Annotated in this window: 61 protein-coding genes and 1 tRNA gene (2 of these 62 only partly in view); 31 read left to right on the plus strand and 31 right to left on the minus strand. The window is 70.6% G+C overall.

All coding sequences use genetic code 11. The features are described from left to right. Positions 1-250 carry the end of an oxygenase MpaB family protein gene (locus MED01_RS26175; protein WP_238671194.1) on the plus strand. Its footprint begins 614 nt before the window's first position, so 250 of the gene's 864 nt are visible here — the last part of the coding sequence; its start codon lies off the left edge, out of view; the stop codon is at positions 248-250. A gap of 20 nt (positions 251-270) precedes the next feature. Here the strand turns inward: MED01_RS26175 and MED01_RS26180 are convergent, their stop codons facing one another. From MED01_RS26180 to MED01_RS26230, 11 genes are all read right to left on the minus strand, one after another. Beyond that, positions 271-1221 (minus strand): RecB family exonuclease, encoded by a 951-nt coding sequence (locus MED01_RS26180; protein ID WP_274526274.1) that lies wholly within the window; start codon positions 1219-1221, stop codon positions 271-273. A gap of 13 nt (positions 1222-1234) precedes the next feature. Then, on the minus strand, positions 1235-1849 hold the full coding sequence (locus tag MED01_RS26185) for a MarC family protein (RefSeq protein WP_030329175.1): 615 nt from the start codon (positions 1847-1849) through the stop codon (positions 1235-1237). Between the two features lie 41 nt (positions 1850-1890). Then, positions 1891-2763 (minus strand): PHP domain-containing protein, encoded by an 873-nt coding sequence (locus MED01_RS26190; RefSeq protein WP_238671196.1) that lies wholly within the window; start codon positions 2761-2763, stop codon positions 1891-1893. Between the two features lie 53 nt (positions 2764-2816). Then, positions 2817-4079 carry a hypothetical protein gene (locus MED01_RS26195; RefSeq protein ID WP_238671197.1) on the minus strand — a complete coding sequence of 421 codons (1263 nt, stop codon included), beginning with the start codon at positions 4077-4079 and terminating at the stop codon, positions 2817-2819. Further along, complete coding sequence (locus MED01_RS26200) at positions 4076-4846, minus strand: SigE family RNA polymerase sigma factor (RefSeq protein WP_238671198.1); 771 nt, start codon at positions 4844-4846, stop codon at positions 4076-4078. The genes MED01_RS26195 and MED01_RS26200 overlap by 4 nt, the downstream gene beginning before the upstream one ends. A gap of 103 nt (positions 4847-4949) precedes the next feature. Beyond that, positions 4950-5825: a PH domain-containing protein gene (locus tag MED01_RS26205; protein WP_238646470.1), complete on the minus strand. Its 876-nt coding sequence runs from the start codon at positions 5823-5825 to the stop codon at positions 4950-4952. A gap of 6 nt (positions 5826-5831) precedes the next feature. After that, positions 5832-5990, minus strand: a complete 159-nt coding sequence (locus tag MED01_RS26210) for a hypothetical protein (protein ID WP_007455302.1) — start codon at positions 5988-5990, stop codon at positions 5832-5834. Positions 5991-6106: 116 nt separating this feature from the next. Next, positions 6107-6853, minus strand: a complete 747-nt coding sequence (locus tag MED01_RS26215) for a DUF6758 family protein (RefSeq protein WP_372493723.1) — start codon at positions 6851-6853, stop codon at positions 6107-6109. Between the two features lie 10 nt (positions 6854-6863). Then, complete coding sequence (locus MED01_RS26220) at positions 6864-7487, minus strand: TrmH family RNA methyltransferase (RefSeq protein ID WP_238671367.1); 624 nt, start codon at positions 7485-7487, stop codon at positions 6864-6866. Between the two features lie 51 nt (positions 7488-7538). Continuing rightward, entirely contained in the window at positions 7539-8075 is a 537-nt protein-coding gene (locus MED01_RS26225) for a hypothetical protein (protein WP_238671199.1), read from the minus strand. A gap of 92 nt (positions 8076-8167) precedes the next feature. Then, on the minus strand, positions 8168-8683 hold the full coding sequence (locus MED01_RS26230; protein ID WP_030486570.1) for a MaoC family dehydratase: 516 nt from the start codon (positions 8681-8683) through the stop codon (positions 8168-8170). Positions 8684-9232: 549 nt separating this feature from the next. Here MED01_RS26230 and trxA point away from each other — a divergent pair. The 3 genes from trxA (at position 9233) to MED01_RS26245 (ending at position 11158) form a co-directional block, all read left to right on the plus strand. Next, a complete protein-coding gene (trxA, locus tag MED01_RS26235; RefSeq protein WP_007455291.1) occupies positions 9233-9595 on the plus strand; it encodes a thioredoxin in 363 nt (120 codons plus the stop codon). Between the two features lie 154 nt (positions 9596-9749). Continuing rightward, positions 9750-10190 (plus strand): hypothetical protein, encoded by a 441-nt coding sequence (locus MED01_RS26240; protein WP_238671200.1) that lies wholly within the window; start codon positions 9750-9752, stop codon positions 10188-10190. Then, the gene (locus MED01_RS26245; protein WP_238671201.1) at positions 10187-11158 is read left to right on the plus strand and encodes an HTTM domain-containing protein; all 972 of its coding nucleotides are present in this window, start codon (positions 10187-10189) and stop codon (positions 11156-11158) included. The genes MED01_RS26240 and MED01_RS26245 overlap by 4 nt, the downstream gene beginning before the upstream one ends. Here MED01_RS26245 and MED01_RS26250 read toward each other — a convergent pair. After that, entirely contained in the window at positions 11122-11541 is a 420-nt protein-coding gene (locus MED01_RS26250) for a thiol-disulfide oxidoreductase DCC family protein (protein ID WP_109819716.1), read from the minus strand. The two genes, MED01_RS26245 and MED01_RS26250, sit on opposite strands and share 37 nt — an antisense overlap. A 93-nt stretch (positions 11542-11634) precedes the next feature. Here MED01_RS26250 and MED01_RS26255 point away from each other — a divergent pair, with 93 nt between their 5' ends. Together MED01_RS26255 and MED01_RS26260 are read left to right on the plus strand one after the other, a co-directional pair. Next, positions 11635-12678: an Rv2578c family radical SAM protein gene (locus MED01_RS26255; RefSeq protein WP_238671202.1), complete on the plus strand. Its 1044-nt coding sequence runs from the start codon at positions 11635-11637 to the stop codon at positions 12676-12678. A 19-nt stretch (positions 12679-12697) separates the two neighbouring features. Next, a complete protein-coding gene (locus tag MED01_RS26260) occupies positions 12698-13105 on the plus strand; it encodes a CoA-binding protein (protein ID WP_151489547.1) in 408 nt (135 codons plus the stop codon). A gap of 106 nt (positions 13106-13211) precedes the next feature. Here MED01_RS26260 and MED01_RS26265 read toward each other — a convergent pair whose 3' ends face one another. Further along, on the minus strand, positions 13212-14408 hold the full coding sequence (locus MED01_RS26265; RefSeq protein ID WP_238671203.1) for an acyl-CoA dehydrogenase family protein: 1197 nt from the start codon (positions 14406-14408) through the stop codon (positions 13212-13214). A 177-nt stretch (positions 14409-14585) separates the two neighbouring features. Between MED01_RS26265 and MED01_RS26270 the strand changes: the two genes are divergently transcribed. Next, the gene (locus tag MED01_RS26270) at positions 14586-15125 is read left to right on the plus strand and encodes a DUF4190 domain-containing protein (RefSeq protein ID WP_238671204.1); all 540 of its coding nucleotides are present in this window, start codon (positions 14586-14588) and stop codon (positions 15123-15125) included. A gap of 27 nt (positions 15126-15152) precedes the next feature. On the opposite strand, the gene MED01_RS26275 is transcribed toward MED01_RS26270, so the two are convergent. After that, positions 15153-16058 (minus strand): SDR family NAD(P)-dependent oxidoreductase, encoded by a 906-nt coding sequence (locus MED01_RS26275; protein ID WP_210781830.1) that lies wholly within the window; start codon positions 16056-16058, stop codon positions 15153-15155. Between the two features lie 118 nt (positions 16059-16176). On the opposite strand from MED01_RS26275, the gene MED01_RS26280 reads away from it, so the two are divergent. Next, complete coding sequence (locus MED01_RS26280) at positions 16177-16713, plus strand: DUF4190 domain-containing protein (protein ID WP_238671205.1); 537 nt, start codon at positions 16177-16179, stop codon at positions 16711-16713. A gap of 74 nt (positions 16714-16787) precedes the next feature. Here MED01_RS26280 and MED01_RS26285 read toward each other — a convergent pair whose 3' ends face one another. Then, entirely contained in the window at positions 16788-17744 is a 957-nt protein-coding gene (locus MED01_RS26285; protein WP_238671206.1) for an HpcH/HpaI aldolase/citrate lyase family protein, read from the minus strand. 128 nt (positions 17745-17872) lie between these two features. Here MED01_RS26285 and MED01_RS26290 point away from each other — a divergent pair, with 128 nt between their 5' ends. After that, complete coding sequence (locus MED01_RS26290) at positions 17873-18697, plus strand: SDR family NAD(P)-dependent oxidoreductase (protein WP_238671368.1); 825 nt, start codon at positions 17873-17875, stop codon at positions 18695-18697. Then, entirely contained in the window at positions 18690-18983 is a 294-nt protein-coding gene (locus MED01_RS26295; protein ID WP_112669814.1) for a hypothetical protein, read from the plus strand. Before MED01_RS26290 ends, MED01_RS26295 begins: the two co-directional genes overlap by 8 nt. 107 nt (positions 18984-19090) lie before the next feature. Here MED01_RS26295 and MED01_RS26300 read toward each other — a convergent pair whose 3' ends face one another. Then, positions 19091-20047, minus strand: coding sequence for a DMT family transporter (locus MED01_RS26300; RefSeq protein ID WP_238671207.1), 957 nt, complete (start codon positions 20045-20047; stop codon positions 19091-19093). A gap of 106 nt (positions 20048-20153) precedes the next feature. On the opposite strand from MED01_RS26300, the gene MED01_RS26305 reads away from it, so the two are divergent. Beyond that, complete coding sequence (locus MED01_RS26305; RefSeq protein ID WP_238671208.1) at positions 20154-20873, plus strand: HAD family hydrolase; 720 nt, start codon at positions 20154-20156, stop codon at positions 20871-20873. Between the two features lie 8 nt (positions 20874-20881). On the opposite strand, the gene MED01_RS26310 is transcribed toward MED01_RS26305, so the two are convergent. Next, a complete protein-coding gene (locus MED01_RS26310) occupies positions 20882-21412 on the minus strand; it encodes a hypothetical protein (protein WP_112669808.1) in 531 nt (176 codons plus the stop codon). Positions 21413-21424: 12 nt separating this feature from the next. Further along, entirely contained in the window at positions 21425-22294 is an 870-nt protein-coding gene (locus MED01_RS26315) for a PhzF family phenazine biosynthesis protein (RefSeq protein ID WP_238671209.1), read from the minus strand. 33 nt (positions 22295-22327) lie between these two features. Between MED01_RS26315 and MED01_RS26320 the strand changes: the two genes are divergently transcribed. The 3 genes from MED01_RS26320 to MED01_RS26330 all read left to right on the plus strand — a co-directional run bounded on the left by MED01_RS26320 (position 22328) and on the right by MED01_RS26330 (position 25482). Then, entirely contained in the window at positions 22328-23614 is a 1287-nt protein-coding gene (locus tag MED01_RS26320) for a magnesium transporter MgtE N-terminal domain-containing protein (RefSeq protein WP_238671210.1), read from the plus strand. Then, positions 23607-24257, plus strand: coding sequence for a DUF1003 domain-containing protein (locus MED01_RS26325; protein WP_238671211.1), 651 nt, complete (start codon positions 23607-23609; stop codon positions 24255-24257). Before MED01_RS26320 ends, MED01_RS26325 begins: the two co-directional genes overlap by 8 nt. 76 nt (positions 24258-24333) lie before the next feature. Beyond that, the gene (locus MED01_RS26330; protein WP_145787534.1) at positions 24334-25482 is read left to right on the plus strand and encodes an Mrp/NBP35 family ATP-binding protein; all 1149 of its coding nucleotides are present in this window, start codon (positions 24334-24336) and stop codon (positions 25480-25482) included. Between the two features lie 253 nt (positions 25483-25735). On the opposite strand, the gene MED01_RS26335 is transcribed toward MED01_RS26330, so the two are convergent. Both MED01_RS26335 and MED01_RS26340 read right to left on the minus strand, forming a co-directional pair. Then, positions 25736-26158, minus strand: a complete 423-nt coding sequence (locus MED01_RS26335; protein WP_238671212.1) for a twin-arginine translocase TatA/TatE family subunit — start codon at positions 26156-26158, stop codon at positions 25736-25738. Positions 26159-26255: 97 nt separating this feature from the next. Beyond that, a complete protein-coding gene (locus MED01_RS26340; RefSeq protein ID WP_372493724.1) occupies positions 26256-27710 on the minus strand; it encodes a S1C family serine protease in 1455 nt (484 codons plus the stop codon). Between the two features lie 313 nt (positions 27711-28023). Between MED01_RS26340 and MED01_RS26345 the strand changes: the two genes are divergently transcribed. Continuing rightward, the gene (locus MED01_RS26345) at positions 28024-28593 is read left to right on the plus strand and encodes an O-methyltransferase (RefSeq protein WP_112581855.1); all 570 of its coding nucleotides are present in this window, start codon (positions 28024-28026) and stop codon (positions 28591-28593) included. Positions 28594-28647: 54 nt separating this feature from the next. Here the strand turns inward: MED01_RS26345 and MED01_RS26350 are convergent, their stop codons facing one another. Both MED01_RS26350 and MED01_RS26355 read right to left on the minus strand, forming a co-directional pair. Next, positions 28648-30123 (minus strand): leucyl aminopeptidase family protein, encoded by a 1476-nt coding sequence (locus MED01_RS26350; protein ID WP_238671214.1) that lies wholly within the window; start codon positions 30121-30123, stop codon positions 28648-28650. A gap of 147 nt (positions 30124-30270) precedes the next feature. Beyond that, on the minus strand, positions 30271-30438 hold the full coding sequence (locus MED01_RS26355) for a DUF3117 domain-containing protein (protein ID WP_007455245.1): 168 nt from the start codon (positions 30436-30438) through the stop codon (positions 30271-30273). 190 nt (positions 30439-30628) lie between these two features. Here MED01_RS26355 and MED01_RS26360 point away from each other — a divergent pair, with 190 nt between their 5' ends. The 4 genes from MED01_RS26360 to MED01_RS26375 are packed head-to-tail and all read left to right on the plus strand — an operon-like array spanning position 30629 to position 34857. Continuing rightward, positions 30629-31447 carry a PaaX family transcriptional regulator gene (locus MED01_RS26360; RefSeq protein ID WP_091394799.1) on the plus strand — a complete coding sequence of 273 codons (819 nt, stop codon included), beginning with the start codon at positions 30629-30631 and terminating at the stop codon, positions 31445-31447. A gap of 4 nt (positions 31448-31451) precedes the next feature. Then, positions 31452-32243, plus strand: coding sequence for an enoyl-CoA hydratase-related protein (locus MED01_RS26365; RefSeq protein ID WP_238671215.1), 792 nt, complete (start codon positions 31452-31454; stop codon positions 32241-32243). A 59-nt stretch (positions 32244-32302) separates the two neighbouring features. Next, positions 32303-33601 (plus strand): DUF1800 domain-containing protein, encoded by a 1299-nt coding sequence (locus tag MED01_RS26370; protein ID WP_238671216.1) that lies wholly within the window; start codon positions 32303-32305, stop codon positions 33599-33601. Between the two features lie 14 nt (positions 33602-33615). Then, entirely contained in the window at positions 33616-34857 is a 1242-nt protein-coding gene (locus tag MED01_RS26375) for a DUF1501 domain-containing protein (protein WP_238671217.1), read from the plus strand. Between the two features lie 162 nt (positions 34858-35019). Here the strand turns inward: MED01_RS26375 and MED01_RS26380 are convergent, their stop codons facing one another. Continuing rightward, a complete protein-coding gene (locus tag MED01_RS26380) occupies positions 35020-35643 on the minus strand; it encodes a hypothetical protein (protein ID WP_238671218.1) in 624 nt (207 codons plus the stop codon). Positions 35644-35656: 13 nt separating this feature from the next. Next, the gene (locus tag MED01_RS26385; RefSeq protein WP_308193565.1) at positions 35657-36238 is read right to left on the minus strand and encodes a DNA-3-methyladenine glycosylase I; all 582 of its coding nucleotides are present in this window, start codon (positions 36236-36238) and stop codon (positions 35657-35659) included. 137 nt (positions 36239-36375) lie between these two features. On the opposite strand from MED01_RS26385, the gene MED01_RS26390 reads away from it, so the two are divergent. Next, the gene (locus tag MED01_RS26390) at positions 36376-37272 is read left to right on the plus strand and encodes a sterol desaturase family protein (RefSeq protein WP_238671219.1); all 897 of its coding nucleotides are present in this window, start codon (positions 36376-36378) and stop codon (positions 37270-37272) included. On the opposite strand, the gene MED01_RS26395 is transcribed toward MED01_RS26390, so the two are convergent. Both MED01_RS26395 and MED01_RS26400 read right to left on the minus strand, forming a co-directional pair. After that, positions 37217-37714 (minus strand): SRPBCC family protein, encoded by a 498-nt coding sequence (locus MED01_RS26395; protein WP_238671220.1) that lies wholly within the window; start codon positions 37712-37714, stop codon positions 37217-37219. The genes MED01_RS26390 and MED01_RS26395 overlap by 56 nt on opposite strands. Continuing rightward, the gene (locus tag MED01_RS26400; protein ID WP_238671221.1) at positions 37711-38325 is read right to left on the minus strand and encodes a DivIVA domain-containing protein; all 615 of its coding nucleotides are present in this window, start codon (positions 38323-38325) and stop codon (positions 37711-37713) included. Before MED01_RS26400 ends, MED01_RS26395 begins: the two co-directional genes overlap by 4 nt. Before the next feature lie 156 nt (positions 38326-38481). On the opposite strand from MED01_RS26400, the gene folP reads away from it, so the two are divergent. Continuing rightward, a complete protein-coding gene (gene folP / locus MED01_RS26405; protein WP_238671222.1) occupies positions 38482-39351 on the plus strand; it encodes a dihydropteroate synthase in 870 nt (289 codons plus the stop codon). Between the two features lie 67 nt (positions 39352-39418). On the opposite strand, the gene ndhC is transcribed toward folP, so the two are convergent. Then, entirely contained in the window at positions 39419-39796 is a 378-nt protein-coding gene (gene ndhC, locus MED01_RS26410; protein ID WP_091394827.1) for an NADH-quinone oxidoreductase subunit A, read from the minus strand. A 129-nt stretch (positions 39797-39925) separates the two neighbouring features. Between ndhC and MED01_RS26415 the strand changes: the two genes are divergently transcribed. The 3 genes from MED01_RS26415 (at position 39926) to MED01_RS26425 (ending at position 44553) form a co-directional block, all read left to right on the plus strand. Continuing rightward, the gene (locus MED01_RS26415) at positions 39926-41398 is read left to right on the plus strand and encodes a hypothetical protein (protein WP_238671223.1); all 1473 of its coding nucleotides are present in this window, start codon (positions 39926-39928) and stop codon (positions 41396-41398) included. Positions 41399-41678: 280 nt separating this feature from the next. Beyond that, a complete protein-coding gene (locus MED01_RS26420) occupies positions 41679-43526 on the plus strand; it encodes a 2-oxoacid:acceptor oxidoreductase subunit alpha (protein WP_238671224.1) in 1848 nt (615 codons plus the stop codon). Then, entirely contained in the window at positions 43519-44553 is a 1035-nt protein-coding gene (locus MED01_RS26425) for a 2-oxoacid:ferredoxin oxidoreductase subunit beta (protein WP_238671225.1), read from the plus strand. The genes MED01_RS26420 and MED01_RS26425 overlap by 8 nt, the downstream gene beginning before the upstream one ends. A 68-nt stretch (positions 44554-44621) precedes the next feature. On the opposite strand, the gene MED01_RS26430 is transcribed toward MED01_RS26425, so the two are convergent. Beyond that, a complete protein-coding gene (locus MED01_RS26430; protein WP_238671226.1) occupies positions 44622-45266 on the minus strand; it encodes an FMN-dependent NADH-azoreductase in 645 nt (214 codons plus the stop codon). Positions 45267-45348: 82 nt separating this feature from the next. Here MED01_RS26430 and MED01_RS26435 point away from each other — a divergent pair, with 82 nt between their 5' ends. Beyond that, a complete protein-coding gene (locus MED01_RS26435) occupies positions 45349-45828 on the plus strand; it encodes a MarR family winged helix-turn-helix transcriptional regulator (RefSeq protein ID WP_238671227.1) in 480 nt (159 codons plus the stop codon). 111 nt (positions 45829-45939) lie between these two features. Here the strand turns inward: MED01_RS26435 and MED01_RS26440 are convergent, their stop codons facing one another. Continuing rightward, positions 45940-46953, minus strand: coding sequence for a potassium channel family protein (locus MED01_RS26440; RefSeq protein ID WP_238671228.1), 1014 nt, complete (start codon positions 46951-46953; stop codon positions 45940-45942). A gap of 421 nt (positions 46954-47374) precedes the next feature. Between MED01_RS26440 and MED01_RS36195 the strand changes: the two genes are divergently transcribed. The 5 genes from MED01_RS36195 to MED01_RS26465 all read left to right on the plus strand — a co-directional run bounded on the left by MED01_RS36195 (position 47375) and on the right by MED01_RS26465 (position 54028). Beyond that, positions 47375-47872 carry a helix-turn-helix domain-containing protein gene (locus MED01_RS36195; RefSeq protein ID WP_308193566.1) on the plus strand — a complete coding sequence of 166 codons (498 nt, stop codon included), beginning with the start codon at positions 47375-47377 and terminating at the stop codon, positions 47870-47872. 136 nt (positions 47873-48008) lie between these two features. Continuing rightward, a complete protein-coding gene (locus MED01_RS26450) occupies positions 48009-48608 on the plus strand; it encodes a ClpP family protease (protein WP_238671229.1) in 600 nt (199 codons plus the stop codon). 139 nt (positions 48609-48747) lie between these two features. Continuing rightward, the gene (locus MED01_RS26455; protein WP_238671230.1) at positions 48748-50010 is read left to right on the plus strand and encodes a M23 family metallopeptidase; all 1263 of its coding nucleotides are present in this window, start codon (positions 48748-48750) and stop codon (positions 50008-50010) included. 670 nt (positions 50011-50680) lie between these two features. Beyond that, positions 50681-51982: an AAA family ATPase gene (locus MED01_RS26460; RefSeq protein WP_308193567.1), complete on the plus strand. Its 1302-nt coding sequence runs from the start codon at positions 50681-50683 to the stop codon at positions 51980-51982. Between the two features lie 1440 nt (positions 51983-53422). Next, entirely contained in the window at positions 53423-54028 is a 606-nt protein-coding gene (locus MED01_RS26465; protein ID WP_238671232.1) for a hypothetical protein, read from the plus strand. Positions 54029-54278: 250 nt separating this feature from the next. On the opposite strand, the gene MED01_RS26470 is transcribed toward MED01_RS26465, so the two are convergent. Together MED01_RS26470 and MED01_RS26475 are read right to left on the minus strand one after the other, a co-directional pair. Beyond that, positions 54279-54351, minus strand: a tRNA-Arg gene (locus MED01_RS26470). A 194-nt stretch (positions 54352-54545) separates the two neighbouring features. Then, entirely contained in the window at positions 54546-55196 is a 651-nt protein-coding gene (locus MED01_RS26475) for a CGNR zinc finger domain-containing protein (RefSeq protein WP_238671233.1), read from the minus strand. Positions 55197-55398: 202 nt separating this feature from the next. Here MED01_RS26475 and MED01_RS26480 point away from each other — a divergent pair, with 202 nt between their 5' ends. Beyond that, positions 55399-55426, plus strand: partial view of an MFS transporter gene (locus MED01_RS26480; RefSeq protein ID WP_238671234.1) — the 5' end (the start) only. The gene runs 1217 nt beyond the window's last position; the window shows 28 of its 1245 coding nt (coding positions 1-28); its start codon is at positions 55399-55401; its stop codon lies beyond the right edge, outside the window.

Below are 55426 nucleotides of genomic sequence, written 5' to 3' on the forward strand. Positions count from 1 at the left end.
GCTCACGCTGGGCCCGCCACGCTGGGCGTACCTGGGGATCGCCAGCACCGCGTTCGCGCTGCTTCCGGCGTGGGCACACCGGATGTACGGAGGTCTCGGTCTACCGACCACAGCGCTGTCGGCGGATCTGACCGTGCGCGCGCTACGGCTCGCCTTCGCCGCCGTCCCCCGCCGGTACCTGGAGGGGCCGTTGATCCAGGCGGCCAAGGAGCGGGCCGCGCGGCACGCCGCCGCCTCGTTGGCCGGCTGACCCGACCCTCGGCAGGGGAATCAGCCGTCGGCGGGCCGGTCCATGGCCGCCCACGGTTCCTTGCCCGGGACCTGGGCGCCCGTCGGGCAGTGCCGCCGGAAGTCGCACCAGCCACAGCGCGGGCTGGGTGCCACCGGGAAGGCCTCGTCCGCGTCGGCGCCGTCGGCGACTGCCCGCTCGGCGGCCATGATGTCGCGGGCCGTCTCTTCCGCGCGGGTCAGTTGTCGGGCCAGCGACTCGGCCGTGTGGTCGTGGCCGGCGACAGTGCCGGTCGGCAGGTGGTGCAGCTCCACCCGGCGGCACGGCCGACGGAACACCCGCTCGGCGGCGTACGCGTAGAGCGCCAGCGCCTGTGAGCCCCGGGCATCGTCCGTGTCCAGCCCGGTGCGGCCGGTCTTGTAGTCGACGATGACCAGCTCCGGGCCCTCCGGGCCGGGCCGCGAGTCGATCCGGTCGGTACGACCGTTGAACGCCAGCACGGCGGTCTTGACCGCCACCACCCGCTCCACGCCGAGCGGGTCGGAATCAGGCTCCAGCGTCTCGACGTACGCCTCCAGCCATCCCAACGCCCGCCGGTAGGCGGAACGCTCCTGCTCGTCGTCGCGGTAGCCCTCGCGGACCCAGGTGCCCTTGAGCAGGGTGGCCAGCGCTTCGGGACGCCGCCGGTCGGCGGGCAGCGCATACCAGTTTTTCAGTGCGGTGTGGACGCTGGCGCCGAGCGAGTTGTGCGCCCACGGCGGGCCCTTGGGTGGGGCGGGGCGGTCGACGTAGGAGTAGCGGTAGCGACGCGGGCAGTCCGCGTACGCGCCGAGCTTGCTCGGGGTGCAGACGAACAGCCGCTCCGGCATGCCCTCGAAGCCGAGTTGCTCGGCGTCGCCGGCGCGCTGCCGCGGGGCCCGGCCGCCGGCGGCGGGCCGCCCCGCTGATGAGGATCGTCGCACGCCTGAGATCCTGCCATCCACCTCCGACATCGCGCGCGTGCCGTCAGGTCATGTTCACGTACTGCGTGACGAAGGCGGCCACCGCGTCGGCGATGAGCTGCACGGCGATCGCGGCCAGCAGCAGGCCGGCGATCCGGGTCAGCACCTCGATCCCGCCCGGCCGGAGGATCTTCACGATGCCGCCGGAGAAGCGCAGGACGATCCAGACGGCGACCATCACGGCGAGGATCGCCACGGCGATGGCACTGAACTCTCCCAGCCCGTCGGCCTGCTGGACGAAGAGCATGGTGGCCACGATGGCGCCCGGTCCGGCCAGCAACGGCGTGCCCAGCGGCACCAGCGCGATGTTGGAGGTGACCTGCTGGCTCGGGTCGTCGGCCTTGCCGGTCAGCAGCTCCAGTGCGACGAGCACGAGTAGCAGGCCACCGGCCGCCTGCAACGCCGGCAGGTCCACGTGCAGGTAGTCGAGCAGGGTCTGCCCCGCCACCGCGAAGATCACGATGACGCCGAGCGCCAACGCGACGGCCTGCCAGGCTGCCCGGTTGCGGTCGCGGGCGGGCAGCGGGCCGGTCAGCGCCAGGAAGATCGGCATCATGCCCGGCGGGTCGGTGATCACCAGCAGGGTCACGAAAACCTCGCCGAACAGCTTCAGATCCACGTGATCAACCTAGCCGCGCCGGGATGGGCGAAATACCCGGATCAGCCCGAAGCGACCTCGGTCACCCCCTCGGCGACGATCCGCTCGTACGCCTCGACGCTGGTGCTGAACGCGCCGAGTTGGACCGTCTTGTGGGTGCCGTGAAAATCCGAGGAGCCGGTGACGAGCAGACCCAGCTCGGCGGCGAGCGCCCGCACGTGTTCCCGCTCGGCCGGGCTGTGGTCCTCGTGGTCGGCTTCGAGCCCGGCGAGCCCGACGGCGGCCAGTTCGGCGATCAGCTCGTCGGGCACCACCCGGCCGCGTCGGGTGGCTCGCGGGTGGGCGAAGACCGGCACGCCTCCGGCCGCCCGGACCAGCCGAACGGCCCGGAACACGTCGATGTCCTCCTTGGGCAGCCGGTACCGCTCGCCCAGCCAGTCCGGGCCGAACGCCTCCCGGACGCTGCCGACCAGGCCGGCGCGGATGAGTGCCTGCGCGATGTGCGGGCGTCCCACCGTGCCGCCACCCGCGCCGGCCAGGATGTCCGGCCAGTTCACGTCGATGCCGTCGGCCCGCAGGAGGCCGACCATTCGTTCGCCACGCTCTTCCCTGGCGGCCCGGACCCGCGCCAGCTCGGCCACCAGCTCCGGGTGGTCCGGGTCGAACAGGTACGCGAGCAGGTGCAGCGGCACCGCCGGCTGCGAACCGGACCAGCGGCACGACAGCTCCGCACCCCGGATCAGACGCAGACCTGGCGGCAGCGCGCCCAGTGCCGGCGCCCAGCCGGCGGTGGTGTCGTGGTCGGTGATCGCCAGCACGTCCAGCCCGGCGTCGAAGGCCGCGCCGACCAGCTCGGCCGGGGTCAGTGTGCCGTCGCTGGCCGTCGAGTGGGCGTGCAGGTCGATCCGGGGGGCGGGGCCGGTACGCGAGGTCACCGCCCGACGTTACCGAGGAAATGGTGAGTCCGGCTCACTTGGGTCACCGGGAGTCAGAAGCCGTCCACCAGGATCGGCCGCTCTCCGGCTGGCACGTCGGGTACCGCAGCGGGGCTGGCGGGCTTTCCCGCCCGCACCTGAGCGACGTCGACCCGGACCAGCTCGCCGGTGCCGTCGAGGTAGGAGGCCCTGGTCTCGTCGCTCCACACGATCGCCCCGGTCATCGGCGGCCCGGCCGCAACGGCTGTCGCACCCGGCCCGAGCCGGTGAAGGTCGACCAGCAGGGACCGACCGGCAGCGCCGCTCCCCTCGTTGACCAGCAGCCACCGCCCGTCCGGCGAAACCGCGCCGACGCCGTCGGGGCTCAGGTCCGGGCCGCAGCCGGTGCGTACCGGGTCCAGGTGACGTGTCGGGGTGAGGATGGCGAGGCAGGTCCGGCCCGGATCGGTTGTGGTGACCTGGCCGACGAGCCGCCCGTCGGGCAGCCGCCCATAGACGTTGAGGCTCTTGCGGTCGAGGGCGTCGGGCAATGGCCCCGCACCGGGCCGCCAGAGCGTGTGCCCGGCGCTGGCCCTGTCGAGCCGGACCAGCACGTTGTCACCGACGAACCGGACGGGTTCCGCCGCCGCCGGCACCGGGGTGCGCACCGACCCGATGAGTTGGGTGCCGACCACGCCCGCCATCAGGAGATCGTCTCCGTCGCGCCAGGCGACCTGGAGGCTGTCCGGGGCCAGGACGATCGCGCCGGCACCGGCGAGCAGCACCTGCACCAGCCCGTCGTCCTGCACCACCCACAGGGAGCGTCCTGCGGTGCTCGGCGCGCCGACCACCAGCCAACCGCCGCCGCTGGGCAGCCGCTGGACGCGTTCGGCCGGCCCTACGTCGGGCAGCGCCAGCCGCCGCCCGTCGGCGCTGACCAGCGTCTCGCCGACGACAGGAGAGGTCGACGTCGTGGGCGAGGGGGCGGGGCCGGGAATGCTGGCCGTCGGGAGCGGTCGGCCGGTCGGGTCGGGGTCGCCGATCACGACGATGGGTGAGCCGTCCCGCCTGGTCTCGGCACCGAGCTGGGCCATGCCGGCGCTGAGCAGCACAGTGGTGACCGCCGCGAGGGCGAGGCCGGCGGCGGTGCGTCGACGCCGGATCCGGTTCGCCCGACGGATGGCCTGGCCGGCCGGATCGACGCTCAATGGGCGGGCAAGGGCGACCTGGTGCGAGAGTGTCTCCCGCACCGCACCTTCCAGCTCGTCAGGCCGCACCTGGTATGAACGCTGCGGGCCGTCCGTCAGGTTGTCGCGCCGGCCTGGGAACTGACTCACTGCTGTTCCCCGGAGCCCGTGCCGACGGGCACGGCCGCCGGGGCGGTGGGCAGGACGACCTGCGGGTTGTTGGCACGCGGCACGGCGGGGCGCGGAGCGGTCGGTCGGGGCACGGGTGAGGCGGCCGCCCGTCCGGGACGGGGTGTGGCAGCGGCACCGGTGGCCGGGACTCGCCCGGTCCGGGAACCCGAACCCGTCGTCCGGCCGGTGGCACCCCCTGCACCGGCGGCGGCAGGCCGGCCGGCGATGCCGGCGGCGGCTGCTAGCTCCGGTGCGTCCGCGCCCAGTCGCCGACGCAGCGTGGCGAGCGCCCGGGATGCCTGGCTCTTCACGGTGCCCGGTGAAATGTCCAGCATCGCGGCGGTCTGCGCCTCCGACATGTCCTCGTAGTAGCGCAGCACCAGCACTGCCCGCTGCCGGTTGGGCAACTCCCGGAGGTGCCGCCAGAGCAGGTCACGGTCAAGTTGCTGCTCGATCTCGTCGACGCCGGCCCGCTCGGGCAGGACCTCGGTCGGGCGTTCGCCGTGCCAGCGCCGCCGCCACCAACTTGTCGACGTGTTGACCATCACACGCCGGGCGTACGGCTCGACCGCCTCGATTCCGCCGAGCCGCTTCCACGCGAGGTAGGTCTTGGTCAGCGCCGTCTGGAGCAGGTCCTCGGCCGTGGCCCAGTCGCCGGTGAGCAGATAAGCGGTACGTAGGAGCGCGGCGGAGCGGGCCGCGACGAACTCGCGGAACTGCTCCTCCAACGAGTCCTTGCTCGTCACCGCCCACCTCCACACCCCTGCCGTCCTGGCAGAGTGCCACGTCAGGGGCGCTCTGGTCCATGACGAAAGGTGCGCACTTGCTCCGATGTTCGGTCGAAAACCTTCACGCCCCGTCGTCGGCCTTGGCCTCGTCGGCCTCCTTGCCGAGCCGCGCCTCGACAGCCTGCGGCTCGTACATCTCCTCGACGACGCGCAGGTAGAGCTCGTTCGGGTTGGGCAGGTTCTTGATCTCGCGAAGCGCCTGCTCCTGGCCGGCGGACTCCAGCACGAAGGTGCCGTAGTTGAGCGCTCGACCGGTCGGGGTCTGCTCGTACTTCATGTCGGTGACCCGGACCAGCGGCATCATCGCCACCTTGCGGGTGACGATGCCGTTGACCACCATGACCCGCTTGTTGGTCAGGATGAACCGGTCATACCACCAGTCGGCGACCTTCCACGCCACCCAGCCCATCACCGCGAACCACAGCAGCACGGCGATGGTGGTCAACGCGCCGACGTCCTGGCCGGCGAGGAAGCCGGAGAGGTAGCCGAGCACGAAGGTCGCCGCGACGCCGATCAACAGCGGGTTGGTGAGGTGGATCCAGTGTCGCTTCCACTCGCCCCGGTAGCGCTCGGTGGGGAAGAGGTAGCGAGCCACCAGCGAACTGGGCTCGTCTTCCAGTGGCAGCACCCGCCGAGGGGTCGCGCCGGTCGCGTCGGCGCGCAACCCGGCCAGCTCGTCCTCGGAGATCTGCGGCGGCTGGTAGCTGGCCTCCGGATCACGGATCCACCCCCGACCGGAACGACCCTGGCCGGCATAGCCGGGCCCGTCGCCATAGCCGACGTCGTCCGAAAGGGACGGACCGTCGGACAGGCCGGGACCGGCCCCGTAGCCCGGGCCGTCATCAGGCCCGATCCGCGGGATCGGCTCGGTGTCGCGCTCGCGGCGCTCCCGGTCGGGGTCGTCCGGGTCGAAGGGTGGACCGGAGGGGCTGCCCATCGGCGGCTAGGCGACGAGGCTTGTGAAGAAGTCGCCAAACCCCTGGGCGATATCCATGATCCCGCCGCCGAGCGACTTGAACACGTCCGCCGCAGAGTTTGGCCGATAGGCGACGAAGAAGATCAAGAATGCGATTCCGGCCCAGGTGAGGACCTTCTTGACCATGGCGGGCCATCCTCTCGCGCGGCGCCGGGTCCCATTACCGCAGCGGCACCCAGAGTATCAGTGTGGTGTCGTACAGTGAATATCTGCGTCCGTTCTCCGTCAATCCGGAAGAGTTGTCAAGCTCTACCGGGTAGATACGGGGACGGTGCGCCGTACACGAGCTCGGGCGGAGTCCACTCGGTCAGGTCGTGTAGCACGACATCTTCCGCGAGCAGGTGACCCGCACTCGCCGGCCAGGCTATCGCATGGAGCCACATTCCCCGAGCTTCGCCGGCGTACGCGCTTCGATCCGTTGGTGAATTCACCAACCACAGTGGAGTGGGGTGCCCGCCGACCTTGATTTTCGCCTGTCCGACGTGGTCAGGGTGACCCGATCCCGGGTCGGTCAACGCGTCCACCAACTCCGGTCCCGGATCCGGGCCGGTCAGACCGGCGAGCCGGGTGCCCAGGCCGACACCGGGTTCCTCGGCCACGAAGACCAGATCGGCTGGACCACCACCGAGGGGCGCGGGACCCGCGCAGGCCACCACAGTCGCCCGCACGCCCGTGCGGTCGTCCCCGGCGTACGCCACGCCGGTGAGTGTCCAACCGGGTGGCAGCGGCCACGGGCACCACAACGGTGTCACCGGTGGATCGCCGGTCGCGGTGATCCGTTCCACCACGCTCGCCACGATGTCCGCTCCGATGTGCTCGGGCACGTGCAACGGCGGCACCGGGCCACAGCGCACACACCTCGAGTCGGTGTTCATCAGATCCGGCGCCCGTACCGGGCCCCCGCATCTCGGACAACTCACCGCGACACTCACATCCCCACCGTCTCCCCGGACCGGCGGCACGTCAAGCCGGAACGTCCGATTCGGCACCGTACGTGGGTCAGTCCGGCGGCGTACCGGCGTGCGCGCGGATCCAGGCGTGCATGGCGATTCCGCTGGCCACGCCCGCGTTGATCGACCTCGTCGAGCCGTACTGGGCGATGGAGTAGAGCTGGTCGCAGGCGGCACGGGCCGGCGCGGAGAGGCCGGGGCCCTCCTGGCCGAACAGCAGCACACATTCCCGCGGCAGGGTGCCGGTCTCCAGCGGACGCGACCCGGGCAGGTTGTCGATGCCGAACACCGGCAACTGCCGCTCGACCGCCCAGGCGACGAACTCCTCGATCGTCTCGTGGTGCCGTACGTGCTGGTACCGATCTGTCACCATCGCGCCGCGCCGGTTCCACCGTCGCCGTCCGACGATGTGCACCTCGGCGGCGTTGAACGCGTTGGCGTTGCGCACCACAGTGCCGATGTTGAAGTCGTGCTGCCAGTTCTCGATCGCGACGTGGAAGCCGTGCCGGTGCCGGTCCAGGTCGGCGACGATCGCCTCGTGCCGCCAGTAGCGGTAGCGGTCGACGACGTTGCGCCGGTCCCCCTCCGCCAACAGCTGCGGGTCGTAACGGCTGTCGTCGGGTGGGTCCCCCGGCCAGGGGCCCACGCCCACCTCAAGCTGGTCGTCGGTCACGGTCATCAGAGGGTACGGACCGCGTCGGCGCCCGTCGCGGAGACCTGCCGGTCAGCCCAGGTCGAGGGCGGCACCGAGCCGGTCCAGGAAGCGCCGGTCCGCCGGGCTGGCCGGTGGGTCCACGCGACGCGCGCCGGTGCCGGGCACCGCGCGACAGACCCGGGCCGCCACCGACTGCACCCACTGGCGGTACGCGGCCGAGTCGGCGGGGTCGGCCCGCCGCCGGAGGACCCGGCTCGCTGCACGGCAGGCGGCCAGCAGGTCCACCAGGTCGGTGAGCCGCTCGGCGGGTTGCGGGGTGCCGTCGTGGCGGGCGTAGATCGTGGCGACCACAGCGCGGACCAGATCACTGTCGGAGGCTCGGCCCGCGGCCACGGCATCAAGGCCGGCCAGGCCGGCCATCACTCCACGCTCCGTCCGGCCAGGACCGGGCGCTGCGGCGGCCACGAGAACCCGACCGGGCAGGCCGGTGAGCAGATCCCACTCGGCGCCGGAGTAGACGGCGGTGGTCAAGGGTGCGGCTCGGCGGCCGGCAGAGGACGGCTCTCCCGCTACGGAGTGGCTCATCGGAACCTCCGGCGTCAGCATATGCCCCGCGACGGGAACAGGGCCCCTTCCCCAGCAGACCCGCTGTGGGGAGGGAGCCCGGTGTTCGTCGACGGTCGAGCCCGCCGCGACCGTCAGCGCGGCTCGGGGAAGCTGGGCCGCTCCGGATCCACGCCGTCGGGCACCGCAGCGGCCGCGTACTCCCGCTTGGGGACCATGACCTTGCGTCGGAAGACGCAGACCATCGTGCCGTCCTGGTTGTAGCCGCGGGTCTCCACCGACACCACGCCCCGGTCGGGTTTCGAGCCGGACTCACGCTTGTCCAGCACCGTGGTCTCGCCGTAGATGGTGTCGCCGTGGAAGGTCGGCGCGACGTGCCGCAGCGACTCGACCTCCAGGTTGGCGATCGCCTTGCCACTCACATCGGGCACCGACATGCCGAGCAGCAGTGAGTAGATGTAGTTGCCGACCACGACGTTGCGCTTGAACTGGCTGGCCGTCGCGGCGTAGTGCGCGTCCATGTGCAGCGGGTGGTGGTTCATGGTGAGCAGGCAGAAGAGGTGGTCGTCGTACTCGGTGACGGTCTTGCCCGGCCAGTGCCGGTAGACCGCGCCGACCTCGAACTCCTCGTAGTAGCGACCGAACTGCATGCTGGTCCCTTCGACGGGCGGCGATGGAGTTCGGCACAGCATGCCTTACCGATGGTTAAGGCGACCGGCGGGGCGCGGCGGCGGCGGAAATGTCACACCGGTCACTCTGCCTGGGGGGAGACGCAATGAGCGGCGGGGCCCTCCCCGGCACCCGCCGCCCACGCTCTGATGTGAGGAATTCTGCCCTACGCCTGCGTAGGTTCAACAGAGATCGCGGTCACATTTATCTTTTTGTAACACTACTGTACGTGACGAAGCGGAGGTTGATCAGCGATCTCCGCAGGCCGGATACCTCCTCGTCAAGGCCCAAGTTACCGATTCGTAGAGCTCAATCGCGTGGATCTCCCTGGAAACGCTCCCATTACCGCAGGTCACGCAAGTGCGTCATGCACTTGCGTTCCGCAGGTCGGGTGTGAACAGATGCCTGTCGATGGTCCCCGGTGCCCCCCGGCAGCCCCGTGCACGTTTCGTGCCCCACCACCCGGGAATTCGATACGGTCAGCCCTGGTTCTACGGGACGTAGATAAACCGCGGTGATCGGAGAGTGCAATGGCAACCGTTGAGCTGACCTCGACCAACTTCGACGAGGTGACCGGCAACGACGGCATCGTCCTGGTCGACTTCTGGGCCGACTGGTGTGGTCCGTGCAAGCGGTTCGCCCCGGTCTACGAGCGCTCCTCGGAGAAGCACCAGAACATCGTCTTCGGCAAGGTCGACACGGAGGCTCAGCAGGAGCTGGGCGCCAAGTTCGACATTCGCTCGATCCCGACGATCATGGCGATCCGCGACGGCGTCATCGTCTTCGCCCAGCCGGGCGCCCTTCCCGAGTCCGCGCTGGAGAACCTGATCGAGCAGGTCGAGGCGCTGGACATGGACGACGTCCGCAAGCAGCTGGCCGAGCACAACCACTGAGTCGTCCCCACGACGACACGCGAGGCCGGGCCCGATGCGGGCCCGGCCTTCGTCGTACCCCCGCCAACTCCCGCATGATCACCTGCCTGGTCAGGCCGAACTGGCCGTCGGAGGGACCCGAGGGCGTCGGTACATCCCGTATCGTCACGACCCGATGGAGAACCTGACCACCCGCGGGCGCGTGACCCGGCTGGGCGCTACCGCACTGGGCCTCGCCCTGCTCGTCGTCGGCACCTTCTGGGGCGGCGACGACGACTTCCCGTTCGGCCCGTTCCGGATGTACTCCACCTCCAACCCGCCGAACGCACCTGCGCCCGACACCCGCGTCGAGGGGGTGAACAGCTCCGGGGCGGTGATCGACCTCGACCAGAACGCGACAGGCATCCGGCGCGCCGAGATCGAGGGTCAGCAGGCCCGATACGCCGCCGACCCGACGCTGCTCACCGAGGTCGCCGACGCGTACGCCGAACGCCACCCGGACGCCCCCGCGCTGGTGGAGGTCCGCATCGTCATCCGCTGGCACGGGATCCGCGCCGGCCGACCGACCGGCAGCCACACCGACCAGACCGTCGTCCGCTGGCAGGCCACCCGATGACCCGCTGGCTGACCGAGGCCGTACCCCGGGGGCGGGTGGCCGCCTTCCGCACCGTGGTCTACCTGTTCGTCGCCGCCGATCTGGTGATCTTCACCCCCTGGGTACGCACCCGGGTCAGCGTGCCCGGCGACCTCTACCAGCCACTCCTGATCGGCCGCCTGCTCCCACTGCCGACGCCAACCGAGACGCTGGTGACGGTGATCTTCTGGGCGTTGCTGCTGCTCGCACTCCTCGCCGCCACCGGACGAGCGCCCCGGCTGCTCGGCTGGGCGGTGTGCGCGCTCTACCTGGAGTGGATGATCATCGCGATGAGCTACGGGAAGGTCGACCACGACCGGTTCGGGCTGCTCGTCGCACTGGCAGTGCTGCCCACCGCCGGTCGCGCCCGACACGGCGACACCACCCGCACCGAGGCCGGTGGCTGGGCGCTGCGCGTCACCCAGATCGCGGTGATCTGCACGTACTTCCTGGCCGCCTTCGCCAAGCTGCGCTTCGGCGGTCTGGACTGGCTGACCGGCTCGGTTCTGGCCCGCGCGATCATCCGGCGCGGCACCGACCTGGCGGACCTCATCGCCCAGGTGCCGTACCTGCTCATCGTCGCCCAGTTCGGCATCGTGGCGTTCGAGCTGCTCAGCCCGGTGGTCTTCTTCCTGCCGCCCCGTTGGCGACACGCCATGGTCGGCTTCTTCTACTCGTTCCACGCGGTCACCATCGCGACCATCACGATCTCGTTCGCGCCGCACCTGGCCGCGATGACCAGCTTCCTACCGCTGGAGCGGGTACGCCCGTTGGTCTGGGGCCGCCGGCTCGTCAGGCGTGGCTCTCCCGAGGCGGCGACGACGGATGCCCCGCAACCGCGCCGCGCCGAGGTCGACCCGACGCCGGCCGACCCGGGCCCGGTGGCAGCCGGCGCGGGGCCGGCGCTCGACGATCAGGCGCCGGTGGTCGGGCGACCGGCCGGCCCGTAGAGCCGCTCCCGGGCTTCCTGGGGCAGGGAGCAGGCCGCCGTGCCACCGGGAAGTCGGTGCCGGTTGCGCGCCACCCAGCGGTACAACGGCCAGGCCGCGACGCGTACCGGAGGAATCCGCAGGCCGGCGCCGGCGACCCGCCAGAGCGGACCACTCGCGGCGAGCAGCTTCGCGATGGCGTCCGGGCCGGCCGCGCGTGAGCCGTCCGCGCCGACCCACTGCACTGCCTCCTCGCACTCGGCCACTGTGAGGCCGAGCGCGTCCAGGTCGGCGAACTGCCAGGGCACCACCCGTGCGGCGGTGGGGATGCGGCGCTCGATGAACTCCGCACAGCTCGTGCAGAACGCGCAGTCCCCGTCGTAGACGAAGGTCGACGTCTCCATGGCGTCCATCCTCCCCTCTCCGACCACCCGGACGCCCACCGGTGTACGGCGGGTCACTTGCGCTCACCTCGTACACGTGTTCGAATAGTGCCCATGCGCTGGGACAACCTCACCGCTCCCCCGGTCGAGGGAGACCCCGAGCGGGCAGCGCCAGCGACGCCACCCCTGCCGCTGGCGCTGCCCGGCGCCGTCGCCCGCACCTTCGACACCCCCGAGTTCGCCGGGATGACCTTCTACGAGGTGCAGGCCAAGTCCATCCTCAACCGGGTGCCCGGGCAGTCCCGCGTCCCGTTCGAGTGGACGATCAACCCGTACCGGGGCTGTTCTCATGCATGTCGATACTGCTTCGCGAGAAACACTCACACTTATCTCGATCTCGATGCCGGCGCTGACTTCGACCGCAAGGTGATCGTCAAGGTCAACGCCGGCGAGCTGGTCCGGCGGGAGCTGGCCGCGCCGCGCTGGCGGGGCGCGCACGTGGCGATGGGCACCAACGTGGACTGCTACCAGCGCGCCGAGGGTCGGTACCAGCTGATGCCGCAGATCATCGGTGCCCTGCGAGACTTCGCCAACCCGTTCTCGATCCTCACCAAGGGCACGCTGATCCTGCGCGACCTGCCGCTGCTGCGCGAGGCCGCCGAGGTGACAACCGTGGGCATCTCCTTCTCGGTGGGGTTCGTCGACGAGCACCTCTGGCGCACCGTCGAGCCCGGCACACCGCACCCACGCCGCCGACTGGACGCCGTCCGGGCACTCGCCGACGCCGGCTTCTCCGTCGGCGTGCTGATGGCCCCGATCCTGCCCGGCCTCAGCGACAGCGACGAGTCGATCGACACCACCGTCTCGGCGATCGCCGCCGCCGGCGCGACGAGCGTGACCGCCCTGCCCCTGCACCTGCGCCCCGGCGCCCGGGAGTGGTACGCGCACTGGCTCGCCCGCGAGCACCCGCACCTCGTCCCCCGCTACCGTGAGCTCTACCGGGCCGGTGCGTACGCGCCGCAGGCGTACCAGCGGGAGTTGACCGCACGGGTGCGGATCGCCGCCCGCAGGCACGGGCTGCACCGCGGGGAGCGGGGCGACAACCGCAGCCTGCCCGAGCCGCCGCCGTCTACGGCCGAACAGCTGACGCTGCTGTAGTCGGAGCTACAGTCGGCGGGTGCGTACCGCTCAGCAGATCCTCGCCGACTCCGCCGTGATCGCCGTCGTGGGCGCGTCCCGCGACCCGTTCAAGGCCGCGCACGGCGTGCCGTTGCAGATGCAGCAGTACGGCTGGCGCATCATCCCGGTCAACCCGACGGTCGACGAACTGTTCGGAGAACGGGCCTACAAGACCCTCGCCGACATTCCGCACCCCGTCGACCTGGTGGACGTGTTCCGACCGGCGGCCGACGCCGTGCAGGTGGTCCGGGACGCGGCGGCGATCGGCGCCCCCGCGGTCTGGCTGCAACTGGGCATCGTCTCGGCCGAAGCGCGGCAGATCGCGGAGGAGGCCGGCATGGACTACGTCGAGGACCGTTGCCTCATCGTCGAACGAGCCGCCGCCAATCTGACCCGCCTGACCTGACCCACCCCACCCCATCCCGCGATCTTGCACTTACTGTCCCGGCATACCCGGCACAAGGGGCAATCGGGCAACCGAAAGTGCAAGATCGCGAGGGCGGGGGGTGGGGTTAGAGCTTGTATTCCTTGAGGAGGCCTCGGCTGATGATGGTCTTCTGGATCTCTGAGGTGCCCTCGCCGATGAGCAGGAACGGGGCCTCCCGCATCAGCCGCTCGATCTCGTACTCCTTGGAGTAGCCGTAGCCGCCGTGGATGCGGAACGCCTCCTGGACGACCTCGGCGCAGTATTCCGAGGCGAGCAGCTTGGCCATCCCGGCCTCGACGTCGTTGCGCTGGCCGGCGTCCTTGAGTCGGGCGGCGTTGACCATGAGGGCGTGCGCGGCCTCGATCTTCGTGCCCATCTCGGCGAGCTTGAAGGCGATCGCCTGGTGCTTGGCGAGCGGCTGGCCGAAGGTCTTGCGCTGCTGGGCGTAGCTCACCGCCAGCTCGAAGGCGCGGATGGAGATGCCGCAGGCACGGGCGGCCACGTTGACCCGGCCCACCTCGATGCCGTCCATCATCTGGTAGAAGCCGCGGCCCACCCGGTCGGCGCCGCCGAGGATCGCGGAGTCGGGCACCGTCACGCCGTCGAGCACCATCTCGGTGGTCTCGACGCCCTTGTAACCCATCTTCTCGATCTTGCCGGGGATGGTGAGGCCGGGGGCGGTCTCGCCGAAGCCCGGCTCCTTCTCCAGCAGGAAGGTGCTCATGTTGCCGTAGACGGACTCCGCGCCGGTGTCGGTCTTGACCAGGGTGGCCACCACCGAGGAGTAGGCCCCGTTGGTGAGCCACATCTTCTGCCCGTTGAGCACGTAGCGGTCGCCGTCGCGGACGGCCCGGGACTTGATCGCCGACACGTCGGAGCCGGTCTCGGGCTCGGACATGGAGAACGCTCCGCGCACCTCGCCGGTGGCCATCTTCGGCAGCAGCCGGGCCTTCTGCTCGGCGGATCCGTGCTGGGAGATCAGGTACGCCACTATGAAGTGGGTGTTGACGATGCCGGAGATCGACATCCAGCCTCGGGACAGTTGCTCCACCACCAGCGCGTAGGTGAGCAGCGATTCACCGAGGCCGCCGTACTCCTCGTCGATGGTGAGACCGAACAGCCCCATCTCGCGCATGCCGTCGAGGATGTCGGTGGGGTACTCGTCGGCGTGCTCCAGCCGCTGCGCGTGCGGGATGATCTCCTTGTCGGCGAAGTCCCGAACGGTCTCCAGGATCGACTGTTGCACATCGGTCAGGCCGGGCGTCTGGGCGAGTCTGGCCATCTCAGCCTCCGGGGATCCGCGCACTACTCATGGGTAACTGAACGCTGGGTCAGTATCGGCCCCTCGGGTCGACGAGGCCAAGGTGACCAGTCCACACAACCGCTGTGAAAAGGTTCACCGCTGCGGGTAGCGTCCGGCAAGAGGGACTTTTCCGGCACCGGCAGGAGGAGGACAGCTGTGAGCTACCCGCCGTCGGGACCGCCGCCCGAGGACGAGCCGCCGCCGTCACCCTACGAGCCACCGAAGGACCAGTCGCCGTACGCGCCACCGCCGGCCGGCCAGCCGCCGTACACGCCGCAGCCGGACCAGCCGGCGTACGAGCTGCCAACGGAACGGTCACCGTACGGGCCACCGGCGGGCGAACCGTCGCCGTACGGCCACCAGGGCCCACAGCAGTCGGCGCACTGGAGCCAGCAGCCGCCGTACCCCCCGCAGGGCCCCTACGGCCAGTACGGCCCACCGCCGTCCGGGCCGGGTCGGGGCACCAACGTGCTGGCGATCCTGTCGCTGGTGTTCGCCTTCGTCTTTCCGCCGGCCGGCGCCGTGCTCGGCCACGTGGCCAAGCGGCAGATCCGCACCAGCGGCGAGGAGGGCGACCAGCTCGCGACCTGGGGGCTGATCCTGGGCTACGTCTTCACCGGGCTCACCGTGCTGGCCTGCTGTGGCTGGCTGGCGCTGGTGGCCTTCGGCAACACCGGCGACAGCGGCGGCTACTGACGAACGGGCCGGCGCTCGCCGGGGCCGTCAGCGGAAGCGGGCCTCGCGGACGCTGTTGCCGCCGTCCACCACAAGCATCTGCCCCGTGATGTACGAGGCGGCCGGCGAGCAGAGGAAGCTGATCGCCGCGGCGACCTCGTCAGGAGTGCCCGGTCGCCCCACCGGCGTGCCCAACCCCTGCTTGATCTCGGCCATGGTGGACGCCGCGGTGTAGATGGTGCCGGGCGCCACCGCGTTGACTGTCACGCCGTCGGCGATCATCTCCATGGCCAGGGCCCGGGTCAGCCCGACGACGCCGGCCTTCGCCGCGGCGTACGCGGCCTCGGTGGGCAGGGCGTTGACCGGGCCGGCAGTGGCCGACAGGTTGACGATCCGACCCCAACCCCGCTCGGCCATCCCCCCGATGAACGCCCGGCTGCACAGGAACGCTGTGGAGAGGTTGCGGTCGATCTCGCCGCGCCACTCGTCGTAGGTCAGCTGCGCTACCGGCCGCAGCACCCCCTGGCTGGCGCGACTGGCCAGGCCGGCGTTGTTCACCAGCACCTCGACGTCGCCCAACTGCTCGGCGACCGCATCGGCCAACGCGCCGACCTCGGACTCGTCGGTCAGGTCCGCGACGAAGCCGGTCACCCCCAGCTCGGTCGCCCGCTCGTGGATGCGTCGGGTGGTGGAGACGATAGCCACCCGTGCGCCCAGGTCGGCGAGTCGCCGGGCGGTGGCGTACCCGATGCCGTCCGGGCTGCCCGCCCCGGTGACCAGGGCGACCCGCCCGTCGAGGCGCATGGTGACCGGGTCGGTGAGCGCGACCGGCTCGTCGGGGCCGGGGCTGCCCGCCGGGGCGGCCGTCCGGGCGCGCCGGGCCGCGCCGGGGCGGCTGACGTCCCGTCGGGGTCGACTGCCGGAGCGGTCCGCGGCGCGCGCGTCGTATGCCATGTCAGGGATCCTGCCCGTTACGACCGGCCCGAGCAACGCGGCACCCGGAAGCAGGGGCGTCGGGTTTGGGCGGCGCTGGCTACCCTGTCTCCGCACCCCAACCTGACGGAGAGTTCGTATGACCAATCCCCCGCCGCCCGGCAACTGGAGCGATCCCACGTGGTCGGCCCAGCCGTCGAGCCCCGCACCGGACCCGACCCTGGTGGCCGGTCAGCCAGTGCCCGCGCAACCTGGCCCGGTCGACCCGTACGCCCCCGACCCGTACGCCCCGGTCGACCCGTACGCCGGCGTGAAGCACCCGGCGACCCAGCCGATGCCCGGTTACGCCCCGCCCGGATACGCCCCGCCTGGATACCCGCCGCAGTACCCCGGCTACGGCTACCCGCAGCCGCCGAAGACCAACGGGATGGCCATCGCGGCGTTCGTGCTGGCCCTGATCGGTTTCACGTCCTGCATCACCGCGCCGATCGGCGCGATCCTCGGGCACGTTGCGCAGAAGCAGATCCGGGTCACCGGCGAGGGCGGGGCGGGGATGGCGAAGGCCGCCATCATCGTCGGCTGGATTCTCACCGGGTTCCTGGTGCTGTTGATCGCCATCTACGCCGCCGCGATCATCTACGCGATCGCGACGAGCGACAACAGCAGCAGCTACTGACCGGCGGCGGGCCGGCGTACCGCCGGTTGTCGGGCCGGACCGACAGCCGTCGGCGGTCGTCCCGGCCCGGCCGGTCAGCGCTCTGGTGGGGTGAACGACGAGGTACGGCTCATCCCGGCGGCCCGGCCCTTGGCCGCAACCACCAGCGCCATCTTGCGGGACGCTTCGTCGATCATCTCGTCGCCGAGCATCACGGCGCCGAGCCGGCCGCCGGCCTCCGAGGTGTAGTGCTCGTACGCGTCGAGGATCAGCTCGGCGTGGTCGTAGTCGGCCTGCGCCGGCTGGTAGACCTCGTTGGCGGCGTCGATCTGGCCCGGGTGCAGCACCCACTTGCCGTCGAAGCCCAGCGCGGCCGAGCGCTTGGCCACCTCGCGGAACGCGTCGACGTCGCGGATCTGCAGGAACGGGCCGTCGATGGCCTGCTTGTCGTGCATCCGCGCGGCCATCAGGATCCGCATCAGGATGTAGTGGTACGGGTCGCCCGGGTAGTCCGGGATCAGGCCGCCGACCACCATCGACTTCATGTTGATCGACGCCATGAAGTCGGCCGGGCCGAAGATGATGGTCTCCACGCGCGGCGAGGCGGCGGCGATCGCGTCCACGTTGACCAGACCGGCGGCGTTCTCGATCTGCGCCTCGATGCCGATCCGACCGACCTCCAGGCCGATCGTCTTCTCGATCTGGGTGAGCGTCAGGTCCAGCCACTGCACCTGGGCGGCGGTCTGCACCTTCGGCAGCATGATGCAGTCCAGGTTGGCGCCGGCGCCCTCGACGACCTCGATGACATCCCGGTAGGTCCACGGGGTAGTCAGGTCGTTGACCCGGACCACCCGGGTCTTGCCGGCCCAGTCGCCCTCGTTGAGGGCGGCCACGATGTTCTTGCGCGCGTCCGGCTTGGCCAGTGGGGCGACGGCGTCCTCCAGGTCGAGGAAGACCTGGTCGGCCGGGAGGCCCTGGGCCTTGCCGAGCATCTTCACGCTGGAACCCGGCACGGCGAGGCAGGACCTGCGGGGGCGACCGACTGCGGCCATGGATGCGCTCCTTCCAGCGTCCGGCGGGCATGCCGACGCCACCTGACGACAGATCCGAGACCTTAACGATCCCAAAGGGCGTTGTGACGCCACGGTAACCTCGCGCCATGACCGGGGTGAATGGACCTGTGGAAGATCTCACTGGGCGTCGACTGGTGGTGGTGACCGGGGCCAGCTCCGGCATCGGGCTGGCCACCGCCGTGCACCTGGCCTGCCGGGGCGACCAGGTGGTGCTGGTCGGGCGGGACCCGGCCCGTCTGCAGGCCGCAGCCGAGCGGGTACGGGAGAACGCAGGTGAACGTCCGGAACTGTTCCGGGCCGACTTCGCGATCCTCGACGACGTACGTCGACTGGCCGAACAGCTCCGGGCCGCGTACGACCGGATCGACGTGCTGGCCAACAACGCCGGGGCCATCGCGCTGCAACCACTGAGGACCGTCGACGGTTTCGAGATGTCGATCCAGGCCAACCACCTGGCCCCGTTCCTGCTGACCAACCTGCTCGCCGACCGGGTGGGCCGGGTCGTGGTGACCGCCTCCGGCGCGCACCGCTTCGGCGCACTGGACCCGGACGACCTGAACAAGCCGCTGCGTGACTACCGACCGATGGGCGCGTACGGCACCAGCAAGCAGGCGAACATCCTGTTCACCGCCGAGGCCACCCGGCGCTGGCCGGACCTTGCCGCGTACAGCTTCCACCCGGGGGTGGTCCGTACCCGGTTCGCCAACGACAGCAGGCTTGTCGCGTTCGGCATGCGCTTCATGCCGTTCCGCAGCCCGGAGAAGGGTGCCGAGACCCTGGTGTGGTTGGCCAACCAGGAGCGCTCCCGGCTGATCAACGGGGGTTACTACATCGACCGTCGGCCGCGTCGACCGCTCCGGAAGGCGGCCGATCCGCAGCTCGCCGCCCGGCTGTGGGCGGCGAGCGCCAAGGCTGTCGGTCTCGATGACTGACCGGGCCGGCGTGCTGACACTCGTCGCGATCGTCGAGTTCGCCGTCGGGGCAGAGGCCGCCGGGCAGCGCTACGAGGACGCCGTGCTGGCCCTGCTCGAACGGCACGGCGGCCGGCTGGAGCGGCGACTGCGCGGCACCGACGGGCAGGCCGAGGTGCACGTGATCCGGTTCGACGGGCGGGCCGGCTACGAGTCGTTCCTCGCCGACCCGGACCGGGCGGCGCTGCGTACCGCCCTCGGCGAGGCCGCCCCGACGACCCGGGTCATCGAGGTCCACGAAGCCTGACCGCCGACGGCAGTGCGAGCCATTGATTTTCCGGCAATCTTGGACAGTTTCCGTTAGCTGCTAACGGAAAGTGGCCGACCACTTCGCCGCGTACCTGTGAATCGCCCTCAGGCCAACGGGGTCGGGTCGGCGGGCAGGGCTGTGGGTTCGGCCGCACGGCGGCCGGCGCGGGCACCGCCGAGCACCACCACCGCCACCCCGGCCAGCAGCAACGCCATCCCCAGCAGCGCGTACGGGCGCGGCAGCTGCCCCAGCCAGGCCCAGCCGAGCACTGCCGCCCCCGGCGCCTCCAGCAGGATCAGCACGCTCACCGTGGTCGCCGGGATCTTCCGCAGGGCGTAGTTGAACATCGAGTGCCCGAGCAGTTGGGCCCCAGCCACCAGGGCCAGGATGGCCAGCCAGGTACGGCCGTCGAAGCCGGTCAGCCGTACGCCGCCGACCAGGCACAGGGCCAGCAGGATCAGCGCGCAGATCCCGTAGCAGATGGTGGTGTAGGTGGTGGTGCTGATGCTGACCCGGGCACGTTCGCCGAAGGCGGTGTAGACGGCGGCGAACATCGCGCCGACCAGCGCCAGCACGTCACCGAGGACGGCCCGGCCGGAGACCCCCACGTCCACCCCGGTGGCGACCGCCGCGCCGCCGACCGCCACCGCGATGCCGATCCACACCACCCGGGGCAGCGGACGCCCCTGGGCGCGGGCGATCAGCCCCTGCCAGACCGGCTGGGTGGCGACCAGGGCGGTGGACGTGGCGACCGAGGTGAGCTGGGCGCTCGGCACCCAGGTCGCGAAGTGCCCGGCGAGGGCGACCCCGGACAGAACGCAGAACAGGCCCTCCCGCCGGCCCGCGCCCACCGTCAGTCTGCGGAACTCGGCGCGGCGTCGGACCAGCGCGAAGGGACTCAGGACGGCCACCGCGAGCAGGTTGCGCCAGAACGCGATGGCCAGCGCGGGGGCGGCGGCGTACGCGATCAGCGGCGCGGACGACGACACGGCGACCACGGCCAGCCCGACCGCGCCGGTGGTCAGCGGGTCCAGGGACGGCCGGGGTGAAGGTGGGGGCACGGGACGTAATCCTCACACGTATGACGGTCAGCACGGAGGGTCATCACTCCGTTACGATCACGCGGGTTCGCGCCGACGACCCTCGACCGCCCGGAGGCGCTCCCCCATGCCCAGCTACCAGGCGGTGCTGTTCGACTTCTTCGGCACCCTGACCCGTTCGGTACAACGCGGTGTCGCGCACGTCGGCACCGCCGAGCTGCTCGGGTGTCCCACCGAGATCTTGACCGAGGTGTTGAACCGCACCTACTACGAGCGGGCCAGCGGCCGGCTCGGCGACGCGGAGGCGACACTGCGCTGGGTGTGCGCCCAGGCCGGCGTACACCCCAGCGACCAGGCCGTACGGGCGGCGGTGGCGTCCCGGCACCGGGCGGTCCGCGCCGACACCTGGCTACGGGCCGACGCGGTGCCGGTGCTGGCGGCTCTGCGCCAGCGCGGCCTGCGCACCGGCGTGATCAGCGACTGTACGCACGAACTGCCGGCCTTCCTGCCGCAGCTCGCGGTCGCCCCCCTGCTCGACGTGCGGGTCTTCTCGGTGCAGGTCGGGCGGTGCAAACCGGACCCGACGCTCTACCTGACGGCCTGCCAGCGGCTCGGGCTCGCGCCGGGCGACTGCCTCTACGTCGGTGACGGCGGCAGCCAGGAGTTGACCGGCGCCGAGCGGGCCGGGATGACAGCCGTCCGGCTCGCCGCACCGGATCTGGCCACGCACATGGTCTTCAACGCCGACCGGGACTGGCGCGGCCCCACGCTCGGCACCCTGGGCGATGTGCTCGCCCTCGTCGACGCCGACGCCACGGTGGCGGGCGTCGGCGGTCGGACCGGCTGATCAACCGATCAGCGGCGGCGGACCCGGTGCAGGCGGAACGGCTTGCGGGTGGCCCGGACCGCCGGAGTCGCCCGAGGTGGCTCGGCCTGCGCGTCGGCCGGTAACTCCGCTCCGGCCAGCGGCGTACCGGCCGGGGCAAGGCGGTTCACAGCGCATCCGTCGGCGGCCCATCGGGCCACCAGGTCAGCGGTCGGACCGGGCGCGTTGAGGCGCTTCGCCGCCACCAGCGGCGCGGCGACGTCCCACGCCTCGGTGCCCGGCTGCAACCGGCTCACCCGGGCCGGCCAGGTGACGATCCGGCCGCCGTGGTCGCCGCGCAGGGTGACCTGGGCCTCGGTCGCGTCGGCGAGACCCGGTGCGGCCTGCTCGCCCGGCCCGCTGACCACCAGCAGCGCGCCCTCCAGCGGGGCGCACCAGAGCGCAAGCGCCGGCCCGCCCGCAACGCTGACCCAGGCCACGGCGGCCTTCTTCATCGCCTCGTCGACCAGTGGGGTGCCCCCGGGGGCGTCCTCGTCCGTCACACCCGCATCCTCCCGCATCGGCGCCTCCGCTCAGCCCACGAACGGCGGCACGGCGATCTCGCCGCGGGCCACCGGCACCACCTGGCCGGCGACCGTCGCGCCGACCGCCACCCCGTTCGCCGCTGTGACGGTGCAGGCCAACGCGGACGGCCGGTTCATCTCCGCGCCCTGACGGACCGCGTACTCCGACCGCCCCTCGCCGGGCAGCAGACCACTCGCCACCAGCCAGACACCGAGGCCGAGCGCCGCCGAACCGGTCGCCGGGTCCTCCGGAACGCCGATCCCCGGCACGAAGACCCGGGCGTGCGCGGTTTGCGCCGCCGCGTCCCAGGAGAAGACGCTGACGTGCGACACCCCGTACCGCTGCGCCGCCGCCGGGTCCACCCGGGCCCGGGCCACCGACTCCGGACGCACCGGCAGGTACGGGAACTCCAGCCCGCAGCCGGCGACCCGTGGCGCGGGCCCGATGTGGTCCCCGGCGACCAGGCCGGCGATCTCCAGCAACGGCTCCGGGTCCAGCTCCGGCCCGAGCGTCGGGGCGCCACCGGTCAGCGTCGCCCCGGACGCGGTCACCTCGATCGGCAGCACACCGGCCCGGCACTCCTGGGTGACCTGCCCCACACCGAACATGCCCCGCCGGCAGGCGGTGACCGCCGCGCCGACGCTGGGGTGACCGGCGAAGGGCAACTCCTCCACCGGAGTGAAGATCCTGGCCCGGTAGGTGACGCCGACCTGGGTCGGCGGCAGCACGAACACCGTCTCGGACAGGTTGAACTCCAACGCGAGCGCCTGCATCTGCTCGGTGGCCAGCGCCTCCGCGCCGAACACCACCGCCAGCGGGTTGCCGGCGAAGGGGCGATCGGTGAAGACGTCCACGATCTCGTAGGCCACTGTCGACATGTTGGTAAACACTAGGCGCTTAGGCTGGTGCCCGTGAGTACGCCGACCCGGGTCTACATCGCCCGTCTCGCCGGAGTCGCCGTCTTCGACCCGAACGGCGACCAGGTGGGCCGGGTTCGTGACGCCGTGGCACGGCTGCGGGCGACGAAACGTCCGCCGGAGGTGGTGGGCCTCGTCGCCGAGATGCCGATGCGTCGTCGGATCTTCCTGTCCATCAACCGGATCACCTCCATCGACGCGGACGCCGTCGTGCTCGGCTCCGGCACCCTCAACCTGCGCCGGTTCGAGAAGCGCCCAAACGAGCTGTTGGTGCTCCAGGAGCTGCTCGACCGGCGGGTGCAACTCGACCCGGGCGGCCAGCCCGGCGCTGTCGTGGACGTCGCGATGGAGTGCACCAGGGGCGGCGAGTGGTCGCTGACCCGTGTCGCCGTACGCGAGCAGACCGGTCGGCTCAGCCGCCGCGGCCACCTGCACCAGGTCGAGTGGGACCGGGTGCGCGGGCTCAGCGGCATCGCCGACAACCGGGGTACGGCGAACCTGCTCGCCGTCCTGGAGGACATGCGCCCCGCCGACCTGGCCAACGCGTTGCAGGATCTGCCCGACGCGCGACGCAACGAGGTCGCGGCCGCGCTGGACGACGAGCGACTGGCCGACGTGCTCAGCGAGCTGCCGGAGCACGACCAGGTGGAGATCCTCGCCGCCCTGGACCGGGAGCGGGCCGCCGACGTCCTGGAGGAGATGGACCCGGACGACGCCGCGGACCTGCTCAACGAACTGCCCCCACCCGAGCAGGACGTGCTGCTGGACCTGATGGAGCCGGACGAGGCCGACCCGGTACGCCAACTGCTGAAGTACACCCCCGGCACGGCGGGCAGTGTGATGACCTCCGAGCCGGTCATCCTCCCGCCGGACGCCACAGTCGCCGAGGCGCTGGCCCGGATCCGGGAGCCACAGCTGTCCCCCGCCGTCGCCGCGCAGGTCTTCGTGACCCGGGCACCGCAGAACACGCCGACCGGCCGTTACCTGGGCATGGTGCACTTCCAGGCCCTGCTGCGCGAACCACCGGCCGATCTGCTGGGCAAGGTGGTGGTCAACGACATCGACCCGCTGCGCCCCACCACGCCACTGCCGGAGATCACCCGCCGGATGGCCACCTACGACCTGGTCGCCATGCCGGTGATCGATCGCAACAACCGGCTGGTCGGCGCCGTCACGGTCGACGACGTGCTGGACCACTCGCTGCCCCGGGACTGGCGGGACCGCGACGCCCTGGCCGCCCCGGGCACCACCGACCCTGCGCTGGACGGCGCGGATGGCTGAGCAGCGGCGGAACGAACGGCTCGACCAGCCGCGCGAGCCCCGGGGCGTCAAGCTGCCCCGGTTCGACGCGGAGGCGTTCGGTCGGTGGTCCGAGGGCATCGCCCGGGGCATGGGCACCGCGAACTTCATCGTCGTCATGACTGTGGTGATCGCGATCTGGTTCGCCTGGAACACCCTGGCCCCGGCGAACCTGCGCTTCGACCCGTACACCTTCACGTTTTTGACCCTGGTGCTGTCGTTGCAGGCCAGCTACGCGGCCCCGCTGATCCTGCTGGCCCAGAACCGGCAGGCCGACCGGGACCGGGTGGCCCTGGAGGAGGACCGGCGGCGAGCCACCGCGCAGAAGGCGGACACCGAGTACCTGGCCCGGGAGATCGCGGCCCTGCGGATCGCCCTGGGTGAGGTGGCCACCCGTGACTTCCTCCGCTCCGAGCTGGCCCGGCTGGCCGAGGAACTGGACGAGATGGGGCAACGCCGGCAGCGACTGGAGCGCCGCCAGCAGGAGAAGGACAGCCGACAGGAGCGACGTGGCCAGCGGCCGACCGACGGTGTCGGCCTGGAGGAACCCCGCGACGACCTGGACGGCGACTTCACCCGGGACGCCCGGCCGGACGGCACCGGCCCGCGCCGGTCAGAGAGCTGACCGACGGGTCATCGATTGGCTCACACCGCCCCGGGCAGCGGCGGCAACGGATGCCCCGCGACGTAGCATTGCGGGCATGTCAGCACCAGTGAGCACCGTCGAGGACGCGATCCAGGCCGCCCTGGCCACCGTCAACGACCCGGAGATCCGCCGGCCCATCACCGAGCTGGGCATGGTCCGCTCCGCCACGATCGGTGCCAGCGGCGTGGTCCGCGTCGAGCTGCTGCTCACAGTCGCCGGCTGCCCGCTGAAGGACAAGCTGCGTACGGACATCACCGCCGCCGTCGCCGCGGTGCCCGGCGTCACCGGCGTGGAGATCGACTTTGGGGTGATGACCCCCGAGCAGCGGCAGTCGTTGCAGTCGCAGCTGCGCGGCGGTGGCGCCACCGAGGAGCCGGTCATCCCGTTCGCCCAGCCCGGCTCGCGCACCCGCGTGTACGCGGTGGCCAGCGGCAAGGGCGGCGTCGGCAAGTCCAGCGTCACCGTCAACCTGGCGGCGGCGCTCGCCGCCCGTGGGCTCTCCGTCGGGGTCGTCGACGCCGACATCTACGGCCACTCGGTGCCCCGGATGCTCGGCACTGAGGCGCGGCCCACCCGCGTCGAAGACATGATCATGCCGCCGCAGTCGCACGGCGTGAAGGTGATCTCCATTGGCATGTTCACGTCGGGCAACGCCGCCGTCGTGTGGCGCGGCCCGATGCTGCACCGGGCACTGCAGCAGTTCCTGGCCGACGTCTACTGGGGCGACCTGGACGTGCTCCTGCTCGACCTGCCGCCGGGCACTGGTGACGTGGCCATCTCGCTGGCCCAGTTGCTGCCCAACTCGGAGATCCTGATCGTCACCACCCCGCAGACGGCCGCCGCGGAGGTGGCGGAGCGGGCCGGAGCGATCGCCCTGCAGACCCACCAGCGGGTGGTCGGCGTCATCGAGAACATGTCCTGGCTGGAGCTGCCGGACGGCTCCCGGATGGAGATCTTCGGCGCCGGCGGTGGTGAGGCGGTTGCCGAGTCGCTGAGCCGGACCATCGGCGCCCAGGTGCCGCTGCTCGGTCAGATCCCACTGGACACCCGGGTCCGCGAGGCCGGCGATGCCGGCAACCCGATCGTGCTGGCCGAGCCGGAGTCCCCGGCCGCGCAGGCGCTCGGCACGATCGCCGACCGGCTCGCCCTGCGCCGTGAGTCACTGCTCGGCAAGCCACTCGGCCTCAAGCCCGCTGGCCGCTGACCACCTGGAACACCGTCAGCCCGTCGGCCACTGCTGGCCGGCGGGCTGAGTCGCGTCGGTGGATGGTCCGGCCAGGCCGCCGCGAGTGACCGGCATGATCAACTCGGGTTTCAGGGAGTCGGCCCTTTGACCGGCGTGGAATGCCGCGACTTCCGGAAACCCGAGCTGATCAAAGGCGACGCCGGGCCCAGGCGGGCACGATCCAGCCGAGCGGTGGGTCGGCCGCCTTCCCAGGGGCAGGGGTACGGGTCGGTCAGGTGGCGTCGTCGTAGCTGACGCGGGGGGCCGGAGCCGAGGGGCTGCTGGTGGCCGCGCCGGACCGGGCCTCGCTCGACCGCAGGTCGGCGGCGTTGGCCACGTCCTTCAGGTCGTTGTGCACGCCGCTGACGTCCGCGCGCAGGTTGTCGTAGACGCCCTGCAACGGCTTGCGGATCGCTGCCTCGTCCTCCTCGCTGAGGAGGTGCTTGCGGATGAACGCCTTCGGGTGCAGGTCTTCCAGTTGGATGTCGGTGCCCAGCTCACGGCTCAGGTCGCCGGTGGCGTTGCGGGCCATGTTGCGCAGGTTGCGCACCAACCGCAGGCCGTCGGTGATCACGGCGGGGAGCCGGTCGCCGAAGATCAACAGCGCCAGGAGCAGCAGCGCACCGATTTCCCACCAGTTCAGGTTGTCGAGCATTCCGCGGGCCTCCTCTCGGCGTCAGCAGCAAGACTACGCACGGCGGACGGCTTTCGGGCAGGGGGTGCGCCGCTGTTCGTCTCGCTTCCGCGGTGAATCACTTCGCGTCCGCGGCGAGAGTTACCGAGGTGTTCTGCCGGGCGGAACCCCGCCGATACTCGACTGTCACGACCGAGCCCGGCGCGTACTTGCGAACCAACGCGGTCAGATCCGTCGGCTCGGTCATCGGCCGCCCGTTGATCTTGAGGATCACGTCGCCGACCTTCAGTCCTGCGCCGTCAGCGGGGCCGGACGGCTCCACCTCGGCCAGCCGCAGGCCGCCCCCGACAACCCCGGTCGGGCCGTCCGCCCGGGCGCCGATCACCGTACGCCGGGCCTTGCCGGTGCCGATGATGTCCTGGGTCACCCGCTTGGCCTGGTTGATCGGGATGGCGAAGGCGAGCCCGATATTGCCCGCCTCCTGCCCCTCGGCGACAAGTGACTTGATGGTGGAGTTAACTCCGACCACCCGGCCGGCGCCGTCGACAAGTGGGCCGCCCGAGTTGCCGTGGTTGACCGCGGCGTCGGTCTGGATGGCGGCGTAGTAACGCACCGGGCCGCCCGGCTCGCCGGCCTGCATCGTCCGGTCCAGCGCACTCACGATGCCGGCAGTGACCGTGTTGGCCAGCGACAACGGCGAGCCGATGGCGAGCACGGGGTCACCGACCGCCAGCGCGTCGGAGTCGCCGAACTCCACGGGTCGCAACCCCTGACGGCTCACCTTGATCACCGCGATGTCCGACTCCGCGTCCTGACCGACGATGGTCGCCGGTGCGGTGCTGCCGTCGTTGAAGACCACCGAGGCCTTACCGGTGCCGCCGGCCACCACATGATCATTGGTGATCACATGACCGTCGGCGCTGGCGATGAACCCGGAACCCTCACTGGTCCCGCCGAGGCTGCTCACCCGTACGGTGACCACGCTGGGCAGGACCCGTTCGGCGACCCCGGCCAGCGACTCCGGCTTGCGCTGCGCCAGCGCCGGCACCTCAGCGGGCGCAGCACCGAGGACCGCCGCACCAGCGCCGCCGCGCACCGCGAACGCGTAGCCCAACGCACCGCCGAGGGTGCCGGCCAGCAGCGCGGTGATCACGGGAATGAGCAACAGGTGGCGCAGTGTCGGCCGGCCCGGCGCGTCGGGGTCGCTGACCGGCTCGGGCTCGGTGCCGGGAGCCACCACCCCGGGCACCACCACAGCCGCCGGGGCCGCCGGGTCGCGCCAGGGGTCGGCGAGCGCGTCCGACCACCAGGCCGACGCCTCGGCCGAGTTGGGCCCGCCCGCAGCCGAGTTGGGCCAGCCCGGTGTCGGGCCACCGGAAGACGCCGGCCAGGCCGCTGTGGGCGCGCCGGAAGACGCCGGCCACCCCGGTGTGGGCGCGCCGCCTGGCGAGGCGAGGGGCGTGCCATCAGCCCCCGGCATGCTCGGCGGCCCCACCGACGGGGCTCCTGCCCCGGGCGGTCGCGCCGGAGCCGGAGTCTCACCGCCCCGGCGCCAGTCCCAGCCGTCGGTCACGTCGGTGCCTCCCAGTCCGTCCCCGGATCCCGCGCCGCGTCGCCCGGCCACTGGCCGGTCTGGTCGCGGCTGACGGGATACCGCCTCCAGGATTGCACGGATGGACGCGGTGCAGTCAGCGGTTGCCCCGTGATCGCTTCCGGCGGAGGCGCGGCTGCGCCCCACAACGGTCGCCTCTACGCTCACAGTGCCAACCCGCCCCCGCACCACGCACCGCCCCCGGAGGTGCTCCATCGCCACGGCCGCCGGTTCCGGCAGTTCGACGACACAGGCCCAGCACTTCGCCGAGTCGTACGTCACCGAGGATCTCGTTCTGCGTACCGCCCGCAGCCTGGCCCGGGAGGTGGGCCTCGACGCGGTCACCCCCGGCGCGGGGGCGGCGCTGCGACTGCTGGCCGCCGCCGGCAACGCCCGTGCGGTGGTGGAGATCGGCACCGGCACCGGGGTCAGCGGCGTCTGGTTGCTGCGCGGCATGCGCGTCGACGGCGTGCTCACCACCATCGACGTGGAGGTGGAGCACCAGCGGATCGCCAGGCGAATCTTCGCCGAGGCGGGTTTCGCGGCCGGGCGTACCCGGATCATCACCGGTCGGGCGCTCGACGTGCTGCCCCGGCTCGCCGACGGTGCCTACGACCTGGTCTTCGTGGACGCGGAGGCGACCGGCTTCCACGCCTGCGTGGAGGCGGCGCTGCGGCTGTTGCGCCCGGGGGGCGTGCTGGCGCTCAACGGTGTGCTGGCCAGCGACCGGATCGGCGACCCGTCCGCCCGGGACGCGGAGACGGTGACGGTTCGCGAAACGATCAAGGCGGTCCGGGAGTCGGAGCACTGGATCCCCGCGCTGCTTCCGGTCGGGCATGGGCTACTCGCCGCTGTGAAGTGCTGATTCGCGCGCAGGACGGGTCAGAGCCTCGGTCGCGCCGAGGCTCTGACCCACGCCCTAGTTGACGTCGGCGAGCCAGCGCAGCAACGAGCGGACGCCCCAGCCGGTGGCGCCACGGCTGACCTCGGCCTGGTCGCCGTCGGCCCAGGACGGGGCGGACATGTCCAGGTGCAGCCAGCGGTCGCGTAGTTCGCCGGTGAACTCGCGCAGGTAGAGCGCGGCCAGCACCGAGCCCGCACCCTGGGTGGGTGCGCTGTAGAGGTCGGCGATCTCGCTGCCGAGGTACTCCACATAGTCGGTGTGCAGCGGCATCCGCCACGCCGACTCGCCGGCCGCCTCGGCGGCAGCCAGCACGCCGTCGGCCAGTTCGTCGTTCTCGCTGTACAGGGCGGCGGTGCGCTTGCCCAGCGCCACCGAGTTCGCGCCGGTGAGCGTGGCCAGGTCGAGCAACAGGTCCGGCTTGAGCTGCTGCACCGCGTACGCCAGCGCGTCGGCGAGGACCAGCCGACCCTCGGCGTCGGAGTTCGTCGTCTCGCTGGTCGTACCGCCGTAGTGCCGGATCACGTCGCCGGGGCGGAACGCCGAGCCGCTGACCATGTTCTCGGCCAGCGGGGCCAACGTGGTGATCCGGACCGGCAGCCGCAGCGCGGCGGCGCCCAGTGTGGCGGCGACGACAGCGGCCGCGCCGGCCATGTCCTTGCGCATCAGCTTCATCGACGCCACCGGCTTGATCGAGATGCCGCCGGTGTCGAAGGTGATGCCCTTGCCGATCAGCACCACGTGGGTGCGCGCGTTGGCGGGGTGCCAGTCCAGTTCGACCAGCCGTGGTCCGCTGGCGGAGCCACCGCCCACGGCGAGGATCCCGCCGAAGCCCTCGGTGGTCAGCTCGGCCGGGCCACGGACCCGCAGTCGCAGGTCCGGAAGGTCGGCTGCGGCGGAGGCCACCTGGTCGGCGAACCACTGCGGGGTCTTCACCGACGAGGGAGTGTTTGTCAGGTCCCGGGCGAGATGGGTCATCGCGGCGGTGGTTCGGGCCGTGGCGACGGTGTCCTCGTACCCGGTGGGGTCGTCGAGCAGCAGGTCGACGCCGCTGAGCGCCGGTCGGTCACCGGCCTCGGTGAGTCGGAACCGGTACGGGGCGAGCAGCAGCCCCTCGGTCAGCCCGCGAACCGCGGCCGGGGTGACCTCGGCCGGAAGCGCGATGGTGATATGCGTCTCAGCCGAAGCTGAGCGGGCCAGTGCCGCGCCGGCCGTCCGCCAGGCCGCCTCGTCGCCGTCACCGATGCCGAGCAGCAGCAGTCGGCCGGGGGTACGTCCGGGGCGCAGCTGGGTGTGGATCTCGCCGGCCCGGCCGGTCAGCCGGGCCGCCGACGCCAGCGCGGCCGCCTCGTCGGCAGTGCCGTCCGGGCCCGCCACGGCGGTCGGCACCGGCTCGGCAGAGGTGTCACCCTCCGCCGTCGAATCGGCGGAGCGGACGGGCAGGACGAGGACGTCGAGCCGGTCGGGCTCGGCGATCAGACGAATGGCGAGCACGCGGAACCGTACCTCCAGGAAAGTGTCGCGGGCCGACGGCGAACCCACCTGCCCGCAGCGTTGAAGACCCTGAGCCACCGGTGATTCCGGTGGCTCAGGGCCTGAAGAACGTTCCGGGCGGCGTGAGCCGCCCGGAGCACTCCTTACTCAGCCGGCCGCTGCCTTCAGTGCGTCACCGAGCGCGTTGGCCTCGTCGGGAGTCATCTCGACGACGAGCCGGCCACCGCCCTCCAGCGGGACCCGCATGACGATGCCCCGCCCCTCCTTGGTGACTTCCAGCGGACCGTCGCCCGTCCGCGGCTTCATCGCCGCCATGTTGTCTCCCCTCAGACCTACACCAGGGTCGGTGGGTTGCCCCACAGCCACTTCGTCACGACCACCCGCAACGGTCGCGGGGGTGTCGACTGACGATTTTCCCTGATGAACACCGCCGGACCCAAACCGGAGCAGCATTGATGTAACAGCATCTAGCTTATCTTGAGAAGGCCTGTCACAATGTGCGGTCATGCAGGCACGGTCGGCACTCTTCGACCTGTACGGCGACCACCTCCGTCCGAGGGGTGGCCGGGCACCGGTTGCTGCCCTGGTCAAGCTACTGGCGCCGCTGGGAATCGCACCGCCAGCAGTTCGCACCGCCGTCTCCCGGATGGTGCGTCAAGGCTGGCTCGAGCCCCTCCGGTTGGTCTCCGGACCGGGATATTCGATCACACCGAAAGCTGCCCGCCGACTCGACGAGGCAGCTGCCCGGATCTACCGGACCGGCCGGGTCACCTGGGACGGCCGATTCGATCTGCTGGTGTTGGAGGCCCCGGGCTCCCGACGGGACCGCCAGCGGCTCGCCGCCAACCTGAGCTTCCTCGGCTACGGGACGCTCGACGAGCAGACCTGGGTCGCCACCCGCCCCGCCGAGGACGTCGACCTGCTCCTCGCCGAGACCGGCATCCGCTTCGAGCGGTTCACCGCCTCGCACTTCTCCGGCACCCCCGGCGCGATGGGCGTGGTCCGGCGCGCCTGGAACCTGGCCGAGATCGGCCGCGCCTACGAGCGGTTCGTCGCGGACCAGCGCCCGCTGCTCGCCGCTGTCACGGTACGCAGCAGCGACGAGGAGGCGTACGCGACGCGGTTCCGCCTCGTGCACGCCTGGCGTACGTTCCTCTTCCAGGATCCGCAACTGCCCCCGGCGCTGCTGCCCGAGCGGTGGCCCGGCACCGCCGCTGCCAGTTTCTTCGACCGGCACGCAGCCCGCCTGCGCCCGGCCGCCGACCGGTACGTCGAACAGTGCCTCGACGCCGGCAACCGCATCGTCCGACAGAAGGGTCGTTAGACACGTGACCGAGCCGCTGCTGGTCGACCGGACCGATGCCGTCGTCACCCTCACGCTGAACCGGCCGAACGCGATGAACGCGCTCGACGTGGCGCTCAAGGAGGCGCTGCGGGACGCCCTCGCGGAGTTGGAGACCGACAGGTCCTGCCGCGCTGTCGTCCTGGCCGGGGCCGGCGGATCGTTCAGCGCCGGGCAGGACCTGCGCGAGCACGTGGCCACCCTGGAAAACTCCGCCAACGACCCGCTGGGCACCGTGCGGGCGCACTACAACCCGATCGCCGCCCGGCTCGCCAACCTGCCCAAGCCGGTGATCGCCGCGGTCCGTGGGATGGCCGCCGGGGCCGGCGCGTCGCTGGCGTTCCTGGCCGACATCCGCATCGGCGGCCCGTCCACAAGCTTCCTGATGGCCTTCGCCAAGGTCGGTCTCGCCGCCGACACCGGCGCCTCCTGGACGTTGCCCCGACTGGTCGGGCACGCCAAGGCGGTGGAGCTGCTGATGCTGGCCGAGCCGGTCCGCGCCGAGGAGGCCTGCCGGGTGGGCCTGCTCAACAGGTTGACGGACGACGACGAGCAGGTGCTGCCCGTCGCCCAGGAGTTGGCCGCCCGCCTCGCCGCCGGCCCGACCGTCGCCTACGGGGCGATCAAGCGCCAGCTCTCCATCGCCGACGCCGGCACCCTCGCCGACGCCCTCGCCGCCGAGGCGCAGGCCCAGTCGATCTGCGGTGCCACCGCCGACCACCGATCGGCCACCCTCGCCTTCGTCGGCAAGCAGAAACCGGTCTTCGAGGGACGCTGAACGCGATCCGGACGCCTCCCTTACCGTCCTCGAACACGGGCCGCCTAGCGTCGGCGGGCATGAGCGATCGTGAAGCGGTGGCGCACCTGCTGCGCCGGGCCACCTTCGGGCCGACCGCCGACGAAGTGGACGCGGCCGAACGGGCCGGGCCGGCGGCAACAGTGGACCGGCTTCTCACCCAGCCGGCGACGGACCGGGGCGCGGCTGCCACACCGACCCCGACGCTGCCCCCCGACCCGTACGCCGAGCTGACCAAGGACTCCACCCGCGAGCAGCGGCAGCAGGCCAACGCGGAGCGCCGCAAGCAACTCCAGCGGGTCACCGAGTGGTGGCTGAACCGGATGGTGGCCGCCGAGGACGGGCTGACCGAGAAGTTGCTGTTCTTCTGGCACGGGCACTGGGCAACCAGCGCGCAGAAGGTCAAGTCGGCGCGGCTGATGGTGGGCCAGTTGGAGACGCTGCGCCGGCACGGCCGTGGACCGCTGGGCCCGCTGGTCGCCGCGATGGTGCGCGACCCCGCCCTGATCGTCTGGCTGGACGGGCAGAAGAACACCCGCAAGGCACCGAACGAGAACCTGGCCCGCGAGCTGATGGAGCTGTTCACCCTCGGCATCGGCGCCTACAGCGAGGCCGACGTGAAGGCGGGCGCGCGGGCGTTGACCGGCTGGGTGGTCGACCGCCGTACCGGGGTGGCCCGCTTCGAGCCCAAGCGGCACGACCCCGGCGAGAAGAACATCCTCGGGCAGAGCGGCCGGTTCGACGCCGAGGCGTACGCCGGTCTGCTGACGGCCCAACCGGCGGCGGCGACCTTCGTGGCCGGTCGGCTCTGGTTCCGCTACGCCGGCCCCGAGACCCCGGCGCCGGAGGGTCTGGCCGGCGCGGACACCATCGCGACAGTGCGCGCGATCCTCTCCGCGCCGGCCTTCGCGCAGACCCGGGGCACGCTGGTGAAACAGCCGGTCGAGTGGTTGGTCGGTGCGCTGCGGCAGCTCGGCATCCGACCGTCAGCGCTGCCCGAGCAGCAACGTAAACAACTGCTGGCCGGTCTGAACGCGCTCGACCAGGTGCCGTTGCGTCCACCGAGCGTGGGCGGATGGCCGGCCGGGTCCGCCTGGCTGACCACCTCGTCGTTACAGGCCCGGCTACGGACGGCAGGGGTGCTCGCCGCCGCCACAGCACCATCGGTGCTGGCCCGACTGACCGCAGCGCCCACCGCCGGCCGACCGGACGCGCTGGCCCGACTGCTGGTGGTCGACGCCTGGAGCGGGCGCACCCGCGCCGCTCTCACCCCGCTGGCCGGTGAGCCCCGCAAGCTGCTGGCCGCCGGCCTGGTCAGCCCCGAATACACAGTCAGCTGAGCGGAGGAGTCGACATGGACACAGTGACCCGACGCAGGTTCCTGCTGACCAGCGGAGTTGTCGGCGCTGGCGCGTTGGCCGCCGGGGCCGGCGCGTACAGCCTGCGGGACCTGCTGGACACCAGCGGCGACCGCGACCCGCAGTCCCGCACGCTGGTGCTGGTGACCCTCTACGGCGGCAATGACGGTCTCAACACCGTCATTCCGTACGCCGACCCGGCCTACCGGGCGGCCCGCCCCGAGCTGGCGTACCCGGACGGGGAGGTACGGCGGTTGGACGACGACTTCGGCCTCAACCCGGCACTGGCCGGCCTGCACCAGCGCTGGTCCGGCGGTGGGCTGGCGATCGTGCGCGGGGTCGGCTACCCGAAGCCGGACCGCAGCCACTTCCGGTCGATGGACATCTGGCACACAGCGCAACCGGACCGGCCCGGCAACACCGGCTGGCTCGGGCGGTGGCTGGACCGCGCCGGTGGCGATCCCCGACTGGCGGTCTCCTTCGAGCCGGCGCTGCCGCCGCTGCTGGCCGGGGCCCAGAGCGCCGGTGCGGCAGTGCCGGTGACCGACCGGAAGGCCGCAAAGGGGCTGCCCGCGGCGACACTGACCGCGTTCGCCGCCGCTGAGGCGGGCGAGTCGGCGGCCCGGGGTCGGGCCGCCGCCTGCTTCGCCGACCTGCGGTCGGTGGACGAGATGATCCGCCAGGTACGCGACTCCGCCGACCCGGACACGGCGGACCCGGACAGCGAGCAGGCCCCCGCGACGGCCACCGGCGGGGCCCGCACCCCACTGGACGCGCAGCTCGACCTGGTCGCACAGTGCGTCGAGGCGGGAGTGTCCACCCGGGTCTTCTCGGTGTCGTTGGGTGGCTTCGACACGCACGCCGACGAGAAGCAGTTGCAGGCAGTGCTGCTGGGTCAGCTGGACCGGGCGTTGACCGGGTTCGCCGACCGGATGAGTCGCACCGAGGCGGGCCGGAAGGTGGTGGTGGCGGTCTACTCCGAGTTCGGCCGTCGGGTACGGGCCAACGCCTCGGACGGCACCGACCACGGCACCGCCTCGGACGTGCTGCTGCTCGGCGCGGGCGTCCGGGGCGGCTGGCACGGCGCACCACCGAGCCTCACCGACCTCGACGACGGCGACCTGAAATACACCACCGACTTCCGTGACGTCTACGCCACGCTGCTGGAGCGTGTGCTGGACACCGACCCGGGTCCGGTCCTCGCCGACTGGCGGGGACGAGTGGAGAAGCTGTTCTAGGGCGTGTGTCGATGCCCCTGGCCGGCCTGCGGCGGGCCCAGACGACGGCCGGCCGCGTTGGAGGTTGGCCCGGATACAACACCGGTATCCGGGCCAACCTCCGCCTTGCCGAACCGCCGCCTGGACTCCGCCTCGGCTCGACCGAGGACTTCGACACACGCCCTAGTCGTCCTCTTCCGGGTCCTGGTTGGCCTGCTCGCCCAGCACGAACGCCTGCATGGCCAGCTCGTCGCCGGCCGGCGAGACAAAGGCGGGCAGCTCACGGGGGCCCAGCTCCTGCACGTAGGACCAGAACAGCCGAACCGCCTCGGCCGGCGTGCCGGCCTCGATCGGCAGGTCGAGGCTGACCAGCCAGGTGCGCCGCGCCGGGGGCGGGCCGAGCTGGTCGGCCAGCGCCCGGAAGGCCGCCGGCTCCACAGCGGTGACCTGATCGTCGAGCGTCAGCAGGTCGGCCGGCACCGGTTCGTCGAAGGCCCGCCGGGTGTACGCGACGACGAGCGTGCCCGGCTCGACCGGTGACTGCGGGTCGTCCGGGTCTTCGCGGTGGCGTCGACCCCGCGCGGTGACCCGGCCGAGGGCCACCAGCCGTGGCGGCGATGCGACCAGCACTGCCACCTGGTCGCCATGCCCTGGCCGGGCGACGTCGGTGAGCCCGGTCAGCTCCAGCGTGTCGTGGTGCACGAGCCGCTCGGCCTCGTACCGTTCGGCGGGCAGCAGCACCGCCCAGGTGCCCACCCCGTCGGCGTTGCCGGCCGCACCGGCCCGGTGCGCGGTCTCGGTCGTCATGCCTGCCATCTCATCACGCCGCCGGTGCAAGGGTGACGTGACAGCCGACGATGTGATCGTCGACCATCCCGGTGGCCTGCATCAGCGCGTACGCGGTGGTCGGGCCGACGAACCGGAAGCCGCGCTTCTTGAGTGCCTTGGCCATCGCCGTCGACTCCGCGGTGATCGGTGCCAGCTCGGCGAACGAGGCGGGGCGAGTTGGCCGGGGCTCCGGCGCGAAGGACCAGAGCAGCGCCGACAGGCCCTCCGGGAGTTCCAGTGCGGCACGGGCGTTGGCGATCGCCGCCTCGATCTTGGCCCGGTTACGGACGATGCCGGCGTCGGCGAGCAGCCGGGTCACGTCGGCGTCGTCGTAGCGGGCGACGGTCGGGATGTGGAAGTCGTCGAACGCCAGTCGGAACGCCGGACGCTTGCGCAGGATGGTCAGCCAGGACAACCCGGACTGGAACGCCTCCAGCGTCATCCGCTCGTAGAGCGCGTCGTCGCCGCGCAGCGGCCGCCCCCACTCGGTGTCGTGGTAGATGGCGTAGTCGGGGGTGCTCGACCCCCAGGCGCAACGAGCCAGCCCGTCGGCACCGATCACCAGGTCAGTCACCCCGTACACGCTAGGGCATCCGTCCGACACCCCATTGCCACCGGCCGCCCGGCTGCCTATGGTGCTTGTTACCGACCGGTAGGTCGGGGTCACCCGACGGTGCGCCCCGACCGGTGACGGCGAGCGGAGGCCGCACGGTGAAGGAGTTCCCGGACGTCATCGCCTGGTCGATCCCGGCCTTCGTGCTGCTCATCGTGCTGGAGCGGGTCTCCTACCTGCTGCACCGCGACGACGACGAGGTCGGCTACGGCGGCGCCGACACCGCTACCAGCATGGCGATGGGCCTGGGCAGCATCTTCGCCGACCTGCTCTGGAAGGTGCCGATCGCCGCCGCGTACGCGCTGCTCTACGCGCTCACCCCGCTGCGGGTCGCCGAGCTCTGGTGGACCTGGCCGCTGATCCTGCTCGGGCAGGACTTCTGCTACTACTGGTCGCACCGCGGCCACCACGTGATCCGCATCCTCTGGGCCTCACACGTGGTGCACCACTCGTCGCAGCGGTTCAACCTCTCCACCGCGCTGCGCCAGCCGTGGACCGGCCTGACCAGTTGGGTGTTCTACATCCCGCTGATAGTGGCCGGCGTCCACCCGGCCGTTGTCGCGTTCTGCGGCTCGGTCAACCTGCTCTACCAGTTCTGGATCCACACCGAGCGGATCGACAAGATGCCGCGCTGGTACGAGGCGGTGTTCAACACCCCGTCGCACCACCGGGTGCACCACGCGTCGCAGGGCAGCTACCTGGACCGCAACTTCGGCGGCATCCTGATCGTCTGGGACCGGCTCTTCACGTCGTTCGCGCCGGAAGGGGAACGTTGCGTGTACGGCCTGACCAAGAACGTCGGCAGCTACAACCCGGGCCGGGTGGCCTTCCACGAGTACGCCTCGATCGCCCGGGACCTGCGCGCCGCGGTGACCTGGCGGCACCGGGTCGGGCACCTCTTCCGCGCACCGGGTTGGCAGCCGGCACCGGGCTCACCGGTCAGGGGAGCCGGCCCTGCTCGACCAGGCGGGCGAACCTCTTCAGCGCCTGGGTGAGGCCGAGCTTGGAGCCGGGCCAGAGCACCGGCCACGCCAGTCGACCGGCCGGACCGCCCGGCAGGTGGAACCACTCGTGCCAGACGACCTGGGTGCGGTCCCGGTCCAGTTGGGTGCAGCGCAGCACCCCCGGGCCGCGCAGCAGCTGGCCGTGGTGCACGACGCCGATCTCGTACGGCTCGTCGACCCGGACCACCCGCATCTCGTCGCGCAGTGTCGCCCGGCCGAGCGCGGTCACCGCCTCGATCCGGCTGCCCTCGCGCCCGTCGCCCTCGACCACCCGCACGCGGGTGAACGGAATCCAGTCGGACTGGCGTTCCCAGGCGAGCAGCGCGGCGAACACCCGCTCCGCCGGGGCCTCGACGATCACCGTGGCGGTCACCTCACCCGCGCCGGGTCGGGCCGCCTCGCGAAGATCGTCAGCGCCCTCCGGCTCGGTCACGCCGACTCCGACCGAACCACCGCGTCGCGCTGCTCGGTGCCGGGCGTCTGCTCACGATCGGCCGACTCGTCGTCTGCGGGCGCGGCGGCGGGCGCCACCCCGTCGGAATCCGCCGGGGACGAACTGGCGGCGGGTAACGGGCCGGGAGTCGTCGAGCCGACCGGGGCTGAGCCTGCCTCGCCGGTCAACGGCGCATCCTCGCCCGACTCCGGTGCCTCGCCCGGCTCGGCCGCGTTCGCGGTGGTCACCTTGCTGGCGGACTGCTCGCGGGCCTGCCGCAGCACGTCCGCGTCGTCGGTGCGCCCCTCACGCAAGGCGATGACCTCCGACTCCAGTACGCCGATCAGCTCGGACTTGTAACCGATGTCGTAGGCGGCACGGCGCAACGTCTGATCGACCTGGTCCATCCGGTACCCGCGCAAGCCGGTGTCGAAACGGACCGCCCCCACGTCGGATTCGCGCAGGGGGCGGGTGCCCGGCAACGCCACGGCCTGCGAATCCGGCTCGGCCGGCACCAGGCCGGGATCACGCCCACTGACCAGCACCGTCACGCCGAATATCACCGCCGCGACGGTCAACGCCACGACCAGGAGGAGCAGAAGCTGACCCATGTACTGATCGTGGCATGGCAGCCGGCCGGGAGCGACCCCGCCACCCGCCTCGATCACGATCGGTGCCGACGCCCGCCCGGAATCGTGGACGGGCGACCGACTAGCGTCGGGACCGGCCGGCGCGGCGGCGACGGCGCGAACTTCCAGGAGGCGGGCATGGCCGGGGCGCTTCGGCTGGGTGGGCGCACGTTCGCCCCCGGCGAGCTGGTGGTGATGGCGATCATCAACCGCACGCCGGACTCGTTCTTCGACCGCGGGGCCACCTACGCCGCCGACAGCGCGTTGCGCGCCGTGGAGCGGGCGGTGGACGAGGGCGCGGCCATCATCGACATCGGCGGCGTCAAGGCCGGCCCCGGCGCGGACGTGGACGTCGCCGAGGAGATCCGGCGCACGGTGGACACCATCGCCGCCGTCCGAGCCGCGTTTCCCGAGGTGGTGATCTCCATCGACACCTGGCGCGCCGAGGTGGCGACGGAGGCCGTGGCGGCCGGGGCCGACCTCCTCAACGACACCTGGTCGGGCGTCGACCCGGCGTTGGTCCGGGTGGCCGCCCGGACCGGCGCCGGTCTGGTCTGTTCGCACGCCGGCGGACTGACGCCGCGGACCAGGCCGCACCGGGTCGCCTTCACCGACGTCGTCGCCGACGTGGTCGCGACGGTGACCGGGCTCGCCGAGCGCGCTGTAGCGGCAGGGGTACGCCCCGACGGCATCCTCATCGACCCGGCGCACGACTTCGGCAAGAACACCCGGCACTCGCTGGAGATCACCCGCCGACTGGACGAGCTGACCACTACCGGCTGGCCGGTGCTGGTGGCGCTCTCCAACAAGGACTTCATCGGTGAGACGTTGGGGCTGCCGGTGGCCGAACGGCTGGAGGGGACGCTCGCCGCGACGGCCGTCTCGGCCTGGTTGGGTGCCCGGGTCTTCCGGGCCCACCAGGTCGGCCCGACCCGCCGGGTGCTGGACATGGTGGCCTCGATACGGGGCGACCGCCCGCCCACTGCCACCCGCCGGGGGCTCGCCTGACCGGTCGTCGCCGTAACCGCCAGCGAACGGGCGGTCGGACCGACACGATCGCCGGAGGCAGTGGCGCTCAGGTCCAGCGGAGGATGTTCCTACGCCAGGCGTAGAGGATTCCCAACGCGAGCACGGCCACGAACACCGCCATCTCCACCACCGTCACCAGACCGAAGCCCGGCCGGTCGAAGACCACCGCCCAGGGGAAGAGGAACACCGCCTCGACAGCGAACAGCACGTAGAGGTAGGCGTACACGTAGTAGCGGATCTGCATCTGCGCCCAGTCGGCACCGACCGGGTCGAGCCCGCACTCGTAACTGGCCCGCTTGCCCGGCGGGTCGGCTGGACGCGCCGGGCGTAACACCCGGTTGGCCGAGAACGCCGTAACGAAGAAGAGAACGCTGGCGAGCAGCAGGAGCCCGAGCGTCGCGTACGAGCCCAGGTATCCGTTCACAGTCGGCAGCCTACCGTCCACCCGGACGGGCCGTCCCAAACACGTTACGGATTTGTTTCCAGATGGGACTAGTGCACCGGGGCAACTGTTACCGAATATTGGACACCCACCCATGTCACCGGAGGACAGATGGCCCGCGTGAAGGCATCGCCCGGTAACCGGGCGGAGGGGCGACGTTCCACGCCCCTGCTGGCGACCGCGCTCGCGCTCGGCCTGCTCACGGCGCTCGCCGTGGGGCCGGCCTGGGCCAACGCGGCCGCACCGGACGCGGACCCGGTCGCGACGACTGCCGAGCCGGTCAACGAGCCGGGAGGCGAGGGGCCCCCGACCACACCGGCGGACGAGCCCACCCCCACCGAAGACCCGGGCGGTGAACCGGAGCCGACCGAACCGGCACCGGAGACCGCCGCGCCACCACCGGAGACGACGCCACCGGCGCCGGTGACCACCGCCCCGGAGGTCCCGCCGCCCGCGCCGACCACCAGCGCGCCCGCGCCGGGCGGCACCACCCGACCGCCCACCCCGGTGCCACCGACGGCGCCTCCGGCCCCGCCAACACCGCCGGCGCCGACGGTCCGCCCGCCCGCCCCGGGTTCGGCGCCGCCGCCGCAGAGCCCGCTGGGCGTGCAGGTCACCACCGGCGACGTCACCCTCACCGAGGCGTACTGGAACACGGCGAGCACGGCCGCCACCCTCCAGGTCACAGTGCACAACACCGGCACCACGACGGAGCAGATCCGACTCTCGTACACGCTGCCCTCCGGGCTGACCGACGCCGGCACGAAGGGTTGCGCCGCCGCCGGTGGTGGGACGTACCGATGCGGTGCCTGGACCGCCGGAGCGGGCGTCCGGTTCAGCACCGTGCTGCGGCTACGGGTCGCTGGCACAGCGTGGAAGCAGATGCCGCTCAGCGGCTCCGTCCAGGTCATTGCGGACGCGCCGGGAGCGGCCGGGGAGGCGACCGACGACCAGGGCTTCGCTGTGCTCTTCCCAGCAGGCCCGCCGGTGCCCGGGATCGCGCTCGCCGCCAACGAGGTGGCCTTCGACATCAGCGGCGGCCCGAGCACCCTCACGCTCCGGCTGGGCAACACCGGCGCGGTGGACGCCGCCGGCCGGGTCGAGGTCGTCCTGCCGGCCGGGGTGACAGTGCCGACCCCACCGCTCGGCTGCGTGGCTGTCGACCCGACGCGTACCCGCTGCGACGCCGGCCTGGTGCTGGCGGGCACTACCGCAGAGGTGCAGTTGCCGGTGGAGGCGACGCCGCAGGCGCAGCGGGAGGCGCCGCTGTCCGGGGCCGTGATCGGTCAACTCGATCCACACAGCGGCCCGACCCGTCGGGTGCAGATGAGCTTCCGGATCACCTCGGCGGCCGCGCTGGCCACGCCCGTGGTCTCCCCGCCCGCGCCGACCGGCTCACAGGGCGTACTGCCCGCCGGTGCCACCACTGGAGACGGCGGGTTGACCTCGGTGCAGCGCACCGCGGTGATCCTGATCGCGGTCTCCACGCTGCTGGTGGTGCTGGCTCTCACGCTGGCCACGACCTCGCTGCGCCGCCGGCTCGGCGGCCCGCCGCCCGAGCCCACCCCCAACCCCGCCGACTGATCGACTGACGACCCCGGCCCCGCGCGGCCGGGGTCGTCGGCACGAGCCAGTGGTGATCTGAATTACGGCGGGCGGTGCGTAACCCCGCAAACACGGGCATTTCGCACCCCAATCCGGTCCCAGTCGGCGGACCTCCGGGGATGGTTAGGGCTCCCTTAGACGTAGGCTCTCAGGTGAGGAACGACAGCGGCCGGACCAGCCTGGGGCGGTGCGGTGAAGCGTTGCGTCAGGGAGGTTCCGTGGCCGGGCAAGCCCCGCAGTCGCGAACGAAGGTGGCACAGTGACCAAGCAGATCCGTCAACTCGACCGGGTGGTCATCCGGTTCGCCGGTGACTCCGGCGACGGCATGCAGCTGACCGGCGACCGGTTCACCTCGGAGACGGCGCAGCTCGGCAACGACATCTCCACACTGCCAAACTTTCCCGCCGAGATCCGGGCACCCGCCGGCACCCTGCCCGGCGTGTCGAGCTTCCAGGTGCACTTCGCCGACTACGACATCCTCACGCCGGGCGACGCGCCGAACGTGCTGGTGGCGATGAACCCGGCGGCGCTCAAGGCCAACCTGGCCGACCTGCCGCGCGGCGCGGACATCATCGTCAACACCGACGAGTTCACCAAGCGCAACCTCGCCAAGGTCGGTTACCAGACCAGCCCACTGGACGACGACTCGCTGGCCGGTTACGTGGTGCACCCGGTGGCGCTGACCTCGATGACTGTCGGTGCGCTCGCCGCCCACCAGGTGTCCAAGAAGGACGCTGAGCGGTCGAAGAACATGTTCGCGCTCGGCCTGCTCTCCTGGATGTACTCCCGGCCATACGAGTCGACGCTGCGCTTCCTGGAGCGCAAGTTCGCGGCCCGTCCGGAGCTTGTCGCCGCGAACGTCGCCGCCTTCAAGGCCGGTTGGAACTTCGGCGAGACCACCGAGGACTTCGCGGTCCGCTACGAGGTCAAGCCGGCCAAGATGAAGCCGGGCACGTACCGCAACATCACCGGCAACGCGGCGCTCTCACTGGGGTTGGTCGCCGCCGGGGTCCGCTCCGGGCTGCCGGTCTTCCTCGGCGCGTACCCGATCACGCCCGCGTCGGACATCCTGCACGAGCTGAGCAAGCACAAGCGCTTCGGCGTCATCACAGTGCAGGCCGAGGACGAGATCGCCGCCGTCGGCGCCGCGCTGGGGGCCTCCTACGGCGGGTCGCTCGGCGTGACGACCACCAGCGGCCCCGGCGTGGCGCTCAAGAGCGAGACGATCTCCCTAGCCGTGGCGCTGGAGCTGCCGCTGGTGATCGTGGACGTGCAACGCGCCGGCCCGTCGACCGGCATGCCGACCAAGACCGAGCAGGCCGACCTCAACATGGCGCTCTACGGTCGACACGGTGAGGCACCGGTCGCCGTGATCGCGCCCCGGTCACCGTCGGACTGCTTCTTCGCGGCGCTGGAGGCGGCCCGGATAGCGCTCACCTACCGCACCCCGGTGATCCTGCTGTCCGACAACTACGTCGCCAACGGCTCCGAGCCGTGGCTGCTGCCGGACGTGGAGTCGCTGCCCGACCTGCGGGTCGAGTTCGCCACCAAGCCCAACGGCGAGGACGGCACCACCTTCCTGCCCTACCTGCGCGACCCGGAGACCCTGGCCCGACCGTGGGCGATCCCCGGCACCGCTGGCCTGGAGCACCGGATCGGCGGTCTGGAAAAGGCCGACAAGACCGGTGACATCTCCTACGACCCGGCCAACCACGACTTCATGGTGCGCACCCGGGCCGCCCGGATCGAGACGATCCCGGTGCCGGACATCGAGGTGGAGGACCCCGACGGCGACGCCCGGGTCCTGGTCCTCGGCTGGGGCTCGACGTACGGGCCGATCGGCGCGGCGTGCCGCGGGGTCCGCCAGCGGGGCCTCTCCATCGCCCAGGCGCACCTGCGGCACCTGGCACCGATGCCGGCGAACCTCGGTGAGGTGCTCCGCTCGTACGACAAGGTGGTCATCCCGGAGATGAACCTGGGCCAACTGGCCCACGTCATCCGGGCCCGCTACCTGGTCGACGCGATCAGCTACAACCAGGTCCGCGGCCTTCCGTTCACGGCCACCGAGCTGGAGACGACGCTGGAAGAGGTGCTGAAGAATGTCTGAGCCCGTCGCCGTCAAGCTCACCGCGAAGGACTTCAAGTCCGACCAGGAGGTGCGCTGGTGCCCCGGCTGCGGTGACTACGCGATCCTGGCAGCCATCCAGCAGTTCATGCCGGAGCTGAACATCCCCCGGGAGCGCACCGTCTTCGTCTCCGGGATCGGCTGCTCGTCCCGCTTCCCGTACTACATGAACACGTACGGGATGCACTCGATCCACGGTCGGGCCCCGGCGATCGCGACCGGCCTGTCGGTGTCCCGGCCGGACCTGTCGGTCTGGGTGGTCACCGGTGACGGCGACGCGCTCTCCATCGGTGGCAACCACCTGATCCACGCGCTGCGGCGCAACGTCAACCTCAAGATCCTGCTGTTCAACAACCGGATCTACGGTCTGACCAAGGGCCAGTATTCACCGACGTCCGAGGTCGGCAAGATCACCAAGTCGACGCCGGCCGGCTCGGCGGACGCCCCATTCAACCCGCTCTCGCTCGCCCTTGGCGCGGAGGCCAGTTTCGTGGGCCGCACCATCGACTCCGACCGCAAGCACCTCCAGTCGGTGCTGCGGGCCGCCGCGGAGCACGAGGGCTCGGCCTTCGTGGAGATCTACCAGAACTGCAACATCTTCAACGACGGGGCATTCGAACAGCTCAAGGACCCGTCCACCCGGGACGACTACCTGATCCGGCTGGAGCACGGGCAGCCGATCACCTTCGGTGCCGACGGGCGGTTCTGCGTGGTGCACCCGCCGGGCGGCTTCGGCCTGGAGGTCCGGGACACCAGCTCGGTGCGCCCGGAGGAGATCGTCGTGCACGACGCGACGGTGACCGACCCGGCGTACGCCTTCGCACTGTCCCGGCTGCCCGGCCTGGATCTGCGCAACACCCCGATCGGGGTGTTCCGCTCGGTGGACCGACCGTCGTACGACAGCGTGGTGCAGGCTCAGCTCGCGGCCGCCAAGGCGACTGTCACCGAGACCCCCGAGCAGCAGCTCGCCGGCCTGCTGGGCAGCGGCGACACCTGGACCATCAGCTGACCCGTCCGCACTGACGAGAGCGGCCGTCCCCGATCGGGGGCGGCCGCTCTCGTCGTACCGGCGCTGTCTCAGCGCTGGGCGGTGGCCGGCGTCCAGAGGTTGTCGATCTCCTTCTCGGCCGCCGCGAGGCTCGCCTCGTGCAGCGGGATCAGCTCGGCCATCGCCGGCACGGACGGGGCCAGGGTCAGCTCGGCGCTGATGAAGCGCGGCTGCATGCCGGTCATCGACAGGCCGTGCGGGAGCCACGGTTCGGCGTGGTCCCAGCCGTAGCGCGGGGTGCCCTCGCCGTAGCCGCCACCCCGGGTGGCCAGCACCACGAACTCGCGTCCGCCGAGCAGGCCCTCCTGCGACGTCGGGTCGTACGCCAGGCCGGGAACGATCAGGTGGTCGACCCAGGACTTGACGCTGCTCGGCGCGCCGAAGTTGTAGAGCGGCAGTCCGAGCAGCACCACGTCGGCCTGCTTCACCTCGTCGACCAACCGCTCGCTGAGCTCCCAGGATTCGCGCTGGGCGGGCGTGTGCTGGTCCGGTGGCGTCATCCGGGCGAGGCCGCCCTCCGAATCCAGGTGCGGCAGCGGTTCGGCGCCCAGGTCCCGGTAGGCCACAGTGCCGTCCGGGTGCGCCGCACGCCATGCGTCGACAGCGCGGGCGGTGAGCCGCCGGCTGATCGACCAGTCACCGCGGATGCTCGAGTCGATATGCAGCAGATGCATTATTCCCCCTCCAGGAATCGTCTGTGAAGCACCAACTATTTATAGCAGGCCGATGTTCCGCTGAGTCGGTAGACTGGGTCACATGTCCGCCCAGCCGCTCGACTCCTCCGAGCACCGTTCGGGCGCACTCCTGGACCACCTGGCCCGGCGGATGCGGCTGCGGTCGGAATCGGTGCTGGCGCCGCTGGGGCTACGCCCCCGGCACCTGGTCGCGCTCACAGTGCTGCGCGCCGGAGGCGGCACCGGTCAACAGGCGCTCGCCACCATCCTGGAAATGGACAGCACCAACATCGTCGGGCTGCTCAACGACCTGGAGGCCGAGCAGTTGATCGAGCGTCGGCGCTCCCCCGAGGACCGCCGCCGACACGTCGTCGAACTCACCGAAGACGGTGCGAAACGCCTCAGCGAGGCGGAATGCGCCCTGGCCAGCGCCGAGAACGAGGTGCTGGGAGCGCTGACTCCCACCGAGCGGGAGACGCTCTACGAGCTGCTCAGCCGAGCCTCCACCGGCACAACGGTCAACTGCACCGAGGCGATCTGCGTCGCCGACGACACCTGCTGACGCCGCGTCACCACAGCGGCGGAGCCGGCACACCGGCCGACAGCGGCGCGGTCAGCACGCCACCCACCGAGGGGCCGAGCCGTCACGCCGGGACACCGGAAGGCAGGACGATCAGGCGGTGGTGGCCGACTGGGGGCGGTCGTCGCGGACGTGCACCAGCATGTCGCCGGTCTCGATCACCGCGCCGGCCCGGTCGGCCAGGGTGACCACCTTGCCCCGCCGCACCAGGGCGATCACCAACGACTCCAGCTCGCGCGGCGAGCGACCCACCTCGTCCCGCTCGGCGGAACGCATCGCCAGCGCCATGCCCTGGCCGGGGGTGAGCAGGTCCTCCACCACGTCGATCAGCGGCGGCGCCGAGGTGGACAGGCCGAGCAGCCGGCCCGCCGTGGCCGAGGAGACGATCACATGGTGCGCGCCACTCTGCTTGAGCAGCGGGGCGTTCTCCGCCTCCCGCGCCGCCGCGATGATGCGGACCTGTCCCGCGGTGAGCTGCCGCACCGTCAGCGCGACCAGCACCGACGCGTCGTCACTGTCGGTCGCGATGATCACGGCCTTCGCGTTCTTGACGTGCGCCTCGTTCAGCACCGACGACCGGGTCGCCGAGCCCTCGATCGCCACCAGCCCAGCGGAGGTGGCCTGCCGCAGGGCGGCGGCACTCCGCTCCACCACCACGATCCGCGAGCGGTCCAGACCGTTCTCCATCAGGGCGGAAACAGCGCTGCGCCCCTTGGTGCCGTAGCCGCAGATGATGACGTGGTCCTTCACGGCTCTCCTCCACCGCGACAGGCGACGGCCGGTCCGGTACTGCTCGGTCAGAACTTCCAGTGTGGTGCCGACCAGGATGATAAGGAAGATCACTCGGGCCGGGGTGATGAAGAGGACGTTGACCAGCCGGGCCGACGGGGCGGACGGGGTGATGTCCCCGTAGCCGGTGGTCGAGAGCGACACGACAGCGTAGTAGAAGCAGTCGAGCAGGGTGAGGCCGTCCTCGTTGACGTCGCGGTAGCCGTCCCGGCCCAGATAGACAGCGGCGACCACGGCGAAGACCAGGCCCAGGGCGGCGGCGAGCCGAAGGCTCAGCGCGCTCAGTGGGCCCCGGCGCTGTGCGGGAAAATGGATCACCGTCGAACCTGCTCGCCCACCGTCGCCTGCACGCCCACAACATAGCGGGTGCACCGCCGACCGCACGTCCGGGTCGCGGCGGACAACCGGCGGCGCGCGCGTGGCTGGCATGGTCAACTCGGGTTTCAGGAAGTGGGCCGCTCAAGCGGCGTGGGATACCGCGACTTCCGGAAACCCGAGTTGATCAAAGCAGGCGCCCGCGCCCAGTCGGGCACGCCCTGCTCCCCGCCGGTAGCACCCGGACGCTGTTCCCGACGGTCACGCTGGTGCCCCAACCGGCCGCCTGGCACACCCACCTGTACCGGTGAGAGCCCCGGGCCCGCGCCATCGCAGCGGCGGGGGCCCGGACGGGTCGGTCCGGACAGCCGAGGACGGGCATGATGGGGGGGTTCCCGACGACGACCGCGAAAGTGAGGCCCGCATGTCGTTACTGCGACGGGTGATCGGCGGGGTGCTGCGCCGCCACCGCCAGCGTCAGGGCCGCACGCTGCGCGAGGTGGCCGCGTCAGCCGACGTCTCGGTGCCCTACCTCTCGGAGGTCGAGCGGGGTCGGAAGGAGGCCTCGTCGGAGGTGCTGGCGGCGATCTGCCGAGCGCTCGGCATCAGCCTCGCCGACCTGCTCGGCGAGGCCCGCGACGACATGCGGCGGGTCGAGCCCCGCCTCCCGGCCGCGCCGCGCGCCGCGCTTACCCACCTGGAGCGGGTCGATGCGACCCGACGGGAGATCGGCAACGCCACCCTGCTGGTGGGACCACGTGTCGGCGGGTTCGTCCTGCACCGCGGGCCGGTCGCGAGCGAGCCGACCCTCAGCGTCGTCGAAAGAGCCTCCGCTGGTGGCTCGCGCCCCGGTCCGCGTACCGCAGCCCTTGCTGACAGCGCAGAAAGCCGGCTCGGCCTGCGGCGGCTGACCGCCGCGTAGGCCGCGCGGGTTCTGCCGTCGGCGGATCTGCCGGCGGCAGAATCACTGGGCCACCGCCGCCGTCGCCCGCACGCTGGAGGGGCCGGTAAACCGGGCGGTCCCCACCACCCGCCGGCACGGCGGAAGGCGACGACACATGATCGGGTACAACGTGCGAATGCTGGAGGGCGGGCAGCCGTCCTTCGGTGATCACGTGTTCGAGCGGCTGCTGCGGGAACGGATCGTCTTCCTCGGCACCGAGGTGACTGAGGAGTCGGCCAACCAGATCTGCGCGCAGATCCTGCTGCTCGCCGCCGAAGACGACAACCGGGACATCTACCTCTACATCAACTCGCCGGGCGGTTCGGTGAGCGCGGGAATGGCCGTCTACGACACCATGCGCTACGTCCGCAACGACGTGGCGACACTGGCGCTCGGGTTCGCCGGCTCGATGGGGCAGTTCCTGCTCTGCGCGGGTGCGGCCGGCAAGCGGTACGCGCTGCCGCACTCGCGGATCATGATGCACCAGCCGTCCGGCGGGATGGGTGGCACCGCTGCCGACATCACCATCCAGGCGGAGAACATGCTGCACGTGAAGCGGACGATGCAGGAGCTGATCGCCCAGCACAGTGGACGGACCCTCGACGAGATCCAGCGGGACTGGGACCGGGACCGTTGGTTCACCGCCGAGCAGGCCCGGGAGTACGGCCTCATCGACCAGGTGGTCACCCGAGCCGAACAGCTGCCGACGATCTGATCAACGTCCGGTGGCCGCGGTACCGCCAGACCACCCCACCCATTAGCCTCCATGGATATCCTGGCGGGCGCAGAAGGAGTGGGAATGACGGACGGTCACGAAGCCCAGCTGCTGCGGCGACGACACGACCACCTCCGCAGTGAGTCGCCGCACGATGTTGCGCGCGGCGGTGCTGGGTGCGGGTGCCATCAGCACCGGTGGCCTGCTGGCTCCCGAGGCCGCTCAGGCCGCGCCGTCGATCTACAACCCGTTCAGCGGCTACCCGATCACCGACACCTGGGAGGGTCACCTCGGCCGCGGGTCACTCGGCGGCATCGACTTCGGGATGGGGGTGGGCACGGCGTTGCCGGCCTGCGGCGCCGGCACCATCCAGAACACCCCCAACAACGGCACGGGCGGGCACACCGTCACGATCCAGCACGCGGACGGGTACCGCAGCCAGTACCTGCACCTGTCGCAGTTCGTGCTCGGCAACGGCGCCAGCGTGGGCGCGGGCACGATCGTGGGCCGATCCGGCGGCGCGGCCGGCGCACCCGGCTCGGGCAGCTCGACGGGCCCGCACCTGCACTGGCACATGATCGACCCGTCCGGCACCCGGATCAACCCGCTGCTCTTCATCCAGCAGAACCCTGCCGACCAGCCCCGTCAGGTGTTCGAGGCGGCCAGCAACGCCGGCTGGCGCGCCCTACCGGTCTCCGGCAGTGCGGGCGCGGTGACCGGCACGGCGACGACAGCTGTCACCCTCGGAACCACGAAGATCCTCTACACCCTCAACGGCGGCCGGATCCACGAGGCCGCCAGCAACGCCGGCTGGGCCAACCTCTGGACCGGCATCCACGGCGCACAGGGCACCGCACTGGCCGCGCTCAACCTCAACGGGGTGAAGCACATCTACAACGTCGTCGACGGGTACGTGCACGAGGCCGCCAGCAACAACGGCTGGCGCAACCTCAACACCGGCATCGGCGGCGCTGGCTCGTCCTCGATCTCGGTGATCGCGCTGAACGGCGTCAAGTACGTCTACAGCATCGTCGGTGGCTACGTACACGAGGCGCACAGCGCCAACGCCTGGCGGAACCTGAACACGGGCATCCCGGCCTCGGCGGTAGCGGCGATCACAGTGGGCAGCACGAAGATCCTCTACACCCTGAACGGCGGCCGAGTCTACGAGGCCGCCAGCAACGCCGGCTGGGCCAACCTCTGGACCGGCATCCACGGCGCACAGGGCACCGCACTGGCCGCGCTCAACCTCAACGGGGTGAAGCACATCTACAACGTCGTCGACGGGTACGTGCACGAGGCCGCCAGCAACAACAGTTGGCGCAACCTCAACAGCGGGGTCCGCGGCACTCGGGCCGCCGCTCTGGGGCTGGACGGAATCAAGCTCATCTACGCCGTCTGACTGGCCCGCTGATCTTCGAGGTGCCCCCGGCAGGATTCGAACCTGCGACACACGGTTTAGGAAGGCGACGCAGGCAGGGTGACCACGGGGGCCATGACCTGCACGCCCGAGGATCCACCGATCCCGCGAGCCAAGATCATTGCACGCATTCTGCACCACGCGCTGCGGGCACCCGAGGACGGCCGGAGGCCGCCCGCAGGGGGTCGCAGCGCAGGCTTACCTCAGCCTTGCAATGACCAAGCCTCTTGCCGGCCGGCATCGGCGGCTGCCCGCTAGCCCGCTCGCCGTGCCGTCCGCAGCTGACCTCAGACCGCGCGCCCAGAGCTCCTACCTCGGTCCGGACCTGCCATCGCCTCTCGACGTTTTACAGCGCCCGTGGCCCTCGCATGTACTGGCGTTGCACGGGATAGGAATGTTGCACGGATCGCGAGGTCCACGTTGTGCTCACCAAGGCCGGGTGGAGCATCACACGAGTTCGAGAACACTAGGCCGCCTGAGCACTGCGGATCGCATTGAGAGTCTCATTCGATCTTCGCTGGGCGAGAGGTGACCACCAGCTACGACTTCCTTTAGCGAGATCCCGGAGGTTCCTGGCCTGGCCCCTGACGCCGGTTGGTCTAGACTCTCAGCAACAGGCTCGCAAACTCGCCTCCCGACCTAGGAGGTCCCGATTCTCACCCGCGTTAGGCTTCGTAACTTCAAATCATTTCAGGACGTCACCTTCGATCTTGCTCCATTCACCGTGATATACGGCGGAAACGGTGTCGGTAAGTCGAACTTCGGGGACGCTCTTAAGTTTCTCCATGCAATCGGAAGTGGGCGCTCAATCCGCGACGCCATAGAGGGGCACTATGCTGCCTCATTCAGCGGCAGCCCGACCGAAGTCTCTGCTGGAATCCGCGGGGGCGGCGAAGCGACGACGCATCTTGAAGCGAAATCGAAGGTGTTCCACGTCGAAGTCGAGGGACTGACACCTAAAGGCAGGCGACTACATTATCGACTTTCGGTGGACGCGAGACAGTATCGAATTGTTGCGGAATCACTTTCCGCGGAGGACCACCCCGGCGCCTATGTTTACGACACCCATCCCGAGTCTGCGCCGCTTCGGCAAAGTGACTCACCGGCGATCAAGGCTAGATATTACACTAATGCACGCGGCAAGAACCCAAGCCGGAGTTTTTCTCCGCACGAAACAATTCTAAGCCAATTCTCCGGCCGGAAAGCGGAGTACGTCTACAATGAGGCCCGTGCGCAAGAAATGCGCGATCTCCTCACATCTATTCAGCCGCTCGAGTTGCGACCCGAAATTCTGAGAAACTACTCGACCCTGGGCCGCTTCAACATCGGCGAACATGGAGAGAATCTTGCCGCGGCAGCATGGCTGCTGTTGTCTTACGCTTCTGGCTACGATCCAACCAGGGCTTCAGACGCCGCAGACGTCGAGACGGATGCGTACGAGAGACTCCAAGCGATCAAGTCTTGGCTGTCCGAGATGACTCCGCGTCCCGTAACCGACCTCTTGGTCGAGGAGGCGCCGACCGGAGAGGTAATTCTCGCCCTCAAGGAAGAACCATTTTCCCGCCCCCTTACCGCCAGAAGCCTTTCTGATGGAACTCTCCGATTCACTGGCTTCGCCTTTGCGTTGCTCGGCAGTGCCGCGCCTCGCACATATGTAATCGAGGAACTGGAAAACGGGATCAACCCGAGTCGCCTAGCTTTGATGATTCGGATGATTTCAGCCGCCACGCGAAACGGTCCCGTTCAAGTCCTCACGACGACTCACAGCCCAACGCTACTCGACATCGCCGGCAAAGAACTTCTCCACGACATGCTTTTCGTCGGATGGGACTCGGATAACAACTGTTCGGTTGTCAATAAAGTCTCGCAACTCACGCCGCAGTATCTGGCCGAGGACCACAGACTCGGAGAACTGCTGACGGAGGGGTACCTCCAATTGGCTGCGGACCGGTGATGATTTGAAGATCGCAGTTGTCTGTGAGGATCACACCCACGATCAATATATCCTTAAACCTGTGGTTGGCGCCATTCTGGCCAGCTTGGGCAAGCCACGCGCACGCATCCAAATCGTCTCTAATCCTAGAATCACCGGGTTTAGCAGCCTCTTAGCGAATCTATGTGATGTCGTGCAGCGATACGCACCGCAGGTAGATGCAATCGTTGTCGCATTCGACACAGACGGCGAAGATGGTGAAGACGGTAGACCCAACAAGGCCGCCAGGGTGCGGAATGCGTTGTCCCGGTGCCCCTCGCCAAAGGTTGCGATCGTTGGGGCGATTCAAGAACTTGAGGTATGGGCGCTGTGGGGCTCAAGAGCCCAAATAGACTCCTCTTGGGGTACGGTGAGGGCAGAACGCGATCCGAAAGAGCGCTATTTCGATCGGCTTCTTACCCGAGCGGATGCATTGCTGGCTGACGGCGGCCGGACGCGGCTCGTGTCGCTCTCCCTGCGTCCCAGTTTTGAATCTCTCGCTACCGGATGTTCTGAAGTAGGCGACCTACGGGACGACATCAAACGCGTACTTGACTATTAGGTCACCGCGCGCCGCAACTACATATCGTGGAGTTGGCCAAGACCAGGGTCGCAAGAAGAGCGCCCTCGCGACAATCTTCAATGGCGTTGTCAATAGTGCCGTCCACGGCGAGGCGGAGCGTCCTGTTGAAAGTCGGGAGGTCGGCGGTTTGACCCGCCCCTGCCACATAGCCTTCCGCCGGCTACTGAAGCGCCGACCAGCGAAACGCTGTCGGCGCTTCTGCTTCTGCGTACTGCCCCGGAAATCGTCTGTCCGGTCTGCCCTCGGTGACCCCAGAATCCCGCTGCCGGCCACTCCTCAACGCACGCGGATCGAACGGCCCCAGGACCTGCTGGGCTGGCAACGGCCGGCGCCTGCAGGACTTCGCCAGCCGAGCTGGGGATGCCACGATGACCGCATGGCAGCCAATGTCCAAGTGCACTGCCCCAAGTGCGGACGAAGTTTCGACCTCCGGTTCGACCCCGGCCCCGAGGATGCCGCGCCCACACTGGCCGCGGAGCAGCTCCGACGAGAGTGCCCAGACCATGCCGGCAACAAGTGGGAGTTCTGGGATCAGATCCACTGACGGCACGCGGACCCGCCGCCACGCTGCCCCAACCCGCGGGCAATGCCCAAGAGGCTCCGGGGGCAAACAGCTCTGCTGCGCGGCAGCGATCGCCCCAACTTCGACGGGGAGCAACCCAGACGGCGATCGTCCCGCCTCGGCACTCGTGGCCGGCGCGGCCCGGCCGATGCCGGCGGTTGCGCCGCCAGCAGGGCCGGGCCGAGCCGGCGCGGCCCGCTCGCGGGCCGCCTTGATGATGGCATCCTGACCCTTCGCCTAGCCTGCTACCCCTTCCAGCTCTCGAGGAGCCTGAGCCATGCCAACTTGGCTGGACTGGTTAAACGCTGATCGTGTCGGCGTCGTCGTCGCCATCGCAACCGCGATCGCAGCTGCCTTTTATGCGCATCGACAGACGGGGATCGCTCGGGAAGCCAAGGTAGAGGCGAAGCGGTCCGCTGACGCAGCTGAGGATCAAGTCCAGATCGCTAAAGACGCGAAGGAGGAGGCCAAGCGCTCGGCCGAAGCCGCGAGTGAGGCCGTCAGGATCGAGGCCAGACGGGACCACCACGACTACGGTGCAAGCCGCGTCGAGCTGGTAAGCGTCAAGCCGCATAAGGGTGCAAGGGATCTAAACCGCCCTAGCTACGTGGCAACCGTGAAGAACGCGGCTCCGATGGAATTTCGATATCGCGCCCGCATCTACTACACCGCAGACAGCTATTCGGACATCGGGTTCGGCACCCTCAGAGCAGGAGAGAGCACGGAGCTGCACCTGGGACGGCCTGATCAGGCATACCACCTGATCAAGATCTGGTTCGACGGTGAGTGCTCCTGCGGGCGGCCAGAAGACGCGGATGGCCACTGGCTACGCGAGTTCGGTGTCCCGGCACCGCCACCGCGACCGATAGTGGCGTTCCTTTGACGGAGCGGACTAGATCATGAGGGCCCCTGCTGGAAGCACGAGTGCGCGTAGAGCCGCTGCTGGGCTGCGGCTCTACGCATTTGGCAGCCTGACCTGCAGGAACGGCCAGCCAAGCCGCCCAAGATCATTGCACGTATTTTGCACGGAGGGCTGCAAGCGGCGACTACGGGCGGCATCTGGCTGCACAGGTCGACCGATCGAAGCGGAAGCGTATCCGCAGGTCAGAGAGTATTTGCACTGATCATCGAGGTGCCCCCGGCAGGATTCGAACCTGCGACACACGGTTTAGGAAACCGATGCTCTATCCCCTGAGCTACGGGGGCGCGAGGGCCCAGTCTAGCGACCCGGGCGGCCAGCTGGGGTGGCAGGGAGCGGCCTGCGTTCACCCCGCCGCCCGGACGCCTGTTATCCCAGCACAGGCGCGACAACCCGACGGACGCCAGGGGAACAGACAGGAGGTCGGCAGGCGTCCGCTGCCGTGGCAACTCACCACGCACAGCATCGATCAGTCGACCGGCTACGAGTTGGCGGGCCGGGCGGCGCGGCGACGTTCGGTGAGCCGTCGCGCCTTCACCACGTTGCCGCAGTCGGCCATGCGACACCAGAGGCGGGATCCGTTGCGGCTGCGATCGAGGAACAGCCAGCCGCAGCCGCCTTCGAGCACCGGGCAGCGGCGCACTCGGGTCAGGTCGGCCGTCAGCATGACGTCCAGAGCGGCCTCGGCGATCCGGTCGGGCACCAACATGGCCGGCACCGTGCCGTAGACCAGCCGTACCTGTGACGAGTCGAGCACGAATCGTCCTCGAGCGGCCGCGCCGGACCAGCGTTGGTGTAGTCCGACCAGCGCGGCACCGGCCGCGATGGGGTCGCTCGCCGTGCCGTCGTCCGCGTCGGTGATCGCGGCGAGCATCACGAGATACAGGCCCTCGCGGATGTCCCGCGCGGCGGCCAGTCCCGCTTGCGCGGCGGCGGGCTCGTCGCGCCACGCCCGGCAAACCTGGTCGGCCTCCGCGTCGCTGATCAGGCCGACCTGGACCGACCAGCGCAGCAGGGCGGAGCTGTCGGACAGGAAGTCGTGCGGTGCGGTGCCCCCGCGCTCCAGCGTGTTGACCAGATCCAGTACGGGGTGCCCCCCGACCATCGGCAGCTGGCACACGTCGATTGGCATGCCAGCCAGGCTACCACCTATACCGCCCAAGATGGTTACACGCCGTCCAGTTCAGGAGTCGGCACGACCCGCTGGGCTTGGCATATCGGCGCAGGGATGGGACCGGCAGCGAGACAGCGAGGGATGCGCAGTCGTCTATGCTACCGTCAAAACCCATTTAGCCGGGATCATCGACCGACATCCAGGATCTGGGAGGTAGCCAATGGCGCACCAACGACGCGCGGCCTATG

Origin of the sequence: Micromonospora alfalfae (genome assembly GCF_022230925.1) — a bacterium.
Classification (GTDB): domain Bacteria; phylum Actinomycetota; class Actinomycetes; order Mycobacteriales; family Micromonosporaceae; genus Micromonospora; species Micromonospora alfalfae.

Excerpts from the sequence above, each read along its gene's own strand:
- MED01_RS26180 (WP_274526274.1), bottom strand. The coding sequence starts at position 1,221 with ATGTCGGAGGTGGATGGCAGGATCTCAGGCGTGCGACGATCCTCATCA.
- MED01_RS26205 (WP_238646470.1), bottom strand. The coding sequence starts at position 5,825 with ATGGGCAGCCCCTCCGGTCCACCCTTCGACCCGGACGACCCCGACCGG.
- MED01_RS26210 (WP_007455302.1), bottom strand. The coding sequence starts at position 5,990 with ATGGTCAAGAAGGTCCTCACCTGGGCCGGAATCGCATTCTTGATCTTC.
- MED01_RS26225 (WP_238671199.1), bottom strand. The coding sequence starts at position 8,075 with ATGCTGACGCCGGAGGTTCCGATGAGCCACTCCGTAGCGGGAGAGCCG.
- MED01_RS26230 (WP_030486570.1), bottom strand. The coding sequence starts at position 8,683 with ATGCAGTTCGGTCGCTACTACGAGGAGTTCGAGGTCGGCGCGGTCTAC.
- trxA (WP_007455291.1), top strand. The coding sequence starts at position 9,233 with ATGGCAACCGTTGAGCTGACCTCGACCAACTTCGACGAGGTGACCGGC.
- MED01_RS26240 (WP_238671200.1), top strand. The coding sequence starts at position 9,750 with ATGGAGAACCTGACCACCCGCGGGCGCGTGACCCGGCTGGGCGCTACC.
- MED01_RS26245 (WP_238671201.1), top strand. The coding sequence starts at position 10,187 with ATGACCCGCTGGCTGACCGAGGCCGTACCCCGGGGGCGGGTGGCCGCC.
- MED01_RS26250 (WP_109819716.1), bottom strand. The coding sequence starts at position 11,541 with ATGGAGACGTCGACCTTCGTCTACGACGGGGACTGCGCGTTCTGCACG.
- MED01_RS26255 (WP_238671202.1), top strand. The coding sequence starts at position 11,635 with ATGCGCTGGGACAACCTCACCGCTCCCCCGGTCGAGGGAGACCCCGAG.
- MED01_RS26265 (WP_238671203.1), bottom strand. The coding sequence starts at position 14,408 with ATGGCCAGACTCGCCCAGACGCCCGGCCTGACCGATGTGCAACAGTCG.
- MED01_RS26275 (WP_210781830.1), bottom strand. The coding sequence starts at position 16,058 with ATGGCATACGACGCGCGCGCCGCGGACCGCTCCGGCAGTCGACCCCGA.
- MED01_RS26280 (WP_238671205.1), top strand. The coding sequence starts at position 16,177 with ATGACCAATCCCCCGCCGCCCGGCAACTGGAGCGATCCCACGTGGTCG.
- MED01_RS26285 (WP_238671206.1), bottom strand. The coding sequence starts at position 17,744 with ATGGCCGCAGTCGGTCGCCCCCGCAGGTCCTGCCTCGCCGTGCCGGGT.
- MED01_RS26295 (WP_112669814.1), top strand. The coding sequence starts at position 18,690 with ATGACTGACCGGGCCGGCGTGCTGACACTCGTCGCGATCGTCGAGTTC.
- MED01_RS26305 (WP_238671208.1), top strand. The coding sequence starts at position 20,154 with ATGCCCAGCTACCAGGCGGTGCTGTTCGACTTCTTCGGCACCCTGACC.
- MED01_RS26310 (WP_112669808.1), bottom strand. The coding sequence starts at position 21,412 with ATGCGGGAGGATGCGGGTGTGACGGACGAGGACGCCCCCGGGGGCACC.
- MED01_RS26315 (WP_238671209.1), bottom strand. The coding sequence starts at position 22,294 with ATGTCGACAGTGGCCTACGAGATCGTGGACGTCTTCACCGATCGCCCC.
- MED01_RS26325 (WP_238671211.1), top strand. The coding sequence starts at position 23,607 with ATGGCTGAGCAGCGGCGGAACGAACGGCTCGACCAGCCGCGCGAGCCC.
- MED01_RS26330 (WP_145787534.1), top strand. The coding sequence starts at position 24,334 with ATGTCAGCACCAGTGAGCACCGTCGAGGACGCGATCCAGGCCGCCCTG.
- MED01_RS26335 (WP_238671212.1), bottom strand. The coding sequence starts at position 26,158 with ATGCTCGACAACCTGAACTGGTGGGAAATCGGTGCGCTGCTGCTCCTG.
- MED01_RS26355 (WP_007455245.1), bottom strand. The coding sequence starts at position 30,438 with ATGGCGGCGATGAAGCCGCGGACGGGCGACGGTCCGCTGGAAGTCACC.
- MED01_RS26360 (WP_091394799.1), top strand. The coding sequence starts at position 30,629 with ATGCAGGCACGGTCGGCACTCTTCGACCTGTACGGCGACCACCTCCGT.
- MED01_RS26370 (WP_238671216.1), top strand. The coding sequence starts at position 32,303 with ATGAGCGATCGTGAAGCGGTGGCGCACCTGCTGCGCCGGGCCACCTTC.
- MED01_RS26375 (WP_238671217.1), top strand. The coding sequence starts at position 33,616 with ATGGACACAGTGACCCGACGCAGGTTCCTGCTGACCAGCGGAGTTGTC.
- MED01_RS26380 (WP_238671218.1), bottom strand. The coding sequence starts at position 35,643 with ATGACGACCGAGACCGCGCACCGGGCCGGTGCGGCCGGCAACGCCGAC.
- MED01_RS26400 (WP_238671221.1), bottom strand. The coding sequence starts at position 38,325 with ATGGGTCAGCTTCTGCTCCTCCTGGTCGTGGCGTTGACCGTCGCGGCG.
- folP (WP_238671222.1), top strand. The coding sequence starts at position 38,482 with ATGGCCGGGGCGCTTCGGCTGGGTGGGCGCACGTTCGCCCCCGGCGAG.
- MED01_RS26415 (WP_238671223.1), top strand. The coding sequence starts at position 39,926 with ATGGCCCGCGTGAAGGCATCGCCCGGTAACCGGGCGGAGGGGCGACGT.
- MED01_RS26425 (WP_238671225.1), top strand. The coding sequence starts at position 43,519 with ATGTCTGAGCCCGTCGCCGTCAAGCTCACCGCGAAGGACTTCAAGTCC.
- MED01_RS26430 (WP_238671226.1), bottom strand. The coding sequence starts at position 45,266 with ATGCATCTGCTGCATATCGACTCGAGCATCCGCGGTGACTGGTCGATC.
- MED01_RS26435 (WP_238671227.1), top strand. The coding sequence starts at position 45,349 with ATGTCCGCCCAGCCGCTCGACTCCTCCGAGCACCGTTCGGGCGCACTC.
- MED01_RS36195 (WP_308193566.1), top strand. The coding sequence starts at position 47,375 with ATGTCGTTACTGCGACGGGTGATCGGCGGGGTGCTGCGCCGCCACCGC.
- MED01_RS26450 (WP_238671229.1), top strand. The coding sequence starts at position 48,009 with ATGATCGGGTACAACGTGCGAATGCTGGAGGGCGGGCAGCCGTCCTTC.
- MED01_RS26465 (WP_238671232.1), top strand. The coding sequence starts at position 53,423 with ATGCCAACTTGGCTGGACTGGTTAAACGCTGATCGTGTCGGCGTCGTC.
- MED01_RS26475 (WP_238671233.1), bottom strand. The coding sequence starts at position 55,196 with ATGCCAATCGACGTGTGCCAGCTGCCGATGGTCGGGGGGCACCCCGTA.